Below are 48,880 nucleotides of genomic sequence, written 5' to 3'. Positions count from 1 at the left end.
GTACCTATACGGTTCGGGTTACAGACAACACATCTCCAGGAGCCAGCTGCGAGTCGGTTGCTACCTTTACGATTACGGATGATCTTCCTGTGATCGCTATAGATGCTTCCGATCTTACGTTAACGCATCAGGCGGATTGTAATCCAGCAGATGGTTCAGCGCAGGTTACTGATATTATAGTTGATGCGGCTGCGCTTGGCAGTACAGCAGGCTATACTTTTGCGTGGTATGAAAGTGATGGCACTACGGTGATCGCTTCATCGGGTACAGGTGCTACGATTGGAGTAGATATAGCATCGGGTGATTACTTCGTTCGTGCTACCAACACAGCATCGAACTGTAGCTCATCGATCACACCATTTACTATAAATGATATACATGTTGATCCGACTGTTGTTGTAGTTCAGAATTCACCGAACATAGCTTGTAATACGAGCTATACCGGGCAGCTTTCAGCATCGGTTACAGAAGGTACAACCACGGGTGTAACAGCCGGTTATCTTTTCGAGTGGTTTACAGGTGTGAACAATACCAATCCTGCAAATTTTGTGAGCGCTGGTGCAACGTTGGCCAACGCACAGGATGGTGACTATACGGTTCGTGTAACGGATATAACTTCTTCCGGAAATGGATGTATAGGCATGGCTACATATTACCTGGAGAGAGCAATCCCTGTGCTTAACAGTGTTGTTACAACAACGCCACAAACTCAGTGTGCTCCAACATTGGATGGTTCTATTGTAGTGAACACTATCAGGCAAGATCTGATGGGAGTGACGACAATCTTTGATATGCAGAATCCTGCACACCTTGCTAACTTCTCGTTCCAATGGTTCGATGGATTGTTGAATCCGATAACGGGCGTTACCGCAAGTCCGGTTTCACCGAATCTTACCAGTGGTATATATTATGTGCAGGTAACGAATACAATGAATTGTCAATCAGTATATACCATCGCAGAGATCGAAGATAATACAGCACCTCCGGCTATTACGTTGGACGCCTTTACCAACCCGGCTATCTGTATACTTCCTGAAGTGCCCGGTATGTTAAGTGTAATTGCGGATAACAGTCCTAACTTCGGCAACTATACTTTCGAGTGGTACCAAGGTAATGCAGTAGCAGGTGTCCCTGTAGATTCAGATTTCGAACTTAATAATATAGCGTACACGGCGGCGAGTACATATACGATACGTGTTACCAACAACACCACGAATTGCTTCTCTGACGCAACCTTTAAATTCGCTACGGATACCGTTGCTGTCCAGACATTGGCTTCGTCTATACCATTGACAAGCTGTGTGACTTCAAACGGTCTTCTTTTCGCAACGACACCAAAAGGAGACGGAAGCCTCTATAGCTATGAGTGGTTTGTTGGCACGGTGATCGATAACTCGCCTGACTTTACAGGCAGCACGGTTACGACTGCACCGCTTGGATTATATACTGCTATAGCAAAGCATCCAACCATGCCGTTCTGCCCTATACTTCCTGATACCGCTTCCATAACCGATAGCAGGATTTATCCATCCGTTAATATCACGGCCACAACACCGCTTACGTATTGCGACCCTGCGAAGCTGAACGGGGCAGCGAATGCTGATGTAAATGGTCAGATCATCGGATATACTTTTGATTGGTTTGAAGGAGCGATTACAAACGGGGCACCCTACTTTACAGGAAGCGCGGCCACAAACTTGGATGCTAAAACATACTTTGTCAGGGCAACCGATGTGGTTTCAGGTTGTACAGGCAACAACAGCATCACGATAATCAGTGATCCGCTGTCTATACCAATTCCTCAAATAGTGCTGGTGTCCAATCGAACAGATTGTCAAACACCAAATGGTATACTTTCGGCTTCCGTGAACGGCAACATCACCGATTACGCTTTCCAATGGTACGATGGCAATGGTGTGAAAACCCAGCCTGATGGAACCGGTGAAGTATATTCGTTCCTCGATGCAGGTCAGTATACGGTTACAGCAGTAGACGAAATCTCGGGCTGTCCTTCAGCTCCGGTTGTCGAAACTGTACAAGCTATATATGTTCTTCCTGAATTTATTGTGAAGACAAATCCATCTACGTGTAGTGAAGAAAATGGTGTCGCTCAATTGATCACGCTTAACAACAGTGATATACAGGTAATAGAATGGTATATCAATGGCGCGGTACTGAATGGTCCTACGATCTCGGATCTTCCATCCGGACACTACACTGTCACGGCCTTCACTGCACTTCATTGTGAAACGACTTTACCTTTTGAAGTGAAAACCGAAATCAATATTTATAATGCTGTCTCCAACAACAACGATGGTATGAACGACATCTTTGAGATTGGTTGTATTGAAAGCTACCCGAATAACAGAGTAAGGATTTTCAATCGTGCCGGAACGCTGGTCTACGAACACAAAGGGTATAATAACCAGGATGTGTTTTTCAATGGCGTATCAAACAAAGGCATCAGCCTCTTGGGTAATGCACTTCCTGATGGAACGTACTTCTATATCATTGATAAAGGCGATGGCTCAGAAGCTAAAACCGGTTACCTCGAACTGCTGAACTAAAAAGCATATGAAAAAATTGATCCTAAGCATTGTACTTGTCGGAATCATAGTGATTCCGGCAAAACTTTGTGCTCAACATAACATCGTCTATTCACAGTACATCTTTAATGGGTTGCTCATTAACCCTGCCTATGCGGGAAGCCATGTACAGCTCAGCAGTACATTAACATACCGCAATCAGTGGATCAACTTTGAAGGTGCGCCTGAAACGGCAACCTTCGGTATTCACTCCGCCTTCAAAAAAGAGCGTGTAGGCCTCGGGTTGCTTGTAACCAATGATAAGATCGGCAGCTACCGAAATACCGGAGTGTATGGAAGCTACGCCTATATCATCAAGCGGCCCGGTGGTGGTGTGCTTTCATTGGGTGTTCAGGGTGGATTCAATAATTTCAAAGCTGACTTCACTGAACTTAATCTGAAGGCTGATGCCGACCCGATCTTCAATGGATTTTTCAACGAATTAAGACCGAACTTTGGTGGTGGTATATTTTACTATAACAAAAAAATGTTTGCAGGTTTTTCAGTCCCTACAATTTTAAAGCATGCCGATTTCTTTAATGGCTCCTTTGAACAGCTCGCTTTGCCACGGGTATATTACCTGAATGCAGGAACAACTTTCCCGATCGATCGGATGGAAAAAGTGAAAGTAAGTCCTTCTTTTCTCTTGCGTGTACAAGAGGGGACTCCACTGAGTGCGGACATAAATCTGAACGTTATTTTCTATGATCAAATCAGTATCGGAAATTCATACAGAACCGGTGACGCCATTGTAACCTTCGTCAGTTTTAAGCTTAGCGAGAAATTTCATTTTGTGTACTCATACGACTGGACCACTTCGGCCATAGGAAGTTACTCAAAGGGAACACATGAGTTTACGATCAACTTCAGAACCAGGATCCGGAATGTTCACAAGGATGTTGACTGCCCTTATTTCTATAGCCACTAATTTTTATAACCAGAAATTCCTGCCGTACGCATACCGGATACCTTATCGGGTATACCCAGAGGATGGTATTTACGTTTGACACCATCCCATTTATTCATGTTTGGGGAATAAAAGAGTTGACCAACGTTCACTATATCTGATTCCGATACAGGTTTCACAGGCATAAGTTTTTAAGTACTTCATAAATTTTGATTCTCAAATTATATGGAAGTCTATAACAAAGCAGTGCAGGTAGGTTCTTTGAAGTTGGAAATTGCCATATCAGACAGGTCCAATACAATTTTATACCAATCTCCGGAAGAGCACGAGGCGTCATTAGCCTGTCCATATTTTATTAATCTTACTGCCCGTGATGAAAATGATAAGCGCATCTGGCAGACACCGGTTATGGACGACCACGGTGAGATTAGATATTACTCCTCGGTATACGAAGCCATTGAAGATGCCAAAAGCAAACTAGGAGATGCAGGGGATGAGATCGAGTATAACTTGCCTGGAAGCTCGAAGGAACTTCAGATATTATTAATCGAAGATATAGTAGAAGACATGGAACTGATGTGCATGACCCTTCGAAAAGCCGGGATGAAGTTTAACATCAAACAAGTTGATACTCGGGAAGAGTTTGTTCAAGCGTTGTCGGAATATAAGGCCGATATAATTTTATCAGATCATGCCATTCCTCAATTCAATTCGCTGGAGGCATTATCGTTGGCGCGAAAAGTAAATGCCAAGGTTCCCTTCATCATTGTCAGTGGTGGCGTCTCTGAAACCATGGCTGTCAATTGCATTCAACAAGGTGCTAGTGACTATGTATTAAAATCTGATCTATATAGGCTTCCATTGGCCATCCAAAAAGCTTTACACGCAGCCGATATAACATCGGCTACCCGTGAAGAGTTATTGCTCAAGGTTGAAGAACTCAGCGAGACCAATAACCAACTCGAACATATGCTTTATGGTGTAGCACACAATCTCAGATCACCCCTTAATTCGGTATTGGGGCTTTTGAACCTGGCCAGACATGAAGGAGAATCATTGAGTAAAAACATGTCGCATTATTTTCAGATGATGGAAGATAGTATCCGAAAATTGGATACCTCTGTAAATGATTTATTGAAGTATGCCAAGAACGCCAAGAAGGAAGTAAGCATTGAGAAAATTGACTTCAAGAAAGTCATACAGGAGGGGCTTGAACAAATGCGGTTCATGAAGGGATTTGACCGCATACAACCTAAAGTGGAAATTAATCAATCGAGTTTGTTTTACTCGGATGCTTATCGGGTATCCAGTATCCTGCACAACCTGATCTCGAATGCAATCAAGTATATGGATTACTCAAAGGCTGATTCTTTCATCAAAGTTGCCATTGAAGTAACCAAACAAAAAGTTGATATTGAATTTACCGATAATGGTATAGGTATAAACAAAACCTATCTTTCCAAAGTGTTTACTATGTTTTATAGAGCGACCTCACAAAATGATGGAACAGGACTTGGACTTTACCTGGTGAACGATACGGTCCAAAAGATGGGCGGAACAATCAGCATCGAATCACAGGAAGGAGAGGGCACTTCGTTTCATATTACGTTGCCCAACCATTACTCAACGGCGCTCAGTTAGAGCTTTCATGCCGTAACTTTTTCATTCGACTCTCTTACATTTCGATGGCTATAATCTTGAGTATGTTTCCTGGTTATCCGGAATAATATATATTGCCGGTCTAACTATATCGCTTTATGAAAATCCTGGTCTGTGACGATGATGATGTTGTGCTGAAAATAATCAAGCTCACGTTGCAGAATGCCGGTATGGAACCTTATCTGGCAAACGATGGGCGGCAAGCTCTGAAGCACCTGCATGAAAACGAGCATTTCGATCTGATTATAACAGACATTCATATGCCTTATCATAATGGAGATGAGATACTTAAATTGGTCAGGGAAGAGCAACAAAAGAAGACTCCAATCATTATGCTTTCTTCCGATGGAGAAGAGGAAGTAATCGCACTCGCACTAAAGCTCGGTGTAAATGAGTTTATTAAAAAACCACTCGATCCTGATGTACTGATGAAGAAAGTGAAAAAGCTGCTTCGGTAACGTAAATATTTGTTGTCAAAAAATAGTATTAAACGGATTCCTCTTCCTTTTGTGTGAGGATTCTCTCTTTCTTAATGTCAATACGAAGAAAGGCGTACAGGCTCATATAAATATTGGCAATCCATACCAGTGCGAAACCAGCAATCAAATAACCACGCCAGTCATGGAGCAGCAATGTATAGCGCGTTATCACCAACATTAGGATAGTTACGTAGTGGCTGAAGCAATACTCGCAGGTAAACAGATAAAAAAATTTTCGCTGCATCAACGTTTTGCAATCTTTGCTACGCCGTACGCAATATTCGCGAGGCTCTTTAAACACTTCCTCGTGCGTAACAGTCCATGCGATACATGCAATCGGAATGGCAAGTACGAAAAGCCAGATAATTTGTTCGTGTAATTCCATAATCCAGAAAGTTCAGATTATTCTATAAAATCCCTTGCCAGGTATCCGAATATTTCAATCGTACCATTTGCAAAGAGCAGTCTTCAGGGTAAACAAGCCAATAGTCCGTCTATACTATATAATTCAGATTACATGAAGCGCATACTTGTTGTTTTGTTAACGGGGTTGACCTTTTTGGTTTCCGGCAATATAAAGGCGCAATCACAAAAAGATATAGTTGCTGTATTACGTAATCATATACTTGATGAAGCAGGCCGTGCGCTGAAAGAAGAACCCGTTACCATAACGACTGCAGCCAGCGACCGAAGCGCAGGAGGGAAGCATGACTTTTACTCTGAAGGTGATTACTGGTGGCCTGATCCTCAGAACCCGGAAGGTCCCTATATTCAGCGCGATGGCATGACCAACCCGGATAATTTTGTGGCGCACCGAAAGGCGTTGATCCGGTTTAGCAGGATTATCGGGTGCCTTGCTTCCGCTTATAAAGTTACTCAGGACGATGCGTATGTAAAGCATGCTATGGCACATCTCAATGCATGGTTTGCCGATACTGCTACGATGATGAATCCATCGCTTCTTTATGCACAGGCTATAAAGGGAAGACATACAGGACGTGGTATAGGAATCATCGACACCATTCATCTCATGGAAGTCGTGGAAGGTATATCTGTGATGGAGCCCTCCGGAGCGATGAATAAAACGGTGCTGGCGGCAATCCGTAAATGGTTCGGACTATATATACAATGGCTTACCACACATCCCTATGGGAAGGATGAGATGAATGCCGAGAATAATCATGGCACGTGTTGGGTGATGCAAGTGGCTGCGTTTGCAAAGTTTACAGGCAATAAAGATGTTCTGCAGTTTTGCAGGGACCGCTATAAAAATGTTTTACTCCCTAACCAAATGGCTGTTGATGGAAGCTTCCCGCGCGAACTCAAGCGGACCAAACCTTATGGCTACTCGCTTTTTAACCTGGATGCGATGGTAATGGTTTGTCAGATTCTTTCCGATTCGAAAAATGATTTATGGAATTACAAGACTCCCGATGGGAAGTGTATACGAAAAGGGATTGAGTTTCTGTATCCTTACGTGAAAGAGAAGAGTACATGGCCCTATGCAAAAGATGTTATGTATTGGGATGAATGGCCGGTGGCTCATCTGTTTCTGGTAATGGGCGCATATGCATTTCATCAAAACAATTGGTTTGAAACCTGGAAGAGCCTGGATCACGATCCATCCGTAGAAGAAGTCTTACGAAATCTCCCGGTACGAAATCCGATACTATGGCTGGCCGTTGAAATATAGCTGTGAGGGAAATTGAATACAGATGGCTGCAGAATAATTGATTACTTTTGAGGATATAATTTGAACCATAAACAATCCTCAATATGAAAATGGTCAGCAGGCCGATCGGAAGTGGTTACGTAAAAATTACTTTTTACTCAAATGACGAGTGGCAGGAATTTCTTGAGGTACAAAAAATGATGGGGACGCTCGATGTAAGCACATTGGAAGTTTCAGATGTGAAGGATATCCGTGACGGCTTTATTTCACGGTGGAGAAACTATACCCAACGCTTCTATAGCGAGACAAGTCCACACACATTTATAATTGAAGAATAATATAGATCGATTGAAGCTTAAAGTAAGAGAGATATAGCGATCATCTTCTCAGTATATACAAGGGCAGGACGCAATATCGTCCTGCTCTTGTATTTATACAGTATTTTTACTTTTCTGACAAGGCGTTCATCTTGAGTGCATAGTCACGAATGATGAGGTTGGTTGTAGAGTCACGATCATATACCGAATACCAACCTTGTGTTTCATGTGGCGGATCACCAATGAAATCATCATTCGCCTTCCACATGCAGGCAGGTTGTCGCGGGCGACCTTCACCACCCCAGGCCCAGAAATTACAACCGGCAACAACGCTGTTTGGCTCGCTGGACTTTCGATATATACCTTCAAAGATGGAAGCGTAATATTTATCACGGATGGCAACACTGGAAGCTGCATCATGACTGTTGCTGTCACGTGATATACCGAATTCCTCCAGCACCAATGGCTTATTTAGTTTCCGGGCAACAGCCTCATGCTGATCCAGGTAATTCAACGCATAGGTCACGGCAGAATCATAAGTTTCTGCTGCACGGAGTGGATTATATATATCCCAGTTCTGTACCCATATATGAATGGTCATGTAGTCTATGTTGCTGAAGCTATGATCTTTTTCAGGATCAGTACCCGAGTACGGTGACGATGTTGTTCCTTCGCTGCCAGTGGTCACCAGATGATTGTTGTCCAATTGCTTAATGAGGCCGGCCGTATTTTCAATCCATTTTCGATAAGCATCTGTATGACTAAGGCCACGCGGCTCATTGCAAAGTTGCCAGGCCATAATGGTTGGATCATTTTTATACTCGATGTTGGAGTATGCGTTCTTACGATTTACTATATACGTAATGTGATTGTTGAGCATTGTTACGGCCTGCTGATTTGAATAAAAGTCCGCCACAAATTCCTGATAGCGCCCCCAGTCGCCTCCGGGATGCGGCGGTGGATACGGAATTGAATCTGCTGCATGCGTCCATACTATATATTGCCCCATACCACCAGACCAGTTCCAGAAATTTGAAAGGCAAACTATAGCATACATATTTCTCAGCTTCATTTCATGCAGTAAGAAATCAAGTCCATCAACAACTTCTTCGTTATATATTCCGGGTGCAGTCTGCAGTGCAGGCACCATGCGGTATGGTTCAGAATCCGGACCTTCACTTGCGGCCATGATGCGCAGGTTGTTAATTCCCATAGCCTTCAGACGATCAAGTTCGCGAATCAATCTTTCGCGGTCACCACCGGCTCCCTTCGATCCAAGATTTAGTCCATACCAGAAATTAGTGCCGAGGTAGTGATACTCTTTTGTTCCGATCTTAAAGTGCGTTCCTTCTGTTGTTACAAAATTTTCATTCTGCTTACAAGCCGATGATAAGGCGAGCAGGGTTGCCAGCAGAAGCCAATGATTAATTTTCATACATATATAGCGTTTGGTTGTGACGATAAAAATAAAGATACCGTTCCTCCCGTCAGGATTAATATTGTACAAAAGACAGGGGGTAAATATTTCAAATAATGAAACTTCAATCAACTTCCAATATGCAAGCGGCTCGGTGTATATTGTTTATCATCTCGGAAATAGATAGATTGTAGTAAGCTTTTATGATCTTTATCCTCGAAGCCGGAGAATACATCAAAAATTTAAAATTCTGAAATTTCAGCCAGGTTTTTCTTTTCATGCATTTCTCACCGATTAATTACCGATATTTCACAATACTTCTAACTTTGTGCCGACAAAATCGACCATATGCTATTGGATTTTGAGAAGCCTATTGCGGAGTTGGAATCAAAACTGGGAGACATGAAAGGTTTGGCCAGCGACAGCGATAAGGAAGTACAAGCTGCAGTGAAAGCACTCGAAAAGAAAATTCTTGATTTAAAGAAAGAGACTTTCGAGAATCTTACAGGCTGGCAACGTGTTCAACTTTCGCGTCATCCCGACAGACCGTATACTCTTGATTATATCTATGAGATCACTACTGATTTTATCGAGCTGCACGGTGACCGTACTGTGTCCGATGATAAGGCGATGGTAGGAGGATTAGGTACTATTGATGGCCAGACGTTCATGTTGATCGGCCAACAAAAAGGACGTAATACCAAGCAACGTCAGTTGCGTAACTTCGGCATGGCCAACCCCGAAGGCTATCGTAAGGCACTTCGCCTCATGAAGATAGCAGAGAAATTCAACAAGCCGATAGTAACTTTTATAGATACACCTGGAGCATTTCCAGGATTGGAAGCTGAAGAGCGCGGACAAGGTGAAGCTATTGCACGCAACCTGAAAGAAATGTTTGGGTTAACGGTACCCGTAATCTGTATTGTTATAGGTGAAGGTGCTTCCGGTGGTGCACTCGGTATAGCCATTGGTGACCGTGTACTCATGTTGGAGAACTCCTGGTACTCAGTGATCTCTCCGGAGAACTGCTCTACTATATTGTGGAGAACCTGGGATTTTAAAGAACAAGCCGCTGAGCTATTGAAGCTTACCGCTAAAGATATGCGATCACTAAACCTGATCGATGGTATTATCAAGGAGCCTCTTGGTGGTGCACATACGGATGTGAAGTGGATGGCACAGGAAATAAAAAGAGTTATACTTGAAACAACCAAAGAACTTTCGCAGATCGATTCTGACAAACGCATCGAACAGCGTATCGATAAGTTCTGTAGTATGGGTGTAGTGAAAGAATAGAATTCATAGACATTCAAGAATATATAAGGCTGCCCGGTATAGGCAGCCTTTCTTTTTTATAAAAATCCCAATACCTTAAGCGCCTGGCAAAACAACTTTATAATTTTTAGAATGAAGCTACATGTAATCAATACCGGTTTCTTTAAACTCGATGGCGGAGCCATGTTTGGTGTGGTGCCTAAATCAATCTGGCAAAAGACAAACCCTGCTGATACGAATAATCTTTGTTCGTGGGCGATGCGTTGTCTGCTCATCGAAGATGATGGCAAATTGATATTGATCGACAATGGAATCGGAGACAAGCAGGATGCAAAGTTCTTCAGTCATTACTATTTGCATGGTGATGATACGCTATCAAAATCGTTACGCACCACTGGTTTTTCAGAGAAGGATATAACCGATATGTTTCTGACGCACCTTCATTTTGATCATTGTGGGGGTGGAGTTCGCTATGAAAATGCTAAACTTGAATTGGTTTTTAAGAATGCCTTGTACTGGTCGAATGCAGAGCACTGGTTATGGGCTACCAAACCAAACCCACGGGAGAAGGCGAGCTTCATTAAAGAGAACATTTTGCCTATGGAGCAGAGTGGTAACCTTCGTTTTATAGACCAGGGTATATCTCCGTTTCCACAGTTTGATATTCACTATGTATCGGGTCATACAGACAAAATGATGATTCCGAAAATAAAGTATAAGGATAAAGTTATTTGCTACGTGGCCGATCTGTTGCCATCAGTGGGACATATACCTTTGCCTTATGTGATGGGCTACGACACACGTCCGCTGTTGACACTCGAAGAAAAAGAAAAATTCCTCAACGAAGCTGCCGACAATGGATATATACTTTTTCTGGAACACGATCCGATACATGAATGCTGCACGGTTAAACGTACAGACAAGGGTGTACGCCTGGATCAGACTTTTTTATTAGCTGAAATACTTTAATGACTATGAAGATTGGTATAGTACTTTCCGGAGGTGGTGCGCGTGGTATTTCGCACATCGGAGTATTAAAAGCACTCGAAGAATTTGGCATCACTGCAAATTGTCTTGCCGGTACCAGTGCAGGCTCTATTGTTGGTTCGCTCTACGCGTATGGGTATAAGCCTGATAAAATTCTTGAGATCGTGCTGGCAACGAGTCTCTTCAAATCCATGCGCCCGGCCTGGACGTTGACTGGTTTGTTAACACTTGATGGCTTGCGCGATGTGCTGTTGAAATATATACCTGAGAATTCGTTTGAATCACTGAAGGTACCTATGACGATCGCTGCTACGGACATACGGAAAGGAAAAGGAGTATATTTCACCAAAGGTGAATTGATTCCTGCGATCTTATCCTCATGTTGTGTGCCTGCTGTTTTTAATCCCATACAGTTTCAGGAATGTACATTCGTAGATGGAGGTATAGTTGATAATCTGCCTGCGGCATCGATCCGCTCGCAATGTGATTTTCTGATTGGCTCTCATTGCAATCATATATCGGAAGATGTAGATGTCAAGAATTTCCGTACCGTTATCGAACGAAGTTTGTTGATTGCCATCAACGGAAACACGACCGTGAGTAAAAGTCTTTGTGATGTATTAATCGAGCCTCCGGATGTAGGAAAGGTGAGTGGCTTTGATTTGAGTAAAGCCAAAGACCTCTTCGAGATCGGGTATCAGTTTACCAAGACGCATTTCAAACCTGAGGACTTCCGCAACTATGACAAGGCAGCTGAGTTTTAAAGAAGCTATACTGCAAGGTATACCAGATGAATTACCCCCTGCGCGGCCGTTCGATGCGACAGCCAACCACGCGCCCAGGAGGAAAGATATACTCTCCACAGAAGAAAAGAAGCTGGCTATACGCAATGCACTCCGATACTTTCCGGCCAGGCATCATGAGGTGCTCGCACCCGAGTTTTACGATGAACTGGTGAAGTTCGGGCGTATCTATATGTATAGATACCGCCCGGAGTATGAAATATACGCGCGGCCTATCGAAGAATATCCGCATCAGTCGTTGCAGGCAGCAGCGATCATGTTGATGATCCAGAATAACCTTGATCCTGCCGTAGCCCAGCATCCACATGAATTAATAACGTACGGTGGTAATGGTGCAGTCTTTCAGAATTGGGCGCAGTACCTGCTCACGATGAAATACCTGGCGCAACTTACAGAAGAGCAAACGCTGCATATGTACTCTGGTCATCCCATGGGTATATTTCCTTCTTCGAAGGAAGCGCCGCGTTGTGTTGTTACCAACGGTATGATGATTCCAAACTACTCCAGCCAGGATGATTGGGAACGATATAATGCTCTTGGCGTTACGCAATACGGCCAGATGACGGCAGGCTCCTACATGTATATCGGTCCTCAGGGAATTGTACACGGAACGACGATAACCATTTTGAATGCAGGTCGCATGCTGAGCAAAGCAGGTGAGGGACTAGCGGGTAAACTGTTTGTAACCTCAGGACTGGGGGGCATGAGTGGCGCGCAACCCAAGGCGGGCAATATAGCAGGATGTATTACCGTAGTGGCGGAAGTAAACTCCAAGGCCACGCAGAAGCGGCATCAGCAGGGCTGGGTAGACGAGGCTATTGATGACTTGGATAAACTTGTAGTACGCGTACGTGAAGCAAAGGAAAAGAAGCAGGTTGTTTCCATTGCATATCAAGGTAATATAGTAGATGTATGGGAGAAGTTTGATGCTGAAGATATATACATCGACCTGGGCTCCGATCAAACTTCACTGCACAACCCCTGGGCTGGTGGTTATTACCCTGCGGGATTAAGTTTTGAAGCCTCAAATGAATTGATGGCTACTAATCCGGAGATCTTTAAACAACGGGTAAAGGAATCGCTGCAGCGTCATGCGCATGCCATCAATAAACATACCGCGCGCGGCACGTACTTCTTTGATTACGGCAATGCCTTTCTGCTGGAGGCCTCACGTGCCGGTGCTGCTATATGGGCAGACGATGGTTTAAATTTCCGTTACCCTTCGTACGTACAGGACATCATGGGGCCGTTGTGTTTCGATTACGGCTTTGGTCCGTTCCGTTGGGTATGTACTTCCGGGACGGATGACGATCTGGAGTATACCGACAAAATCGCCAGGCGTGTACTTGAAGATCTCCTTGTGAATGCTCCCGCAGATATACATCCGCAGTTGCAGGATAATATACAATGGATCGCACAGGCGAAAACAAATAAACTGGTGGTGGGGTCGAAAGCACGAATACTATATGCTGACACCGAAGGACGTATAGCGATCGCGCAAGCATTCAATGAAGCAATCCGTGCCGGAAAAATTGGCCCAGTAGTCTTAGGTCGTGATCATCATGATGTTTCCGGAACAGATAGCCCCTATAGAGAAACTTCCAATATATATGATGGTTCCAGGTTTACGGCCGATATGGCGATCCATAATGTTATCGGAGATTCGTTCCGCGGTGCAACGTGGGTGTCTATTCACAACGGTGGGGGTGTGGGCTGGGGTGAAGTAATCAATGGCGGCTTTGGAATGTTACTGGATGGAAGTGACGATGCTGATCGTAAACTTAAAAATATGCTATACTTTGATGTTACCAATGGTATAGCAAGAAGGGCATGGGCACGCAATGATCATGCCGTGGCAACGGTTACACGTGCCTTGAAGAATCAACCCGACCTGTCTGTTACACTTCCTAACGAAGTTAGTGGCACTTTGTTAGACAATCTGATACCTTAAACCTATTTATACTTTTATCGTTTGAATGTTTGTTTAAAATTTGCGCCACTAACAATCAAACGCTTATGAAAAAACTATTAACAATTCTATTATCGCTTGGAGCTTTTATGTCCACCGTGTATGCACAAACATCACAAGGAAATTTATCTTTTGGTGGTGCTATAGGATATACCTCTGAGACAGAAGAAGATGGAGGAGAGGATGATAAAACTTCTCAATTCAGATTTGCTCCCAGTGTAAGCTACTTCATTGCTGATAACCTGGCTATTGGTGCTGATCTTTCACTTGTTACACAAAAAAGAGATGATGGATTTGGTGGAGATGACAAGTATACTGAAATCGCTGTTGGTCCTTTGGTTCGCTATTACATGTTTACTTCAAATGATAAGTTTGCTTTTTATGGTCAGGCCGGATTTCGTTTTGGTTCCGGTAAATATGAACCAGATGGTTTAGATGAGACCAAATCAAGCTCTTTTGATTTATATATATCACCTGGTTTTTCATATTTCTTCAATGAGCACTGGGCTCTTGATTTGCAATTACAGGGAATATCATACAGAACGGAAGATCCAAATACGGATGGAGATGCTGATGATGACAAGACTAAAACCTTCACCTTTGGTGTAGATTCTTTCAATCCATCCCTGGGCTTCCGATATTTTTTGGGCAACTAAAACATTAACCTCGGTTAAATAGCTAAAAACCTCTGCCAATGGCAGAGGTTTTTCTTTATAGGCACTATCTTTGAGCATCATGGATTAAACCAATTCATATGAAAAACAACCAAATGAAATTTGTGATGATTGCAGCGCTCGTGCTTCTGAGCACAGGTGTGTTTGCACAAACCCAGTTTGCCGTTGGGATCAAAGCCGGCCCTAACTTCGCAAATTTAAATAGAGATGAAAGTCCCGGGGAGAACTATAAAAACAGAACGGGTTTTCATGCGGGGGCATTTGCCCTTATTAAAATATCGAAGATAGGTATACAGCCTGAAGTTGTTTTTTCTCAACAAGGCTCTACCTTCAAGTATAGTGGTAGTCGGGATCTGAAATCCAATTTCAGCTATGTAAACATTCCTATCATGATCAAGCTATATACTGTAGCAGGTATCAATATTCAAGCTGGTCCTCAATTCGGTATTCTAACATCTGCAAAGGAAGAAGATTACAATGTTACAACCGGCAAGATCACCGAAGACAATATTAAAGATGATATGAAAAAATCAGATGTGAGTCTTTCATTAGGTTTAGGCTGGGATTTACCATTTGGTTTATCGATCGATGGAAGGTATAACTGGGGATTGTCAGATATCAACTCTGGTGCTTCTGCATCCAGTATCAAGAATCAAGTATGGCAATTTTCTGTTGGATATAAGTTGTTCAAAATCGGAAAATAAATTTCTATAGTATAAAAGAAAAGCCGCTTCATAAGCGGCTTTTCTTTTATATAGTAAGAAGACCCCGTGTATAGCATCTACTACACCACCTTGATCAGATAGTAATTTTTCTTTCCTTTCTGCGCCAGCAAGTATTTGCCATATAGTAAATCGCCAGCGGTAAGTTTTCGTTCGAGGTTTATTTTTTCTTTATTTATACTTACGCCATTTCCTTGTATTGCTTTCCGGGCTTCGCCTTTAGAAGTATATACTTGTGTTTTTTCTCCTAAAAGACCTATAGGATCAACAGCCTCGTCAAAAAGACTTTTACTGATCTGAAAAGTTATACTCTCATCGAAAGCATCTTCAATCTCTTCTGCCGACAATTTTTTAAAATCTTCAAACGAAGATCCAAAGAGAATGCTGGTAGTGTCCTGTGCTCTTTTTAATTGTTCGAGTCCATGAACTCGGATCGTTATATCTTCTGCAAGTGCTTTTTGAAGAGTGCCTGTGCGCGTACTGTTTTCAAGTTCGAGTGCTTCAATTTCCTCTTTACTCTTTAAAGAGAAGATACGTATAAAGTTAGGCGCATCAGCATCCGATACATTCAACCAGTATTGATAGAATTTATAGGGCGAAGTTTTTTTAGGATCAAGCCACACGTTACCACCTTCCGTTTTACCGAACTTGGTGCCGTCTGCTTTTGTAATGAGCTTCGTTGTCAAAGCAAAAGCATTTCCATCTGACTTTCTTCGAATCAGTTCTGTACCGGTAACAATGTTACCCCACTGATCGGAGCCACCCATTTGAAGTTTGCAATTTTTGTTTTCGTATAGCCAATAAAAATCGTAACCCTGCACAAGCTGATACGTGAATTCAGTAAAGGAAAGTCCAGTCTCCAGGCGTTTCTTTACAGAGTCTTTGGCCATCATATAGTTGACGGTGATATGCTTGCCTATATCGCGGATGAAATCAAGTAGTTTGAAATCCTTGAACCAGTCGTAGTTATTTACCAGTTCAGCGCCGCTTGCTCCGCTAAAGTCAAGAAAGCTTTCTAACTGCTTCCGAACACAGGCTACATTATGTTGAAGTATTTCTTCCGACAGGAGATTACGCTCGGCAGATTTCCCGGAAGGATCACCTACCATCCCCGTAGCTCCACCCACCAGTGCTACAGGTTTATGTCCGCAACGTTGAAAGTGCACTAAGGTCATAATCTGAACAAGGTGTCCGATGTGAAGTGAGTCAGCAGTCGGGTCAAAGCCGATATAGCCGGCAGTAACTTCTTTATTCAATTGATCTTCAGTACCCGGCATAACGTCGTGTACCATTCCGCGCCAGCGCAGTTCTTCTACAAAATTCTTTTCCATTTGCGTACAGTGGCCGCAAATATAGGGTAGTGTGTGTTAGCTTTCAAAAAACAGGGCCTAATGTTGAATCAACATAGGCCCTGACAATGCGAATAAAAAGTTATTTGTTAATCCATCAGATAGCGATAGATCGGATCGAGTTCATGCGTATGATCCATACTGCAAACCTGATCGAGCAAACCATTTTCAATATGATATACCCATCCCAGGATCGTTGGGCGCTGCTCTTGCTTCCACGCACGCTGAACGATTGAAGTCTTCGCGAGGTTATTACATTGCTCGATTACGCTTAATTCTACGAGACGGTCAGTACGTCTGTCTATATTCTCGATCTTCTCCAACTCATCGCGGTTATGGCGATAGGTGTCTTTGATGGCACGAAGCCACTTGTCGATCAATCCATATTCGTTGTTGGTCATTGCAGCACGTACACCGCCACAACCATAGTGACCGCAGACAATAATTGTTTTTACCTTCAAAACCTGCACCGCATATTGTAGTACACTTAATAAGTTAAGATCAGTAGGTACAACCAGGTTGGCAATGTTGCGATGTACAAATATATCTCCGGGCTCTGTACCTGTTACTTCATTTGCAGGCACCCGGCTATCGGAACATCCTATCCATAGAAACTCCGGAGTTTGTACATGCAGGTGTCTTTTAAAAAAATCCTTATCGTATTTTAAACGCTCTTGCGCCCATGCTCTGTTTTGTAATATTAGTTTTTCGTGTGATTCCATGTGATGTAATTAGTTTTCTTTTCGGAAAAATTCGCTTGATGATGAGAAACTTTTTTTCAATTCTACCTGGATGTTCCGGCTCGGAGCATTCAGTATAAAATCCTGGATGGTCTCAATTATATCCGAATCTATAAATTGAGAATTTCCTCCATCGATGATGAGGTTAGCGCCTTGAGGTATACGCTCAAATGTTCGGCGCAAAACCGCTTTATTTAAAAACGATACATCTTTGTTAAGACGCAACAGGTAATTATCGCCATGCTTTACGATGGAGATTGCTTCGTGGAAATTACTTTTAAGCACGAAGAATAAACCTACCGCTATACCTATAAATATACCGATCAGCAGATTGGTTAACAGGATGGCGATGATGGTTATCAGGAATGGTAGGAATTGATCCCAACCCTTTCTGAACATCTCTCGGTAAAGTGATGGCTTGGTAAGTTTATATCCTGTGATCAGAAGGATCCCAGCCAATGCTGAAAATGGAATCAAGTTTAATACACGGGGAATAAAAACTACTGCAGTCAGCAACATAATACCATGGAGAACAGCAGAGAGCTTTGTGCGGGCCCCGGCATTAATGTTGGCCGATGATCGTACAATTACTGCCGTGATGGGCAATCCACCAATCAGTCCCGAAACAAAGTTTCCGATTCCTTGTGATCTTAACTCACGGTTAAGCGGTGTGATGCGTTTGAATTCATCAAGTTTGTCGCAGGCTTCTATACTTAATAAACTCTCAAGACTCGCTACCAAGGCAATTGTGATGGCTGTAATATATATCTTGGAATTTCCCATTTGTGAGAAATCCGGGAAAGAAAATAACCCTAAAAAGTCTGAAAAATCTTTAGACACTGGTAATGTAACCAGGTGTTCTTCCTGGATTGTAAGAGCCGGACTTACTGATTTAAAAATTTGGCTCAGTATAATTGCCAGAGCAACCGCTACTAACGGACCGGGTATAAATTGAAAGAACTTATGTTTTTTCAATGCAGGTTTATCCCATATAATCAGGATTGCAATGGATACTATACATATAATAATGGCGCCAGGCGAAAGGTAATTCAAGGCCGACAATATCTCTGTAAAAGTATTTTCTCCATCAGACTGAAAAAAGGATTCATCTCCTTCGTAATCTTTATCGTATCCCAATGCATGAGGAATTTGCTTGAGGATCAAAATCAACCCGATAGCAGAGAGCATGCCCTTGATTACGCTGACAGGAAAAAAATGTCCGATGGATCCTGCGCGCAAAAGCCCTAGTGTAAATTGAAGTATACCTGCCAATACTACGGCCACAAGGAATACCGGGTAAGAACCAAGATCATGAATGGCGGTAATTACGATGGCGGTTAGACCGGCTGCGGGTCCGCTCACACTCAGGTTGGAGCCACTCAGTGAACCAATCACGACTCCACCTACAACCCCTGCAATGATACCAGACAGTAACGGCGCACCAGAAGCCAGCGCAATACCCAGACACAACGGTAGTGCTACCAGGAAGACAACAACACTGGCCGGCAGATCGTATTTTAAATTCCCCAAAGGGTTTGAAACATTTCGCATTTGAAAAAATAATAAATTAATAAAATATATACTTCTGTGCGCCCAACACAATCGAGCAGACAAGATCATTCCCTTGTAAGAGAACAAAACTTTGTAAAATTTAAACGAGTATAAATGACATTAAGCCGATCAGGCTTTAGGGGGAGGAGTAACCATTTCCTGGCTACGCTTCAAAAGTTTTGCGCCACTGTTAACCCAATGAGTCTTTTCAGTGATGATCACTGCCAGTGATTCGATGTTGTGGTGTATAAAAAGAAGATCTATTTCATTTGTAACAGAGTGGCCTTCTTCGGCATTGTTGGCACCGGCAATATCTTTCTCTTCTTCATTGGCGGCACCGGCTATGAGTTTGGCGATGTTCTCTACCATCTTACGATCTTGCAATAACCGAAGCGCTTCCACTTCCGCCAGAAAGAGATTCATATTGAAAAAGATCGCCACTGTGAACAGTGTCATCACTTTCTTGATCAGTATGTTTCTGGACGATTTCATTGCGGTCAAAAATACGTTATTTTTTCAAATATGGTTTCATTTCGCGTTATTGGAACGTTAAATCGGGATCATGAACTGCTTATAGTTTCTGCTCTAAAGCAGAAATGATCTGCCGGACAATAAATATTCTAATGAGAATATAATTCAATAGAAGTGATCATCAATCCTTTACACAGCTTTTAAAATATAACTACGATAAATCTATATTGAATGGAACAGCCTGACGCATTAAACCTGGTAGCAGAATTTCACAAAACATTTAAACACCCTGTACTTGACAAGCCCGCTATACCGGGTGAAGATCGTTGCAAACTTCGTGTAGCGTTAATTGCTGAAGAACTGAAAGAGCTTGAAGTTGCAATCCTTGAAAAAGATATAGTAAGTGTAGCCGATGCGCTCTGTGATATTCAATATGTATTATCAGGGGCTATACTTGAGTTTGGACTAGGTGATAAGTTCAAATCACTTTTTGATGAAGTACAACGCTCCAACATGAGCAAGGCTTGTCGTTCGGAAGAAGAGGCAAAGGAAACCCTGGCATATTATCTGAAGAAAGACGGAACTGAATGCTACTATAAAGAAGAAGAAGGGAAGTGGCTGGTATACCGTAAGTCTGATAATAAAACGATCAAGTCTATAAATTATAGCCCTGCTGATCTTGATAGTATAGTACTTAAACCTTAGATGTAAAACTCAAACTGAAAGACAGCGTCCAGGCCTTGTTGTTGCAATGGGTTGATGGCCAGGATCTGAGCTTCATTATACGCCTTTATAAATTCAGTCCTGCTGATTCTTAATTTACTATACCCCGGCTTGATGCGATGATATTGCATCCGGCCGGAGGTGTTGGCTGTAGCTGTATAGATATAGCTGAACTGCAAGGAAATAGGGGAGGGTATATACCGCATATTCTATGCACTTCATGAACTATACGTATTTCTGAATTCTAGTTGAATAAGAGAATTCTGCTGCGCATTGTATTGCGACAGCAGGGTATATGCCCATTGTGGTGCATAATTGAATTTCCCTTCAAGCTCATCAATCTTCATACAAAGCTCCCGCACATAAAAGCGGATCTGCTCCTGGTTTCTGCAAGCAGAAGGCCGTTCAAAATTCCTGGAGGTAAAATTCTTCAACTCCATTTCTATTTTTTTGCGCTCATACTCGGTCATAATATTGTGCATTATTACACAATGTTAATTCTATTGATGTTAATAGACAAGTTTTTATGTGCAAAAATGCACATATTTGTTTTGCACAAAAACTTCTGAACTGATTAAATTATTTATTTAATCAGTTTAATTTAAGTGTCTGATTAATAGATTTTTAAAATAATATTTAGAGTTTTTACTTCAATGGATTTAGTCGAGTGAATTTTTGGTTACCCAGTAACGGTAGGCAATCAGAGCCTGATCAATTTTGCTTAGCCTGTTAAGATCCTTCTTGCTGTATCGAGGTATGATTATTTTATTGAGTTTGGCCAGAATTTTAAAAATTGATTTTGACAGCATTACACGTAATATGTTTATTTCCTAAATCGTTTTAATCCTTATATTTAAAAGTACTAACCTTGATCTGAATGCAAAACACACCAAGCCCCTTTCTCGAAATTTGGAATCTCAGCATGATTATCGGAGCCATAGCCATGACCCTTGCGGGGATTGCTATATACCTCCTTCATAAGCTAAAGATCTCGACTATAAAGGACTACAAAGCCAAGTATGATTACATCAATAAAAACGAAATTAAAAACTATAAAAAGGTATTCCTTTGTTTTGCGATCGCAGCATTGATGCTTATAAATCTATACAGTATGGGTAAACTCCATACCGTGGAAGTATGGTTTTTTGTAAGACTCTTTATGTCTATTGCCGGTGGTACATTAGTGGCGTATGTGGCCTCGCTTGTATTGGATTACTACTACCCAACGGTTTTAAATGGCAAGCTTAAGAAATGGCGCTATATGCCACGCACAAGTGCCGATGGAAATAAAATGCGACTGCTCAGTGAAGATGAAGAAGATGTGCATTTGGAAGAAGGCATGCAGGCCGAAGAAAACGTATTCTCCATTGACTATGATGTATGGATGGATGAAAAAAGCGGAGAAGTAAAAATAGATAAGTACCCTGGACATCTGCAGGCTCTAAAATGCAATAGCTGTGGATTTTATACGATGCGCATTGTAAAGGAGGAGATTACCAGGCATCCCAGTAAAGATGCTGCCGGTGAATTGATTAAGAACTTTCAGTGTTCATACTGTAAATCAGTACGGGCTACAGCCTATAACATTTCAACGAAGGAAGCAGACGATTATCGGAATGTTGGTATCCATACGTATAAACGCAATAAAAATATTGACATGGTTCGCGTGGAGATCCATTCAAGCACTTTAGGAAAGAAATTCTTTGAGTTTCAGGGACTTGAACAAGCTCAGAAATTCCTTGACGAGTACGATTCCGAAAAGGGCGATTAGACTTTTTGGCCGATTGGTGATCTGAATTGAGCTTTATTACGTTAAGTATTTAAGGCATACCATTTGCCAGTAGTAGTTCGGAGAGATTAAAACAAAGGGATGATGAAGAAGAAAACATTTTTTGCAGGGATTATCAGTATAGTACTTTTAGTACCAGGCCTCCTTCTTGCGGGCATTGCAGACACGACTCAATTAAAGGCCAAGCCTGTCTTCGGGAAAGAAGCAAAAGTGGTCACGTATATATTAGATAATAACCATTACAGGAAGATCATTCTCAATGATTCATTGTCATCGGTTATTCTTGATAGCTATGTCAAAAATCTGGATAACAATAAGACATATTTTACCACCACAGATTTAGCGAGCTTCGAAAAATACCGTCAGACTATTGATGATATGACGCGTGCTGAAAATGTAACGGCTGCATTCGACATTTACGGTGCGTTTAGAAAACGCTTCGTCAGTCGAATGGACTATATCATGAAGAATCTCATTCATGAGAAGTTCGATTATACTACGGAAGAGTTTTATGAAACGGATCGTGATAAAGAACAGTGGTGCAAGAACGAACAGGAGCTCAATGAAGTCTGGAGAAAGATCATCAAAAGCCAGGCGCTGAGTTTGAAGTTAGCCGGGAAGACACAACCGGAGATTGAAAAAATGCTTACTGAACGCTATGAGCGATTCAGAAAATCTATACTTCAATTCAATAGCGATGACGTGTTCAGTCTATATATGAACAGCATCACCGAATCGTATGATCCGCATACGAATTACCTTTCACCTAAAGCTGCCGACATCTTTAAGCAAAGCATGAGTTTGTCGCTTGAAGGAATTGGCGCAAGGCTGCAAACTGAAAATGACTATACCAAAGTAGCGGAAGTTATCGTGGGCGGTCCTGCACACAAGAGTGATCTTATTCACAACGGTGATCGCATCATCGGAGTAGGACAAGGAGAAAAAGGGGATATTGTTGATGTCATTGGATGGCGCATCGATGACGTTGTAAAACTGATCAAAGGTCCGAAAGGAACCACCGTAAAATTACAGATCATTCCTGCCGATATGGGTGTAAACGGCCCTTCCAAAGTCGTTCAGATCGTACGCGATAAAATCAAATTGGAAGATCAGCAAGCTAAGAAAAGTGTTATCCATTATGAAAAAGATGGAAAGAGCATGAACCTTGGTGTGATCACGTTACCAAGTTTTTACATGGACTTTGATGCATATCAGAAAGGTGATCCGAACTATACCAGCACCTCACGTGATGTAAAGCGCTTGATCAAAGAATTACAGGAGCAAAAAGTAGATGGTCTTGTACTTGATCTTCGTAACAACGGTGGAGGTTCTCTGACAGAAGCGATAGAGCTTACGGGTTTATTTATAAAACAAGGACCTGTGGTACAAGTTAAGAATTCATTGAACAAGATTGATGTACAGACCGATGATAACCCAACAATCACCTACAACGGTCCGCTGGTTGTGTTGACAAACCGCTTCAGTGCATCTGCATCTGAAATATTTGCCGGTGCAATTCAGGATTACCACCGCGGTGTAGTGGTTGGTGAATCTACCTTTGGTAAAGGAACTGTTCAGACTGTAATTGATCTGAAAAGATTTATCAACGACCCCGATGAAGTAGGAGAGTTGAAGCTTACGTTTCAAAAATTCTATCGTGTAACAGGAAGCAGCACTCAAAACAAAGGTGTTACACCGGATGTTAAATTACCAACGGCACTCGATCCTCAGCAGTTTGGTGAGAGTTCAAATCCAAGTGCTTTACCTTGGGATGAGATCAGAGGTACATTATTTCAGAAGACTCCTGTGATCAACGATCGTGTTATTTCAAATCTTAATAAGTCTTATCAGGATCGTCTGAAGACAGATAAATCACTGGCGCAGTTTGTAAATGATACTGAAGAAGTTCGTGAGAGCTATCGGGAAACCAAAGTATCTTTGAATGAAGTGACGCGCAAGAAGGAAATGGAAGAAGCTGAAAAGAAAAAGGCATCCAGAACTTCTCTGAACACAACCCTTCCTAATAAAGAGATTCCGTCTTCCGATCTCAAGGAAATGGATGATGAATATCTGCGCGAGGGTTTATTCGTTCTCGGTGATCTGATCACCACAAAAATCGGCTAATCCTATTTTATAAACACATGAAGTTTATTTTCTCAACAGAGTTGAGATTGTAACTTCATGTGTATTACTTGCACTGTATTCTTACGATATATGAAGCAGTATCTCGACCTCATGAAGGACATCCTCGAAAACGGGGCAAGTAAAACAGATCGCACAGGAACCGGTACACGTTCAGTCTTTGGAAGACAATTGCGATTCGATCTTTCACAAGGGTTTCCGCTTGTAACAACCAAGAAGCTGCATCTGCGCTCGATCATTTACGAGTTGCTCTGGTTTTTAAATGGCGATACGAACATCAAATACCTCAACGACAACGGAGTTACGATCTGGGATGAGTGGGCGGACGAGAACGGTGAGCTTGGGCCGGTATACGGTCATCAATGGAGAAGCTGGCCAGCACCGGACGGAAAACATATTGATCAGATCACGCAGGTCATCAACCAGATAAAACAGAAACCAGATTCCCGCAGACATATTGTTACTGCCTGGAATCCCTCGGAAGTTGATAAAATGGCGTTACCTCCATGCCATGCGCTCTTCCAGTTTTATGTAGCCGATGGCAAACTTTCCTGCCAGCTATACCAGCGAAGTGCTGATTACTTTTTAGGCGTTCCTTTCAACATTGCCTCTTATGCGCTCATGACCTATATGTTTGCACAGCAATGCGATTTACAGCCCGGTGATTTTGTATGGACGGGTGGCGATGTACATCTATATACCAACCACATCGAACAGACAAAGCTTCAGCTTACACGTGAGCCGTATGCATTACCTGAGCTGGTAATAAAACGTAAACCGTCTTCCATCTTCGACTATCAATTTGAAGACTTCGAGATTCGTAATTACCAGGCGCATCCTTCCATTAAGGCACCGATCGCTGTTTGACCTCTATATTTGGCATTACCTTGCCGCGTTGTATGTATCCCACAAGCCGTTGTTGATACAGGACAAGAATCCGTTGATCGCCTAAAAATCTTTTCGTAAACGTTTGAATAAAGCGGGAATCTATTTCGTATATTTATTCAAGCGACATCAACATGAAATTGTTTTGCGCATTCCTGCTAACCTTGTCCCTGATCACAGAGGATGTTCCTTTTAAAGCCAAAGAGGAGTTTGAGGTAAATCTCGATTTTAAATTCAAGACACGCGTAAAGGAAACATCACTTGTATATGCATCCAATACGAATGCCAGTACAGGGCCACTGCCTTATCTGGAAGTAAATCTAAAAGTCCTGAGGCTTATCTCCGGTGAAGTCAAAGTACGTATCATAAATCACCGAGGTGAAAATATATATACCAGGAAAGTAGCTGAAGGCGATATCATTAACCTGGATCTGGGCTATACCGATGACATCAAGGGCCGCGTAACCAACCACGAGTATAAAGTATTATTTCTGTCGCAGGATAAAAAGCCGATAAATCATATCCTTATTTACTTCGAGGAGGATGGCACTTATTTTATCAATGCAGAAAAGCGTGGTAAAGTATAGCTTTCAATCTGCAGGTCACACAGTCATATTCAATCCAGTTTCTACCAACGTATATCTGCTTTCAGACCCCGTGATGTTTCTTTTCATTTTTTAATGTTAATTCGCACAAACTATACACGCGAATGAGGAGCTTTGTATTTATCCTTCTGCTGATTCCCACTTTTGCTTTTTCACAGAGTCAACGGCAGCCGGACGCAGCACAAATCAAACTGAAACTAAAAAAGCTGAATGTATTGACATCTGTTCTATACATGGCTGCCCATCCCGATGATGAGAATACGCGCATCATCACGTATCTAGCCAACGATTATCTTGCTACAACGGGTTATCTTTCGCTCACGCGCGGCGATGGCGGACAAAATCTCATTGGCTCAGAGATCCGCGATCAACTCGGCCTTATTCGTACACAAGAGTTACTGGCTGCCAGACGCATTGATGGCGGACAACAGTTCTTCACCCGTGCCAATGATTTCGGTTTCTCAAAGTCTGCAGATGAAACGTTTCGTATCTGGAATAAAGATGAAGTGCTATCGGATGTCATTACTATATTCCGTCAGTATCAACCTGATGTGATCATCACGCGTTTTCCTCCCGATGAACGTGCCGGTCACGGCCATCATACTGCATCGGCTATACTTGCACAGGAAGCCTTTGACCTGGCTGCGAGCAAAGATATATATCCCGACCAGGTAAAGCAGTTTGGAACGTGGCAGCCGAAGCGACTATATACCAACACCGGCCGCTGGTGGAATACTTCTATCAATGAAAATACACCCGGCATTGTTACATTACATGTAGGAGAGTATAGCAATTTATTAGGACAGTCCTATACGGAAATCGCGGCAATCAGCCGGAGTCAGCACAAGAGCCAGGGTTTTGGTTCAAGCGGCACACGCGGTGATCAGCAGGAGTATCTTGAATACATGAAAGGGGCCAAGGCTGAGAAGAATATACTGGAAGGTATAAATACAACGTGGAGCCGCGTGAAAGGAAGCGACAAGATACAGCCACTCGTTACCAAGGCTATAGCAGACTTTGATGAAGAGAAACCCTATAACACCATTCCGGCTTTACTTCAAATCAGAAAAGAGATCTTAAAGCTTGAGCCCGGTATATGGAAAACACGAAAGCTTGCAGAGACAGAACAACTGCTCGCAGATTGTTCAGGATTATTTATAGATGTAACTACAGATAAATTTTACGTTGCACCCGGTCAGCGTGTAACTGCTTCTATAGAATTTGTTAATCGTTCTCCGATAGAAATTAGCGTTAACAAAATACAATCAGGTGATATTGGAATTGATTCAGCATTGTCATTGCCGCTAAAGAATAATGCAGCGGCTACGCAGATCACCTATAAAAGATCGGTTCAAAAGTCTGAGCCCTATTCATCTCCATACTGGTTAACTGAAAAACATGGCGTTGGTTTGTTTACGGTAACCGATAAAAGCCTGATTGGTAAACCTGAGAATGATCCCGCTATACATATATCTTTTACAATAATGCTGGCCGGAGAGCAGCTTACCGTAACACGACCGTTACGCTATAAATGGACAGACCCTGCCAAAGGCGAGCAGGCACGACCTTTTGAAATTGTACCACCTGTACTGGTAAAACTTACCAACAACGTAATCATCTTCAATGATGCAAGCCCCCGCGAAGTTACCGTGCTGGTCACTTCGGCAAGCGATGGGCGTATAACCGGTGCGTTGCATCTTGATATTCCGCAAGGATGGAAAACACAACCTGAACGTATAACATTTGATTTGAAGGAGAGAGGTGAGGAGCAGGTAAAAACATTCCAGGTGTTTCCATCATCGCAGGAAGAAACCAGCACAATCAAAGCGGTTGCTTCTATTGATGGTGAAGGATCATTTGACAGAAGTATGCAGACGATCAGTTATGATCACATTCCAACGCAAACACTTCTTTCGAAAGCAGAAGCCAAAGTTGTGCGAATGGATCTCAAGAAAGAAGGAAGCACGATAGGCTATATCAGGGGAGCGGGCGATGAAATTCCTGCAGCGCTTCGGTATATGGGCTATACGGTTATCGAAATGAAAAACGAAGATGTCAATGCAGCAACCCTCAAACAAATGGATGCTGTTGTATTGGGTGTTCGCGCATTAAATACCAATACACGCATCGGATATAGTATGCCTGCGTTGCTTGATTATGTTAACAACGGTGGCACGTTGGTAGTGCAATACAATACCAATGGTGATCTGGTTACGAAAAACTTTTCACCTTATCCACTGGAGATATCCCGCGATCGTGTGACCGAGGAGGACGCTGCTGTCAGAATTCTAAAAGCTGATCATCCCGCAGTAACCACACCCAACAAGATCACCGTGAAGGATTTTGACGGATGGGTGCAGGAGCGTGGCCTTTATTTTCCGAATAAATGGGATGCCCACTTCGAACCTGTATTGTCGATGAATGATAAAGGAGAGACTTCTAAAGACGGAAGCGTTCTGGTCGCGAAATATGGAAACGGATACTATATATATACATCTATATCCTTTTTCCGTGAGCTCCCCGAAGGTGTAGCGGGTGCCTATAAGCTCTTTGCAAACCTGGTTTCGCTGCGAGGAACAAAACCAGTGGTATCCCCACAGGTTAATAAGAAACGAAAATCCAGACAAGGATAATTTTATCAAATAAAAGATAATATATAAACCACTATATATAAATGAAGCCTCCTGTATTTAAATCCTGGCAGCATTGGTATTGGCTTGTGATCGGAGTCATGATGGCGCAAATCATTTTATATTATTGGCTAACCCGCACGTTTGCATGAATTATTTGGATTGGGTTGTACTGTTCGGAACCATCGCGTTCATTGTCCTGTATGGAATCCTGAAAACAAAAGGTGCCCAGAACATCGAAGGATACCTCAAGGGCGATAACACCATGAAGTGGTGGATGATTGGTATCTCCATTATGGCAACACAAGCCAGTGCTATCACGTTTCTCTCAACGCCCGGACAGGCCATCGAAGATGGAATGCGTTTTCTTCAATTCTATTTTGGGTTGCCCATTGCTATGGTGATCATCTCGGTAACGATGGTGCCTATATATTACCGCCTGAAAGTATATACCGCATACGAATATCTCGAAACACGCTTTGACTTAAAGACCCGGTTACTGGCAGCTATACTCTTTCTAATTCTTCGTGGACTATCTGCCGGTATAACACTCTTTGCTCCAGCGCTTGTGCTTTCTACTATATTAGGATGGCCAACCTCCATTACAACGATATTGATCGGCACATTGGTGATTACTTATGTAGTGTCAGGAGGAACAAAAGCAGTGAGTCTTACGCAACGCCAACAAATGGCCGTGATCATGAGCGGAATGATCCTGGCAGGTATTTTGGCCTATAGCATGCTGCCGGAGAAAGTGTCGTTTAGCGATACCGTTGTATTGGCAGGCACGCTTGGGAAACTGAACCTGGTAAACCTTGAGTTCAATCCCAGCGACCGGTATAATTTGTGGTCGGGATTAATAGCCGGTACATTTTTATTCCTCTCGTATTTTGGTACAGACCAATCGCAGGTCGCCCGTTACCTGAGTGGTTCCTCTATAGCGGAAAGCAGGCTAGGACTTATCTTCAACGGACTTCTGAAAATACCCATGCAGTTTATCATCCTCTCTATTGGGGTGATGGTTTTTGTCTTTTATCTTTTTCATCAATCACCTGTATTCAATAATACAGTATTGAAGGAGCAGGCATTAAAGACAGAGCAAGGTGAAACGTTGCGCTCATACGAACAGGCCTATATAGATGTACACGAACAGAAACGTGAATCGGTCGATCAGCTTGTGGATGCTATACATGCAAAGGATGACGCCAGGATCGAAACGATAAGCCAGGATGTAAAGAGTCTATACAAGCAGGAGACTTCATTGCGTGATTCGGTAAAATCTACCATAGCAAAAGCCATCCCGGGTGCAAAAACGCAGGACCGCGACTATATATTTCTGAACTTCGTATTGAACCACTTGCCCAACGGTATCATTGGTTTATTGTTAGCGGTAATGTTTTCTGCTGCCATGTCATCCATGGCAGGTGAATTAAATGCACTGGCATCCACGACTACTGTAGATATATATAAGCGCTCCTTTCGGAAGGAAGCAGAGGCTTCCCATTATTTGAAAGCATCGCGCTGGTTCACCGTATTGTGGGCATTGCTCGCGATGGTCTTTGCCATGCTTGCAACGTTTGCCGAAAACCTTATTCAATTTGTAAACATTGTAGGTTCATTATTCTATGGCACTATACTGGGTATATTCCTTACTGCCTTTTATGTAAAGCGTGTTAAAGCAAACGCAGTATTCTTCGCCGCACTGCTGGCACAATGCATCGTGCTATATTGTTACTTCTTTACAACCATCGCCTTTCTGCTGTACAATATTATAGGATGTGCTGTCGTGATCGTTGCCGGACTCATCCTACAGACATTCACCTCAGAAGAAAAGACGCCTTCGTAAATATTGGATTTTGTGCTACCACCAGTGACGGTAATTTGAGGTTCGGTTAACCGCTGAACACTTCCTTTTTGCAATTCCCATAAAACTGAAAGTCTTCACAACGCTTTTTTCGTTACTACAACTTCCAATTCCTATCCTATGCTTCGTAATTTTTTCAAGACCGCTGCACGAAATATTCTTAAGTATAAAACCTATTCCATAATCAACTTTATTGGCCTGACCTGTGGACTAGCTTTATCCTTACTAATTGTTTCCTATATACGGTCCGAGTTAAGTTTCGATACATTTCACCAGAAGGCAGATCGCCTGTATAGACTTGCCTATACTGCTCCGAACGGATTGAAGCTCGCCACCACTCCGCCACCGATCGCCCCCGTGATGAAAGACTTCTTTCCTGAAGTTGAAGCCGCAGCCCGGGTATATGGAAGAAATGTAAGCATATCTAAAAATGGAGGCAATGAATCGTTCGAAGAGTCGAATGTATACTTCGCGGATTCGAGCATCATGAATACATTCTCGTTTCAATTTGTAAAAGGCAATCCTGCAAAGGCGCTTACAGAACCCTATACAGTATTGATCAACGAAGAAATGGCTGCCAAATATTTTGGCGACCAGAACCCAATAGGAGAGTCGCTGATCTTTGGCGGTAAACATTCTTTTAAAGTAATCGGTGTAGTGAAGGACTTTCCAGAGAATTCACATCTTCGTTTTAATATGATTGTGCCCTATGAGAGTATGTATCATCTGGAAAACGATCAGGCGGCACAAGCCATGCGCAACAACCTCGCTGTAAATTTTATCATCAGTCATTCCTATACCTATGTATTATTGAAGCCCGGTGCTGATCCGCAGCGGGTCAATACGAATATGGATGCATTTCTAAAGAAGTATGCGCAACCGAATTTCCTCGTGGGGCAAGTCTTTGAGTTGATGCCGGTAACAGATATTCATTTGAAGTCAACCCTGCTGGCAGAGCCTTCGTCTACGAGCTCCATGACAACGATCTATATATTTGGTGGTGTCGGTATACTCACGCTCATCATTGCGTGCATCAACTATATAAATCTTTCCACCGCTCAATCGTTCACGCGTATAAAAGAAATAGGCATTCGTAAAATTCTTGGATCGCTAAAGTATCAACTCATCATTCAGTTCCTGGCTGAAAGCTTTTTATTCTGCTTTGTTGCTTTCGCGTTATCGTTCGTGGTGTTCTATATCACATTACCATTGTTGAATCAGGTTACAGGCAAGCAATTATTATTCTCATACGTAACCGATGGATTATTACTTTCCATAGCCTTTGTGTTGTTGATAGTAATAACGTTACTGGCCGGTGGATACCCTGCATACTTCATTACACAATTCGAATCGGTTCATGCCCTGAAAGGAGAGAAGGCAAATTATGGAAGCCAATTGCTGAGACGTGTGCTGGTAGTATTTCAATTAACAATAGCCTGTACGTTGCTGATCGGATCGATCATGATTATGAAGCAGCTCCGGTATCTGAATAATTTTCCGCTTGGTTTTCAGAAGGATCATGTCATCGTTATCCCATTATTCAGCCAGAACCTCAATGGTATATTTGCCGGTAAAGATTCTGCGTATGCCACAAGACTTCAAACGTTTCGTGACGTTGTGGAAGGCCAGACCGGTGTAAAAGGAACTGCGCTATCGTCTGCTACTCCGGGATTAGGAGCAACCTACCGCGGAACAATCCCCGAAGGGTTTACCAGGGAGGATAATCTTTTTATTGCCAACATGTCGATTGATTATGATTTCCTGCAAACCTATGGGATGAGCATCATTGCCGGAAGGTCATTCTCGAAAGAATACAGTACAGATCAAGCTACTGCATTTATCGTAAACGAGAGTGCTATAAAAGAATTCCATTGGGACACACCAGAAAAAGCGCTGGGTAAGACTATAAATCGCGAGGGCAAAGAAGGGAAAGTCGTAGGCGTTGTAAAAGATTTCCATTTCACTTCACTGGCAACGCCTATATCATCGATGGTGATGGAGGTAAGTCCCAACCAGTTTAATATGCTGAGTATAAAATTTGAGAATACCAATGTGCAGCAAACCATTGATAAACTACGCGGTCAATGGAATGCTATATTTCCCGAGAAGACATTTGAATTTAATTTCTTAGATGAGCAACTCGACCAGCAATACCAGGATCATCAGAACTTCGCCAGGATCATACAATCCTTTACCGGTATTGCCATACTCATTTCCTGCCTGGGAGTATACGGCCTCGTCCTGTTTGTAGTACAGCGTAAGTTTAAGGAGATCGGTGTCCGAAAAGTACTCGGAGCGAGCGTCACTGGCATACTTACTCTTATATATAGAGACTTCGCCTGGCTGCTGCTCGCTGGCTTTTTACTGGCCGTTCCAGTGTCCTATTATTTATTGAATCAGTGGCTTGATAACTTTATATACCACGCATCAATCGATGTTTTAACATATATACTTAGTTTTATACTGGTGTTCATTGTTGTAACGGCTACCATCAGTTACCAGGCATTAAAAGCTTCGCTTATGAATCCCGTTCGCTCACTTCGGGTGGAGTAAATGCTATAGGACAAGATGAAGTGTTATAACATTCATCTATAGTCTTAGAGTAAATTTACCTTTCAAAAAAAAACTATAATTTTTTTATAGCTTGTTAGTCTTGTAGAAAATTTTTTTTCTACATTCAAGAGTGATTTGATCGTTGTTATAATCCACCGTTATAACGGAGTATATATTTAATCAAATCATCTACAGTCGGATTTTAATTCTAACCATGTGCGAATGATTTTTTGAGGGGGATCGAGAAGTCCGGTGTATTCTTTTGTCTTTTTTGTATAACTCTAAATAACCCAAAACTGATGAAGCAATTTTACTGGTTCCTTCAGCGACCTGCATTTGTGTGGCTGGTCGCAGTATGGTTAGCGGCCCTCTCTAATCATGTACACGCACAACAACAGCAAGGACTCGAGCAAGGAGTCTTTCGGATTAAAGTCACAGAAGAGCTCGCACAGCGGCTCGAAAATGCGCGCTATACCAAGAGCGCGAACAACGTCCTGTTAACCGGGATTAAGTCTATCGATCTGGCAACGGTAAAACACAAGGTCAGTGGAATCAAACGTGTTTTCAGACAAGTAGAAAAGTTTGAAGCGAAGCACCGTAAATATGGTTTGCATCGCTGGTATGAAGTAGAGATTGATAAAGCCGATCCGGTTCTGTCAGCCATCGCTACATTCAGATCAATCGAACAGATTGAAAAAGTTGAGCCGGTATATAAAAAGGCAATTATAGGTTCCGATCGAAAAGACTTCGGCCCTGTGCGCGTGGATGAAAAAGAAATGCGTGCAGCCGTAACGTTGCCGGGTGCTTCCAACGATCCCTTACTTCCAAATCAATGGCACTATGATAATACAGGCCAGGCAGGAGGAACTCCCGGATCTGATATCAGCTTGTTCCAGGCATGGGGACTTGAAACCGGTAAGCCTTCTGTTATCGTAGCCGTTACAGATGGTGGTGCTCAGGTTGATCACCCGGATCTTGCTGCCAACATGTGGGTAAATACCGATGAGATTCCAGGCAACAATATAGATGATGACGGTAACGGGTATATAGATGATATTAACGGATATGGTTTTGGTGATAATACCGGAGAGATCGCTCCGGATGATCACGGTACACATACCAGCGGAACAATTGCCGCAGTAACAAACAACGGGTTAGGAGTAGCAGGTGTTGCCGGAGGTTCCGGAACTGGCGATGGTGTACGAATCATGTCGTGTGCTGCATTCGGTGCCTCGGGTACGGGCGGTTTTGCAGAGACCTATATATATGGTGCTGATAATGGCGCAGTCATTTCTCAGAACAGCTGGGGATATACTAATCCCGGTGCGTTTGAGCAAGCTGTACTCGATGCTATAGATTATTTTATTGCAGAAGCTGGTTTGGATGAAAACGGAAACCAGGTTGGCCCGATGCGTGGTGGTATAGTAATTTTTGCCGCTGGTAACAGCGATAGCGATGAACAACATTATCCGGGTTATTATGAACCAACACTGGCCGTATCCGGTGTTACGAATCAGGATAAGAAAGCATGGTATTCAAACTTTGGCGCATGGGTAGATGTAGCAGGACCCGGTGGAGAGACGTTTGTTAACAATGATCCGAAAGGAGTACTGAGTACAGTCTCTGGTGGACAATATGCATACTTCCAGGGAACATCAATGGCATGTCCGCACGTGTCAGGTATAGCAGCACTGATCATCTCTAAATTTGGAGGCCCCGGCTTAACACCACAAATGGTTCGCGGACGGTTGGTAACCCTGGTGGATGATATAGATGCGGCCGATCCGGATTTTGCCGGTAAGCTTGGCTCGGGTAGAGTAAATGCATTCTCAGCGTTACAAGAAGATGATGGCGATGCGCCCGAACCTATAACAGAACTCGAAGCAGCGGATGCTACCATCACATCGGTTACGCTGTATTGGGAAGCTCCATCGGATCCCGGTAATGGATCCGCATCGGCTTACGATATACGGTATTCGACCAGCCCTATAACAGAAGCTAATTTTTCTTCTGCAACAGCGGTGCCGAATCCGCCTACACCAAAAGTTGCAGGCACTCCAGAAATATATACCGTGACAGGATTACAGGGAGGGACAACGTATTACTTCGCCATCAAGTCTGCAGATTTTTTTGGTAACTATTCATTGATCTCCAATGTAGTACAACAGGCAACAGCACAGCCTCCGGTTATTGCAGTATCTCCAACAGCGTTAACCGCTAGCTTGGAAACAGCAGAAACATCAACGCAGACATTAACCATTTCGAATACAGGACAAGGCACGCTGAACTTTTCATTCAGTACTATAGATCCGGAAGGATTTGTTGCCGTATCACCGGACAGTGCTTCCGTTGCTCCTGGTGATAGCCTTGGTGTTGCTGTGACTATAGATGCAAGCGGACTTCTGGCAGGAACCTATGAACAGGCACTCTTCATCATCAGCAACGATCCGTTGGCAGATACCGTAGTGGTTCCCGTTACGCTCACCGTCATCAACAACGGTGCACCTATAGCATCCGTTGAACCGGATACACTTGACTTTGGTCCCGTTTTTGAAACCGGATCCAAGACGAAGTATATTACACTGTCCAATGCAGGCTCCGATTCATTGGTGGTCTCCAGTATAACCTCAGACAATGCGGACTTTACCACCAACTTTACTTCAGCAATTGTACTTGGTGCTTTTCAGGACACTACCGTGAACGTAATATATACCGCTTCATCGTTAGGCAGTTCTTCCGGTACATTGAGTATTGCTACCAATGATCCCCAGCATCCAACGCTAACGGTCTTTGTACTGGGCGAAGGTGTTGTGGCACCGTCTATTGAAGTATCACCTGATTCTTTGGCTGATACACTTAACACCGACAAGACTTCTACCAAAATACTTACCGTGAAGAACACGGGCGGTAGCAACCTGGAGTATTCGGTGTCTGTAGCGGCAGAAGCTACGGCTACGGTTGCTGTTGTGAAAACTATAGCGGTTCCTGCTGTCGGTACAACCCGCAGGGGCATAGCGGAAAAAAGCAGTGCTATAGCAAGTTATCCCAATCAGGTAAAGCTTAAATCAGTTGGCCAACTTGCAGCAGTTTCCAACGTATTGATTTTGACACCGGATAACGATGTATCGGATGTCGAAACTATACTGGATGCATACGATGATATAGAAGCCGATGTATACCCGAAAGCGGACCTGCCTTCCATAACGCTGGCAGACCTCGAAGGATATGATATCGTGTTTGCTACTAACAACACACAGTGGCTTGCCTCGGGTGGTGTTGAACCATCCGTGATTGGTGATCTGCTCGCAGACTATATAGATGAGGGTGGTAAAGTGATCGTGAATCAGTTTGCATACTCTTACGATGCATGGAAACTTGAAGGTCGTTTTATCGATGACCAGTATGGTCCGTTTATACCTTCTACTACCGATGAAGAAATAGTGGCAACACTGGGCGATATTCTTGCTCCAGGTCATCCGTTGCTTGAAGGTGTATCCGAACTTGAATATACCGGCTATGTACAAAATGTATCGCTTGCTCCCGGTGCCACAGCAGTAGCAGCCTGGGATAATGACGAACTATTCCTGGCAGCCAATGGAAATGTAGTGGCATTGAATTTATTGCCAAGTTTGGGTAATGGTGGTCCGCTTCAGTGGACCGGTGACCTTGCTACGCTCTATGAGAATGCAGTACATTATCTGTCGGGCGCTTCGTTTGTAAGCGTGAGCCCTTCTGAAGGTATAGTAGCACCAGGCACTCAGGTTGACCTGGAAGTAACATTCGATGCTTCCGGATTGGATGCAGGTATATATACCGCTTCGATAGACATCGCAAGCAATGCTCCTAATCAGGAACTTGTTTCAGTACCGGCTACACTTACCGTACTCGGACCAGAGTTTACCGTAACACCGGATTCACTGGTTGAAGAACTCGAAAAAGATCAGACCGTAACCCGTACACTTGTATTAAAGAATAACGGTCCCGATGATCATAACTATACCGTTACCGTTCAGGGCGGAATGGCCACTGCATCGGTTACAAAAATTACGCTACCTGCAACACAGGCACGTAGCGCAGCGGCAAGTCCGGCGGAGAAAATCAAACAGAATTCTGCTGCCAGACAAAGTGGTGACTATACCAGTACAGCAGCGTTACACTATAGCAATACATCTGCGGCCTCCAGGGCATCCGTTGTACAAGCTTCGACAGCACAATACGCTACCGATTTTGAAAGCTTTGCTTCCGGAGATATAACGGACCAGGAAGGATGGTTTGGACAGTGGGGTAATTGGACAATTGAATCCACCAATCCATTCAGCGGCTCGAAACACCTCAGCGGATTAGCAGATGCTTTAGGACAGTCTTTAGCATTCTCACCGGTTGTGGCAATCGGCACAGAAGCTAAATCTACCGTTACCGCGAAATTGAATATACAGGGTACGGGAGTAACCTGGCAGATCATTCCTCAATCGCCTACAGAAGAGCTTGTCAATACACGCATTCAGTTTGGACCTGATGGTGTAGCCAGTGCGCTGGTAAGCGATGGAGCAGGGGGTGGTGGATTCGAACCGTTCGGAACAACACCTTCGGGATATTTTGATCTCACTATAGAAGTAGATCGTGATTCAGCATACTTCTATGTATATATCGATGATGTAAAAGTATTTACCGGCCAGGGCTTTGCAGGAAATATAGAGCAACTTGTTCTCCTTTCATTGATGGAGGAAGCTGGTCCGACACTTGACCTTGACGATGTTCAGATCATTGATGGCGTGAAAGAAGACGCTGTTAATTTCCTGACCGTATCACCTACATCCGGAAGTCTTCCATCAGGAGCCTCTGTTGAATTGCAGGTAACCTTTAATTCTACAGACCTGGAATTCGGGAAGTACTCTTCTGCAGTAAATATAGATGTAGATGGATCGAAGCTTACGGTGCCTGCTACGCTTACCGTTGTAGGGGATCCTGCTATCAAAGTCAGCCCTACAGTTTTACAAGCGATAGTAGACTATAAAGAAGATACTACGCAAACGTTCAAGATCTGGAATACAGGAGGACGGCCATTGACGTATAGCCTCCAGGTAATTGGAGCCGCTACAGATATAGCGAAGCTTCCTGCTAAACCGGTAAGTAAATTTGCCAATGCGAAAACAGATAAACGCCTTCAGGATAAAGTGGCCAAAGATATAGCGACTAGTAAATCCTCTGTACAAAAGCCATCTTCTATACAGATTCTGACCGGTGCTGCTTTGTTCGAAGAGAACTTCGAAGATGCAAGCTTCCCGCCTTCAGGCTGGAATGTGGTCGATAACGCAGGCAACGGTGTTGCGTGGGATTTTGCGGCTGCATTCGGAGAATCGAACTATGCCGGTACAGGCGAAGCAGCTACGGCCAGTAGCGATGCCGTTGGCGAAGCAGAATTTGATACTGAACTGATCACTCCGGTTATCAGCACGGCAGGGTATAAAAACATCGCCGTACAGTATAATGCAAACTATCAGAATTATTCTTCACTGGATTTCCTTGACCTCGATATACAGGTTGATGGCGGTGCATGGACAACCGTGTTAAGCTGGAATGAAGACCATGGTATATTACGCGAAGGTCCGGGAGAATTTGTTACTGTACCGCTGGGTGAATACCTGAACGGTGGTGCGACTTCCTTCCGCTTACGCTGGCATTATTATGATCCGAATACCGATGACTATGATTGGTATGCACAGATCGATGACGTTGTGATCCTGGGTGATGCACGCGCATGGGTAACTGTAAATCCTGCAACGGGTACAGTGCCGGTTCAAGGTGTAGCAGAAATACAAGCAACCTTTGATGCATCGGATATAGAGCCAGGCTCTTATGTAGCGGGTATATTGGTGAGCAGCAATGCAACAGAAGATCCGTTGATTGGCGTGGTGGCGTCCTTGACAGTGCGTGAACCTGCAATCATTTCGGTTGATCCTGATTCGTTACACCAGGAACTTCCTGTAGGTGGTTCAGCAACACAGACGCTTACTATATCCAACAGTGGTCCGAGCACATTGAAGTATGCATTTGGTAATACACCAGTGCCAGACGCAGTGCCGGTGATCAGTGTAGCAAGAGAAAGAAAACAACCAACAGCAACGCGTACAACTCCGTCAACCGGATTGGTAAACCTGCGTGATGCACGTGCGTTCGTATCGCGTGTACCGCAGAAGAATGCGATCGAACTATATGTAACCGGCTTCGAAGAATTTGCACCGGGTGATATCGATGGACAAGAAGGATGGGAAGGTCAGTGGAGCAATTGGACAATTGAATCTGAAAATCCTTTTGAAGGGGCACAACACTTCAGAGGACTGGCAGATGGTCTTGGACAATCCCTTGCATTCTCGCCTGTCGTTGCCATTGGAACAGAGCCTATATCTTCTACCAGTTTACGACTGAATGTTGAAGGCAGCGATGTTACCTGGCAGATCATCCCTCAATCGCCTACAGCGGAATTAGTCAATACACGTTTTCAAATTTCACCGGACGGAAGTCTGAGTGTATTGGTTCAGGATTCCCTGGGCAGTGGATCGTATCAGCCCATAGACGCTACGTTGCCATCCGGCTATTTTGAATTCCGGATTGATGTAGAGCGCGCAACGGCTGTCTTCACAATCTATATAGATGGTGTTGAAGTATTCACCGGACAAGGATTTGCTGGCGACATCGAGCAAGTTGTAATCCTGTCGCTCATGGAAGAAGCAGGTCCTACATTGGACATTGATAACCTGGCTATATTTGATGGCGCAGCCACAACACCTTGGTTAGCGTATAATCCTAAATCAGGTACTGTTCCTCCCGGAGGTTCGGCTACCGTTACCGTTACCTTTAACGCGAAGGATTTACTGGGTGGTATATATACCGACAGCCTGAGCATCTCCAGCAACGATCCTGATCATTCACCGGTAATCGTTCCTGTAACGCTTCACGTTATCGATAACTACGCCCCGGTACTGGGAGAAGTTGATTCTGCAGAAGTGATCGAACTCGGTTCGCTTGATGTTACCTTCACAGCTACCGATGCTGACGGTGATTTTGTAACGATACAATTGCTGGAAAATCTTCCGTTCATCACGCCTGTAAGCAGTGGCAACGGTACGGCTACGTACAACATTAACCCGGCACTAGGTCATGCGGGAGAATACGATCTACCGGTAATCGCTTCGGATTCAACAGGAGCAATTGATTCCGCTACGTTCCACGTTTCAATTATACCGTACGGTGTGGAAAGCTTCAGCCTGGTAAATATCCAGACAGGTCAGGTGTTAACAACGTTTACAGATTCTGCGACCCTGGATGTAGGTACATTTGATCTGTACAACACTACCATCCGGGCCAATACGAATCCGGGTGCGGTGGGAAGCGTCAGATTCATAAAAGATGGTACCAATGCTAATTTGGTGAACACGCCACCATATAACTTCAATCCATACTTCCTGTATCAGTTAACAACCGGTACGCATACGCTTCGCGCCAACGCCTATACCAGAGTCAACGGTACGGGTACTGCTGGCAAGAGCCTGCAAGCGGTTGTTCACATCCTGAACTCTTCTGCAGTAACGGATCTGGATGTTGTGAGAAGCAACGGTGTTAAACTAGCAGACCTCGCAGACAGCAGTGTGATCGATATCAGCAAACCTTATTATGATAAGATCAACATCCGCGCAAATGCAGGCGGCAGTGCCGTGAAGAGTGTTGTGTTCGAATTGAACGGAGTATATTTCCGTACCGACAACAATGCACCATACGCACTGAATGGAAATGGTTCTGGCGGATCCGACACACCATGGCCGGCAACACCCGGTGTATATACTTTGACAGCCACTCCGTATTCATATTACAACGGTACAGGCTCTGCAGGTATACCCACTACGGTAACATTCGAAGTTGTGAACGGAGCATCCAACGCGCGCCTGGCCGCATCGGATGAGCTGGGTGAAGAGACTGGTATATTTGGACTTTCCATTTACCCTGTGCCTGTACAAGACGAACTCACCATTCGTGTGAAAGGTAAGGTTGAAGGAAATGTAGGAGTAGTCATTCACAATACACAAGGTATAGCAATGTTCAGTGAACAGGGTGAAGCCAGTGTATTCAGAAACTACAAAGTGAGTACATCAAAACTCGGTCTCACGCCAGGTGTATACTTTGTTCAGGTTCAACTCTCCAACGGAAAACGTGAAATCCGTAAGTTCATAAAAGAGTAGAGTAGGTAGTTAGTTAGGTATAATAGTGTAAAGGGTGAAGCCCGCAGTTTCGGCTGCGGGCTTTTTTTATACACAGGTTATAAATAAGCATATGAAGCAGATGGTATAGATGTAATAACTATACTATACTTTTAGTTGATATAAATCCATGAAGTGACCTGCAAAACAAAAAGGCTCCTGCAAACAGCAGGAGCCTTTTATAGTATAAAACCTGTAAAGCTAGTTAACGGTAAATCCGAAACCGGCTGTGAGTAATTTCTGCGCGTGTGCCAGCGTAAAATCAGAGTTCAAGATTACAGGACCAAACTTGAATTGAATTCCTGCTGTTCCGCGAATGCCTTGCTGGGTATATTTATAGTCGTAAGGATCGGTTAATGTAAAAGGTTGTCTTAAGATAACTTCGGATTCTCCTCCCGGAGATCCTACTTCATAGGTACCCTTAACCTTATACTCGATAGAAGATTGCTGATAACCAACCGATCCGTAAAACGTAACAATCTTAAAGTTCTTGCTGATGATGGTTTGGAGTGTAATACCTTTACCGTTCATTTCTCCTTTCTGGCCCGATCCTGCAAATTCACCACTCAGGTCTACACTTCCATCCATCTGGGTATATCCGGCAAAGAATGACCATGAAAAAGGAAGCTCTTGTATGCCCGGAATATGTTGCTTGATGTCATGCATCACACCAACGCCCCAGTTACCCGCTTTCACATCATTGATCGTGGTCTTGGGAGTATAGCGAACGCGTAGATCAGTGTTCTTGAAAAGACCGACACCCAATTGCAAGGTAGGAAGTACTGAAGCAGATATCGGGTAATCTTTACCGGGTTCAAATCCATCCGGCCCTTCGAAGACAGCGCCTTCCGAAGTTTTTTCGAAAATGGGTATATCACCTTGAGGACCATACGCTGTTGGAATCTTTGAACTGTTTTGGGTCGTTCCCACGAATGATAATCCTGTCAGACCCTGCGGTACATCAAAATATTTTTCGTCTTTCTTAACAAGAACGTTGTTCAGAGTAACCGTGAGATCAAAGCCGAAGCGGTTGTGCGTCTTTGCCGTAGTATACCATCCGTTGTTGAACAGTGTACCAAGGTCTTTTGTCAGCGGTTCGATATAGTTGCCAACCAGTATTTTTGCATTGTCTTTTCCTGCCGGGAAAAATTTAGCGATGTCGTTCTGCGCCAGGGCAACCGCCGGACTCAATACACTCGCAATACACAAAAGGGGTAGAGTTTTCATAAAATGGGTAAGTTAGGATTGTCCATAAAAGATCAAAGATAGTGAAAGCATTGGATCGGAATATCGCGGCTGCCTCCCATAAATATGGGATGCCGTTAACCTTGTGTTAACAGGGCATGAATGTTGTGCATAATGTTTTTACATCCGTTGCTATGGCTATATAGGAAAGTTATATATTTAGTGATCCAAACCTCAATCTAAACCTATACATGAGAAAAATTACCATTTTTTTTCGGTGGCACGTGCGTATAGCCCTGTGTGCACTCGTATGTTTTATTTTTTCAGCGGAGCTGCAAGCTCAGAAAAAGAAGCCCCCGGTAAAAGCAGATCCGAATGCAGGATTTGCCATTGCATCCTATAAAGGTATACAAGCCGGCCAGTACATGAAGAACTGGTTGCTAGCCGGACCTTTCCTGGTCAAAGAAGATACAGCCAGTGATCCGGATATGCAATTGCAGGAAAACTTTTTCAATGAAGACCTTCTCACACAAGTTACTCCTGTTGCCGGCAAACCTATACCGGCTATACTTCTGAAAGGAAAATCATTTGCATGGAAACCCTATAGCGGAACAACGGACGCAATTGACCTGGATGCTATCTATAAGAAGGTTGACTACGCTGCGGTATATGCGCTGGCAGAAATTAAAACTGATTCTGCATTGACTGCATTCCTGGGAGTAGGAAGTGATGATGGTATAAAAGTATGGCTCAATGGAAAACAAGTTCATAAGAACTGGACCGGTCGCGCAGTTACTGCTGACCAGGATATAATTCCGGTGTCCCTGGTCAAAGGCAGCAATCAGTTGCTGATCAAAGTGCAGGACATGGCGCAGGGCTGGGGCTTTACAATACGATTCCTGGACCGTGATGCATTGTCCGAGCGACTGGTGTCGGCAGCAGCAAAGGGCAACCTCGATGAGGTGACAACATTGTTGAACGCGCGTGCTGATATCAATAAGAAGAACGCTGTTGGCCTGACGCCACTGACCGCTGCGCAATTAAATGGCCGCGAAGATGTAGCCGCATTGCTGCTGGAAAAAGGTGCCGTGAAAACAAATATGCCAACCGCCACACAGCTGGTAGATGGATTATATAGTTCACTGCAAGGAAAAGAATCGCCTGGTATAGCTATACTCGTTGCCAAGAATGGAGAGATCGTGTACAAGAAAGGATTCGGGTACGCAAACCTGAAGAGTAAGACATTGGTTTCTCCGGAAACTAAATTCAGGATCGGCTCAATCACCAAGCAATTCACAGCTTCGGCAATTTTAAAACTTCAGGAAGATGGAAAACTGAAAGTGACCGACAAGCTCTCTAAATATATACCTGACTTTCCTCGTGGTAGCGAAGTAACCCTGCACCATCTTCTCACGCATACTTCCGGTATCCATAGCTATACCGGTAAAGACGATTTTCTAACCCGCGTCTTGAAGCCAGTGAGCCCAGAGGAGTTGATCAATTATTTTAAAAACGATCCCTATGATTTCAATCCCGGTGAACAATACCGGTATAACAACTCAGGCTATTTCCTGCTGGGGTATATTATCGAAAAAGTATCCGGTAAAAATTATGCGCAGTATTTAAAAGAAACATTCTTCATGCCGCTCCATATGTATAACACCGGGGTGTATGCAACATGGATCAGCCTTGACAAAGAAGCACTCGGCTATACACGTGAGAATGATAGCTATCTGCTGGCGTTGAATTGGAACATGAACTGGGCCGGTGGTGCCGGAGCTTTATACTCCACAGTAGAAGATCTGTACAAATGGAATGAAGCTGTATTTCATGGCAAAGTGCTGGATGAGAAAAGTATAAATGCCGCCTTTACTTCTGTAGTGCTCAACGATGGAAAAACACCTTCGTCCGGAGAGTATGGATATGGCTGGGGAATGAATACCTATAGAGGATTGCTTTCGATTGGACACAGTGGCGGACTGCACGGATTCACTTCACAACTGGTGCGCTTTCCCAAGGAGAATGTAACGGTTGTTTTGTTAAGCAACCTGGTTCCACCCGAAGTGAATATGAACCCCTATACCGTGGCGGAGTATTTCCTGTGGGATAAAATGGCCAAGCAAAATTCCTACGCAGTAGCATCCGTTCCAGATGTAGACGTAAGTATATATGCTGGCCGCTATGATTTTCAAAACGGTGCAGTCATGACGATCACTGCGGAAGGCAAGGAGTTGTTCGCGCAGCTTTCAGGACAGCCTAAGTTCCCTATATTTCCTTCCGGTCCGGACGAATTTTTCTGGAAAGTAGTGGAAGCACGTATAAAGTTTATAAAGGACGAAAAGGGAACTATAACGCACGGTCATTTTGTGCAAGGTGCATTTGCAATTGATGCCAAGAAACTAAAGGACGATGTGATTGTGAGTATAAAACCGGAGCTATATACGGCCTATGCCGGAAAATACGATTATGGTAATAATATTTTTATCACGGTCACCAATGAAAATAGTAAGCTGTTTGTGCAGGCGACAAACCAGCCGAAGTATGAAATCTTCCCTGTGTCGGAAACAGAATTTACAGTGAAGGAGCTCAATGCACGGTTGACGTTTGTTCGCGAACCCGCGGGAAAGGTCAGCAAGCTTATTGTTGATCTTGCAGGGCAGAAGAAAGAATCTTCACGCGTAGAATAAAAAGATAGATTCATATATAGCATGAGCGCAACGAAACTCAATTCGTTGCGCTCATTATATTTAGCTATATATGTACTATTTAGAGTAAATTACCCGGAAGCAATTCCACGGGGTATTCTCTTCATTGCTTTTGCCGTCTTTCTTTTTGCCATAGAAACCAGTCAGAAAGCTTTCGGCATCCGACCAGACGGTCTGCATAATTCCTAGGTAATTTTCCTTTAGTTCAGGCGTAGCATCCTTGCGGAAGGTTGCCATATCGGCAACTTGTATAGCACCAACCTGTGGATTTCTCCAGGGGCAGGTAATCACTCGTAATCCCTTCATTGCGAAATATACCGCCGTCTTATCCGCACGCTCATAGTGCCAGTCGCAGATCACTATATCTTTCGGTACCATGTCTATAGCACGATGTGTATTGTTAAAGCTTGCTTCCCACATACCCATGCCTGTAGTTTTTCCATCCAGCAACCGATCGCCCCAAATCCATAGCTCACGGTTCTTCTGCCGGAGATGATCACGGATGGTGCGAACTTCGCCCGCAAACAATTCTGCTTTATCACGACCGCCACAGCGCGGACATTTATCATCACCGAGGTAAAACACTTCATCCATACCGGCATGAAAAGCATTGCTTTCAAAGGCATCACAAATTTCGTCCACCAATGAAAATACGATTCCGTGTACATCCGGATGTAGCGGGCAATAACTTTTGCAATATAGTCCGTCAGCATTCGGCCATACATATTTAGCGGGCATCTTTACATGTGGTGTTTCATCAAACTGCGGATAGGCGCGCAGCAGGTTGTGCGTTGTGCCTGCCCACGACTGGTGACCCAGTAAATTGATCTGGGGAGTGAGACGGATGTTATACTCCTTGCAAACACGAACGAGCTTTTTGATATCAGCCTTTGAAAGTGCAATGCTGTCACGCAACTCAGGGTGTTGCTCAAACTGATAATTATAGTCTACACGCAGAATCAAGGTGTTTACCTGGCGGGTTGCCAGTTCTTCTTTTATAAATTTCACAAATGTATCAACACCGGATGGAACAGGCGCTGCAATACAGAAGCCTCGTACAGGAAGTGTAGTGATTTGTTTTTGTTGCGCATGCACATGTATAGTTTGTATGCATACAAGCATTGCCATACACACTACGCGAAGAGATAGTTTCATAACATTTTTTTTGGGTGTATACGAAGATATAAATATTGCTTTGGCAAGAGAAATATCCAGGAAACACACATGAACACACTGGAATGTTTTCGACTTAAATTATACCATTGGTAAAAAAGCGATAGCGATGGTATAGTAATTCCCTGACAACGCATTCAGAGAATCGGGAATTTTAATTCCATCTTATTTTTAAAGCTCAAGTGCGGCGATGTCATTCGGGCGTTGGGAGCGTGTAGGGTGATCAATAATTTTCCCTGCTACGTAATATTGAAAGCCGCGCATGATTGCCGTTGGTGATGTAAAGTATATATTCAGAAAGTATTGACACGTTTACTATACCGGAGTCACATCGCAGGGAAATAAGCAATCTCCTGATTTGCTGATGTAAAGACAATGTCTCTATATTGTGGGCTTTTCCTATAACGTATAAATTCATGGGCTCATCTACGCAACCTGTTTCTATCGGAACACCGTTAACCTCATCGGCAGTAAAAGTTATGTTGCTTGGCTCGGGAGAGTTGGGTAAAGAAGTAGTCATTGAGTTTCAGCGCTATGGAGTTGAGGTTATCGCCGTTGACCGCTATGATTCAGCACCTGCCATGCAGGTTGCCCATCGAAGCTATACTGTTTCCATGCTCGATGGTACAGCGTTGCGTGACATCATTGAAAAGGAAAAACCAAACTATATCGTTCCAGAAGTTGAGGCGATTGCCACCGCGACATTGGTGGAATTAGAGAAGGAGGGATTCAACGTGATCCCTACTGCTACCGCTGCGCGACTCACCATGAACCGTGAAGGGATCCGGACATTGGCTGCGGAAAAACTCAAGGTGAAAACTTCACCCTATAGATTTGCAAATACTCAACCGGAATTTACAGATGCTGTTACTACAATAGGTTTTCCCTGTGTCGTGAAGCCCATTATGAGTTCATCGGGCAAAGGACAAAGCGTAGTGAAATCAAAAGAAGATATAGACTATGCATGGCGCTATGCGCAGGAGGGAAGTCGCAGCGGTGGCGGCAGTGTAATCATAGAAGGATTTGTAGACTTCGACTATGAAATCACCTTGCTCACAATTCGTCATAGAGATGGAGTATCGTTTTGTGATCCGATCGGTCATCGGCAGGAGCATGGCGATTACCAGGAGTCGTGGCAGCCACACCCGATGACAACGAAAGCCCTTGTCGATGCACGAGCTATAGCACGCAGCGTTGTGGACGCACTCGGTGGCCATGGAATTTTTGGTGTCGAGTTTTTTGTAAAAGGTGATGTTGTATACTTCAGCGAAGTATCACCGCGGCCTCATGATACCGGTATGGTGACGATGATCTCGCAGGATCTTTCTGAATTTGCATTGCACGTGCGCGCTGTATTGGGATTGCCGATCCCGGTGATCCGGCAGCTGGGGCCATCGGCATCAGCGGTGATTTTAGTGAAGGGTGATTCTGCCAATATATCTTTTACTGGATTTGAAAAAGCGCTGTCAGAACCGGATACACAACTTCGCCTGTTTGGAAAGCCGGAAGTAAAAGGGGAAAGGCGCATGGGAGTATGTCTGGCAAAAGGAGCAACCATTGAGGAAGCGCGGTTAAAGGCGAACGCGGCTGCAAATAATATTGTGTATAGCCTTGCGTAACTGTATAACTAAAATTAATTCTGCCTATCTTTAGAGGCTGTTACGAACCTGCCATGATCGATCCTACTAAACTTGAACACTTCAGAAATCTGGTTTCCCTCATCACCGCGGATGGTAAAATTGAAGAAGTGGAGCGAGTTGCCCTCTTTAAGATTGCGTATGATTTAGGGCTGCCGTTGGATCGGTTCAACCTGATGCTGGAGCGTGGTCATGAATACCGTTTTCTAATTCCACAAAATAATCACGAGCGCGAAAAACAACTCGAAGACATGATCGAGCTGGCGTATGTTGACGGTGATTTTGCTCCTGCAGAACTTGAATTAATCACCATGGTATCTGAAAAGCTTGGCTTTACTCAAACGGAACTTGATCAGATCATTCACATGCATACTGCAAAACTCGAACTGCTGGCCAAGCAGAGTGAATAGTCCTTCCTCTATAGAATAGTCTGCGATACCTGGAAATGAATAAGTATATATGCTCGTTCATTCTGTTATACCAGTATATATATAGTTTCATCAAGAAAAAGAAAAGTTCACCGCTGATCATTCACGATTGGCTTTAATATTCTTAAATTCTAAAAGGAATATTCTCTTTCTGAAATATTTCGGAGTATATCTTCAGTTCCGCTTCGGCCAAATGACGTACGTCTAATTTATTTTTATAACCTATAATAAGGTATTTATACCCATAATCACCACTTCTTTGAGGTGTTATAGAGATTGCCTATTTGGCAATAAATAAAATCGCTTTGTCCAGTGCAGGGTAATGATTGACTTTTGAGCTCACAAAAATTAAACATTCTTAATCTACCCATTATGAGAAAACGAATTCTCCTCCTGTCGGGAAGCTTGTTGCTGGCGATAGGGGCCTACGCACAACAGCATCTTACTACCAATACCGGTGCACCTGTTGGCGACAACCAAAATTCAAAAACTGTAGGACAAAATGGTCAGGTACTACTCGAAGATATACATTTGATTGAGAAGCTTGCAGCGTTCGACCGCGAACGTATTCCTGAACGTGTGGTGCATGCTCGTGGTGTTGGTGTGTATGGTGAATTTATAGCAGCCGATAATTTTTCAGCCATAACGAAAGCATCTTTCTTAAAAGAGAAAGGTAAAAAGACTCCGGTGTTTGTGCGCTTCTCAACGGTGGTACACAGTTCCGGTTCACCG

At 43.5% G+C, this 48,880-nt stretch carries 36 protein-coding genes (1 of these 36 cut by a window edge); 25 read left to right on the top strand and 11 right to left on the bottom strand.

Annotated features, from left to right (window positions below):
• Both B5Y40_RS12750 and B5Y40_RS12745 read left to right on the top strand, forming a co-directional pair.
• Positions 1-2,567 (top strand): T9SS type B sorting domain-containing protein (locus B5Y40_RS12750; RefSeq protein ID WP_143785720.1); only part of this gene is annotated, 2,567 nt, incomplete at its 5' end.
• A gap of 7 nt (positions 2,568-2,574) precedes the next feature.
• Positions 2,575-3,513: a PorP/SprF family type IX secretion system membrane protein gene (locus B5Y40_RS12745; protein WP_079687027.1), complete on the top strand. Its 939-nt coding sequence runs from the start codon at positions 2,575-2,577 to the stop codon at positions 3,511-3,513.
• Here B5Y40_RS12745 and B5Y40_RS29640 read toward each other — a convergent pair.
• Entirely contained in the window at positions 3,510-3,671 is a 162-nt protein-coding gene (locus B5Y40_RS29640; protein ID WP_159453691.1) for a hypothetical protein, read from the bottom strand. The genes B5Y40_RS12745 and B5Y40_RS29640 overlap by 4 nt on opposite strands.
• Positions 3,672-3,717: 46 nt before the next feature.
• Between B5Y40_RS29640 and B5Y40_RS12740 the strand changes: the two genes are divergently transcribed.
• Both B5Y40_RS12740 and B5Y40_RS12735 read left to right on the top strand, forming a co-directional pair.
• A complete protein-coding gene (locus tag B5Y40_RS12740; RefSeq protein WP_079687026.1) occupies positions 3,718-5,133 on the top strand; it encodes an ATP-binding response regulator in 1,416 nt (471 codons plus the stop codon).
• Between the two features lie 116 nt (positions 5,134-5,249).
• Positions 5,250-5,609, top strand: coding sequence for a response regulator (locus B5Y40_RS12735; protein ID WP_079687025.1), 360 nt, complete (start codon positions 5,250-5,252; stop codon positions 5,607-5,609).
• Between the two features lie 28 nt (positions 5,610-5,637).
• Here B5Y40_RS12735 and B5Y40_RS12730 read toward each other — a convergent pair whose 3' ends face one another.
• Positions 5,638-6,015: a hypothetical protein gene (locus B5Y40_RS12730; RefSeq protein WP_079687024.1), complete on the bottom strand. Its 378-nt coding sequence runs from the start codon at positions 6,013-6,015 to the stop codon at positions 5,638-5,640.
• Between the two features lie 132 nt (positions 6,016-6,147).
• On the opposite strand from B5Y40_RS12730, the gene B5Y40_RS12725 reads away from it, so the two are divergent.
• Together B5Y40_RS12725 and B5Y40_RS12720 are read left to right on the top strand one after the other, a co-directional pair.
• On the top strand, positions 6,148-7,323 hold the full coding sequence (locus B5Y40_RS12725; protein ID WP_079687023.1) for an alginate lyase family protein: 1,176 nt from the start codon (positions 6,148-6,150) through the stop codon (positions 7,321-7,323).
• 83 nt (positions 7,324-7,406) lie between these two features.
• A complete protein-coding gene (locus B5Y40_RS12720; RefSeq protein ID WP_079687022.1) occupies positions 7,407-7,640 on the top strand; it encodes a hypothetical protein in 234 nt (77 codons plus the stop codon).
• Between the two features lie 106 nt (positions 7,641-7,746).
• Here B5Y40_RS12720 and B5Y40_RS12715 read toward each other — a convergent pair whose 3' ends face one another.
• Positions 7,747-9,054 (bottom strand): glycoside hydrolase 5 family protein, encoded by a 1,308-nt coding sequence (locus B5Y40_RS12715; protein WP_079687021.1) that lies wholly within the window; start codon positions 9,052-9,054, stop codon positions 7,747-7,749.
• A gap of 330 nt (positions 9,055-9,384) precedes the next feature.
• On the opposite strand from B5Y40_RS12715, the gene B5Y40_RS12710 reads away from it, so the two are divergent.
• The 6 genes from B5Y40_RS12710 (at position 9,385) to B5Y40_RS12685 (ending at position 15,448) form a co-directional block, all read left to right on the top strand.
• Entirely contained in the window at positions 9,385-10,332 is a 948-nt protein-coding gene (locus B5Y40_RS12710) for an acetyl-CoA carboxylase carboxyltransferase subunit alpha (RefSeq protein WP_079687020.1), read from the top strand.
• A 111-nt stretch (positions 10,333-10,443) separates the two neighbouring features.
• Positions 10,444-11,280, top strand: a complete 837-nt coding sequence (locus B5Y40_RS12705) for an MBL fold metallo-hydrolase (protein ID WP_079687019.1) — start codon at positions 10,444-10,446, stop codon at positions 11,278-11,280.
• Positions 11,280-12,062 carry a patatin-like phospholipase family protein gene (locus B5Y40_RS12700; protein WP_079687018.1) on the top strand — a complete coding sequence of 261 codons (783 nt, stop codon included), beginning with the start codon at positions 11,280-11,282 and terminating at the stop codon, positions 12,060-12,062. Before B5Y40_RS12705 ends, B5Y40_RS12700 begins: the two co-directional genes overlap by 1 nt.
• The gene (locus B5Y40_RS12695) at positions 12,040-14,052 is read left to right on the top strand and encodes a urocanate hydratase (RefSeq protein WP_245840530.1); all 2,013 of its coding nucleotides are present in this window, start codon (positions 12,040-12,042) and stop codon (positions 14,050-14,052) included. The genes B5Y40_RS12700 and B5Y40_RS12695 overlap by 23 nt, the downstream gene beginning before the upstream one ends.
• Before the next feature lie 65 nt (positions 14,053-14,117).
• Entirely contained in the window at positions 14,118-14,726 is a 609-nt protein-coding gene (locus B5Y40_RS12690) for a porin family protein (RefSeq protein WP_079687017.1), read from the top strand.
• A 98-nt stretch (positions 14,727-14,824) separates the two neighbouring features.
• Entirely contained in the window at positions 14,825-15,448 is a 624-nt protein-coding gene (locus B5Y40_RS12685) for a porin family protein (RefSeq protein ID WP_079687016.1), read from the top strand.
• Positions 15,449-15,528: 80 nt separating this feature from the next.
• Here B5Y40_RS12685 and tyrS read toward each other — a convergent pair whose 3' ends face one another.
• The 4 genes from tyrS to B5Y40_RS12665 form a co-directional block, all read right to left on the bottom strand.
• Entirely contained in the window at positions 15,529-16,797 is a 1,269-nt protein-coding gene (gene tyrS, locus B5Y40_RS12680; RefSeq protein WP_079687015.1) for a tyrosine--tRNA ligase, read from the bottom strand.
• Positions 16,798-16,904: 107 nt separating this feature from the next.
• Positions 16,905-17,537 carry a carbonic anhydrase gene (locus B5Y40_RS12675; RefSeq protein ID WP_079687014.1) on the bottom strand — a complete coding sequence of 211 codons (633 nt, stop codon included), beginning with the start codon at positions 17,535-17,537 and terminating at the stop codon, positions 16,905-16,907.
• Positions 17,538-17,546: 9 nt separating this feature from the next.
• Positions 17,547-19,085: a SulP family inorganic anion transporter gene (locus B5Y40_RS12670; RefSeq protein ID WP_245840529.1), complete on the bottom strand. Its 1,539-nt coding sequence runs from the start codon at positions 19,083-19,085 to the stop codon at positions 17,547-17,549.
• A 150-nt stretch (positions 19,086-19,235) separates the two neighbouring features.
• Complete coding sequence (locus tag B5Y40_RS12665; protein WP_079687012.1) at positions 19,236-19,598, bottom strand: hypothetical protein; 363 nt, start codon at positions 19,596-19,598, stop codon at positions 19,236-19,238.
• Between the two features lie 210 nt (positions 19,599-19,808).
• On the opposite strand from B5Y40_RS12665, the gene B5Y40_RS12660 reads away from it, so the two are divergent.
• Positions 19,809-20,282, top strand: a complete 474-nt coding sequence (locus B5Y40_RS12660) for a pyrophosphohydrolase domain-containing protein (protein ID WP_079687011.1) — start codon at positions 19,809-19,811, stop codon at positions 20,280-20,282.
• Here B5Y40_RS12660 and B5Y40_RS29360 read toward each other — a convergent pair.
• A complete protein-coding gene (locus B5Y40_RS29360) occupies positions 20,279-20,506 on the bottom strand; it encodes a hypothetical protein (protein ID WP_143785719.1) in 228 nt (75 codons plus the stop codon). The two genes, B5Y40_RS12660 and B5Y40_RS29360, sit on opposite strands and share 4 nt — an antisense overlap.
• A gap of 12 nt (positions 20,507-20,518) precedes the next feature.
• Positions 20,519-20,782 carry a hypothetical protein gene (locus B5Y40_RS12655; protein ID WP_221408915.1) on the bottom strand — a complete coding sequence of 88 codons (264 nt, stop codon included), beginning with the start codon at positions 20,780-20,782 and terminating at the stop codon, positions 20,519-20,521.
• A gap of 395 nt (positions 20,783-21,177) precedes the next feature.
• On the opposite strand from B5Y40_RS12655, the gene B5Y40_RS12650 reads away from it, so the two are divergent.
• The 8 genes from B5Y40_RS12650 to B5Y40_RS12615 all read left to right on the top strand — a co-directional run bounded on the left by B5Y40_RS12650 (position 21,178) and on the right by B5Y40_RS12615 (position 41,002).
• Entirely contained in the window at positions 21,178-22,071 is an 894-nt protein-coding gene (locus B5Y40_RS12650; protein WP_245840528.1) for a hypothetical protein, read from the top strand.
• A 99-nt stretch (positions 22,072-22,170) separates the two neighbouring features.
• The gene (locus B5Y40_RS12645) at positions 22,171-24,213 is read left to right on the top strand and encodes a carboxy terminal-processing peptidase (RefSeq protein WP_245840527.1); all 2,043 of its coding nucleotides are present in this window, start codon (positions 22,171-22,173) and stop codon (positions 24,211-24,213) included.
• A gap of 90 nt (positions 24,214-24,303) precedes the next feature.
• A complete protein-coding gene (thyA, locus tag B5Y40_RS12640; protein WP_079687009.1) occupies positions 24,304-25,098 on the top strand; it encodes a thymidylate synthase in 795 nt (264 codons plus the stop codon).
• Positions 25,099-25,250: 152 nt separating this feature from the next.
• Positions 25,251-25,703, top strand: a complete 453-nt coding sequence (locus B5Y40_RS12635) for a hypothetical protein (RefSeq protein ID WP_079687008.1) — start codon at positions 25,251-25,253, stop codon at positions 25,701-25,703.
• A 122-nt stretch (positions 25,704-25,825) separates the two neighbouring features.
• Positions 25,826-28,354 (top strand): PIG-L family deacetylase, encoded by a 2,529-nt coding sequence (locus tag B5Y40_RS12630; protein ID WP_245840526.1) that lies wholly within the window; start codon positions 25,826-25,828, stop codon positions 28,352-28,354.
• A 145-nt stretch (positions 28,355-28,499) separates the two neighbouring features.
• Positions 28,500-30,197 carry a sodium:solute symporter family protein gene (locus B5Y40_RS12625; RefSeq protein ID WP_079687007.1) on the top strand — a complete coding sequence of 566 codons (1,698 nt, stop codon included), beginning with the start codon at positions 28,500-28,502 and terminating at the stop codon, positions 30,195-30,197.
• 138 nt (positions 30,198-30,335) lie between these two features.
• Positions 30,336-32,768: an ABC transporter permease gene (locus B5Y40_RS12620; protein WP_079687006.1), complete on the top strand. Its 2,433-nt coding sequence runs from the start codon at positions 30,336-30,338 to the stop codon at positions 32,766-32,768.
• 299 nt (positions 32,769-33,067) lie between these two features.
• Positions 33,068-41,002, top strand: coding sequence for an Ig-like domain-containing protein (locus tag B5Y40_RS12615; RefSeq protein WP_079687005.1), 7,935 nt, complete (start codon positions 33,068-33,070; stop codon positions 41,000-41,002).
• Between the two features lie 219 nt (positions 41,003-41,221).
• On the opposite strand, the gene B5Y40_RS12610 is transcribed toward B5Y40_RS12615, so the two are convergent.
• Positions 41,222-42,247: a DUF6588 family protein gene (locus B5Y40_RS12610; RefSeq protein ID WP_079687004.1), complete on the bottom strand. Its 1,026-nt coding sequence runs from the start codon at positions 42,245-42,247 to the stop codon at positions 41,222-41,224.
• A gap of 209 nt (positions 42,248-42,456) precedes the next feature.
• Here B5Y40_RS12610 and B5Y40_RS12605 point away from each other — a divergent pair, with 209 nt between their 5' ends.
• Positions 42,457-44,892, top strand: coding sequence for a serine hydrolase (locus B5Y40_RS12605; RefSeq protein WP_079687003.1), 2,436 nt, complete (start codon positions 42,457-42,459; stop codon positions 44,890-44,892).
• 75 nt (positions 44,893-44,967) lie between these two features.
• Here the strand turns inward: B5Y40_RS12605 and B5Y40_RS12600 are convergent, their stop codons facing one another.
• Entirely contained in the window at positions 44,968-46,065 is a 1,098-nt protein-coding gene (locus B5Y40_RS12600; protein ID WP_079687189.1) for a family 20 glycosylhydrolase, read from the bottom strand.
• A gap of 434 nt (positions 46,066-46,499) precedes the next feature.
• Here B5Y40_RS12600 and purT point away from each other — a divergent pair, with 434 nt between their 5' ends.
• The 3 genes from purT to B5Y40_RS12585 all read left to right on the top strand — a co-directional run.
• Positions 46,500-47,702, top strand: a complete 1,203-nt coding sequence (gene purT / locus B5Y40_RS12595; protein ID WP_079687002.1) for a formate-dependent phosphoribosylglycinamide formyltransferase — start codon at positions 46,500-46,502, stop codon at positions 47,700-47,702.
• 53 nt (positions 47,703-47,755) lie between these two features.
• Positions 47,756-48,130 carry a TerB family tellurite resistance protein gene (locus B5Y40_RS12590; RefSeq protein ID WP_079687001.1) on the top strand — a complete coding sequence of 125 codons (375 nt, stop codon included), beginning with the start codon at positions 47,756-47,758 and terminating at the stop codon, positions 48,128-48,130.
• Positions 48,131-48,520: 390 nt separating this feature from the next.
• Positions 48,521-48,880: the 5' portion of a catalase gene (locus B5Y40_RS12585; protein ID WP_079687000.1), read on the top strand. It continues 1,158 nt past the right edge of the window; the window shows 360 of its 1,518 coding nt (coding positions 1-360); it begins with the start codon at positions 48,521-48,523; the stop codon falls past the right edge of the window.

The sequence above is a fragment of the Ohtaekwangia koreensis genome, from assembly GCF_900167975.1.
Taxonomy (GTDB): domain Bacteria; phylum Bacteroidota; class Bacteroidia; order Cytophagales; family Cyclobacteriaceae; genus Ohtaekwangia; species Ohtaekwangia koreensis.
Note: the sequence above shows the minus strand (reverse complement) of the source record. Positions and strands in the feature narration are given on the sequence as shown.

Excerpts from the sequence above, each read along its gene's own strand:
- B5Y40_RS12700 (WP_079687018.1), top strand. The coding sequence starts at position 11,280 with ATGACTATGAAGATTGGTATAGTACTTTCCGGAGGTGGTGCGCGTGGT.
- B5Y40_RS12675 (WP_079687014.1), bottom strand. The coding sequence starts at position 17,537 with ATGGAATCACACGAAAAACTAATATTACAAAACAGAGCATGGGCGCAA.
- B5Y40_RS12660 (WP_079687011.1), top strand. The coding sequence starts at position 19,809 with ATGGAACAGCCTGACGCATTAAACCTGGTAGCAGAATTTCACAAAACA.
- B5Y40_RS12645 (WP_245840527.1), top strand. The coding sequence starts at position 22,171 with ATGATGAAGAAGAAAACATTTTTTGCAGGGATTATCAGTATAGTACTT.
- B5Y40_RS12745 (WP_079687027.1), top strand. The coding sequence starts at position 2,575 with ATGAAAAAATTGATCCTAAGCATTGTACTTGTCGGAATCATAGTGATT.
- B5Y40_RS12715 (WP_079687021.1), bottom strand. The coding sequence starts at position 9,054 with ATGAAAATTAATCATTGGCTTCTGCTGGCAACCCTGCTCGCCTTATCA.
- B5Y40_RS12600 (WP_079687189.1), bottom strand. The coding sequence starts at position 46,065 with ATGAAACTATCTCTTCGCGTAGTGTGTATGGCAATGCTTGTATGCATA.
- B5Y40_RS12635 (WP_079687008.1), top strand. The coding sequence starts at position 25,251 with ATGAAATTGTTTTGCGCATTCCTGCTAACCTTGTCCCTGATCACAGAG.
- B5Y40_RS12705 (WP_079687019.1), top strand. The coding sequence starts at position 10,444 with ATGAAGCTACATGTAATCAATACCGGTTTCTTTAAACTCGATGGCGGA.
- B5Y40_RS12655 (WP_221408915.1), bottom strand. The coding sequence starts at position 20,782 with ATGCACAATATTATGACCGAGTATGAGCGCAAAAAAATAGAAATGGAG.
- B5Y40_RS12590 (WP_079687001.1), top strand. The coding sequence starts at position 47,756 with ATGATCGATCCTACTAAACTTGAACACTTCAGAAATCTGGTTTCCCTC.
- B5Y40_RS12605 (WP_079687003.1), top strand. The coding sequence starts at position 42,457 with ATGAGAAAAATTACCATTTTTTTTCGGTGGCACGTGCGTATAGCCCTG.
- B5Y40_RS12630 (WP_245840526.1), top strand. The coding sequence starts at position 25,826 with ATGAGGAGCTTTGTATTTATCCTTCTGCTGATTCCCACTTTTGCTTTT.
- purT (WP_079687002.1), top strand. The coding sequence starts at position 46,500 with ATGGGCTCATCTACGCAACCTGTTTCTATCGGAACACCGTTAACCTCA.
- B5Y40_RS12665 (WP_079687012.1), bottom strand. The coding sequence starts at position 19,598 with ATGAAATCGTCCAGAAACATACTGATCAAGAAAGTGATGACACTGTTC.
- B5Y40_RS12740 (WP_079687026.1), top strand. The coding sequence starts at position 3,718 with ATGGAAGTCTATAACAAAGCAGTGCAGGTAGGTTCTTTGAAGTTGGAA.
- B5Y40_RS12730 (WP_079687024.1), bottom strand. The coding sequence starts at position 6,015 with ATGGAATTACACGAACAAATTATCTGGCTTTTCGTACTTGCCATTCCG.
- B5Y40_RS12610 (WP_079687004.1), bottom strand. The coding sequence starts at position 42,247 with ATGAAAACTCTACCCCTTTTGTGTATTGCGAGTGTATTGAGTCCGGCG.
- B5Y40_RS12615 (WP_079687005.1), top strand. The coding sequence starts at position 33,068 with ATGAAGCAATTTTACTGGTTCCTTCAGCGACCTGCATTTGTGTGGCTG.
- B5Y40_RS12720 (WP_079687022.1), top strand. The coding sequence starts at position 7,407 with ATGAAAATGGTCAGCAGGCCGATCGGAAGTGGTTACGTAAAAATTACT.
- B5Y40_RS12725 (WP_079687023.1), top strand. The coding sequence starts at position 6,148 with ATGAAGCGCATACTTGTTGTTTTGTTAACGGGGTTGACCTTTTTGGTT.
- B5Y40_RS12625 (WP_079687007.1), top strand. The coding sequence starts at position 28,500 with ATGAATTATTTGGATTGGGTTGTACTGTTCGGAACCATCGCGTTCATT.
- thyA (WP_079687009.1), top strand. The coding sequence starts at position 24,304 with ATGAAGCAGTATCTCGACCTCATGAAGGACATCCTCGAAAACGGGGCA.
- B5Y40_RS12650 (WP_245840528.1), top strand. The coding sequence starts at position 21,178 with ATGCAAAACACACCAAGCCCCTTTCTCGAAATTTGGAATCTCAGCATG.
- B5Y40_RS12735 (WP_079687025.1), top strand. The coding sequence starts at position 5,250 with ATGAAAATCCTGGTCTGTGACGATGATGATGTTGTGCTGAAAATAATC.
- B5Y40_RS12620 (WP_079687006.1), top strand. The coding sequence starts at position 30,336 with ATGCTTCGTAATTTTTTCAAGACCGCTGCACGAAATATTCTTAAGTAT.
- B5Y40_RS29360 (WP_143785719.1), bottom strand. The coding sequence starts at position 20,506 with ATGCGGTATATACCCTCCCCTATTTCCTTGCAGTTCAGCTATATCTAT.
- B5Y40_RS12710 (WP_079687020.1), top strand. The coding sequence starts at position 9,385 with ATGCTATTGGATTTTGAGAAGCCTATTGCGGAGTTGGAATCAAAACTG.
- tyrS (WP_079687015.1), bottom strand. The coding sequence starts at position 16,797 with ATGGAAAAGAATTTTGTAGAAGAACTGCGCTGGCGCGGAATGGTACAC.
- B5Y40_RS12695 (WP_245840530.1), top strand. The coding sequence starts at position 12,040 with ATGACAAGGCAGCTGAGTTTTAAAGAAGCTATACTGCAAGGTATACCA.
- B5Y40_RS12685 (WP_079687016.1), top strand. The coding sequence starts at position 14,825 with ATGAAAAACAACCAAATGAAATTTGTGATGATTGCAGCGCTCGTGCTT.
- B5Y40_RS12690 (WP_079687017.1), top strand. The coding sequence starts at position 14,118 with ATGAAAAAACTATTAACAATTCTATTATCGCTTGGAGCTTTTATGTCC.